Here is a 55,355-nt window from a genome sequence, read left to right as displayed (position 1 = left end):
ACCGGAGCGCGGCGGCGACCATCAGCACACCGCCCAGCGCGAACCCGCCCCAGCGCGGGTCCACCAACAGGATCACGAGCACGGCGGCGACCGCTCCCGCCACGATCAGCGGGAACGGTCCCCAGCGTTCACGTTCGTTCTCTCGGCTCAACGCTCTTCTATTGGCTTCCACTTCTGATCGCGCTCGCCAATGTATTCACTGTCGGGCCGGATCAGCCTGTTGTCGGCATGCTGCTCGATCACGTGCGCGGTCCAGCCGGACATGCGGCTGATCGAGAAGACGGGGGTGAACAGGTCCGTCGGAATGCCAAGGTAGTGGTAGACCGACGCCGCGTAGAAATCGACGTTCGGATAGAGGCCCTTCGTCTCGAAGACGACCTCCTCCATCTCCTTCGACATCCGGTAGTAGGTGTCGTCGCCGGCGGCCTCGGCCAGCTCGGCGGACATGCGGCGCAGATGCGTCGCGCGCGGGTCCTCGGTCTTGTAGACGCGGTGGCCGAAGCCCATGATCTTCTCGCCCGCGGCGAGCTTGTCGCGCACGGCCTGGGCCACCCCGCCCGGCGGGATCGACTCCAGGGTCTTCATGACCTGCTCGTTCGCGCCGCCGTGCAGCGGGCCCTTGAGCGTGCCGATGGCCGCGACGATGGCCGAGTGCATGTCCGACAGGGTCGCGGCGCAGACGCGGGCGGCGAACGTCGAGGCGTTCATCGTGTGGTCGGCGTGCAGCACCAGGCACTCGTCGAAGATCTCGACCGCACGCCGCTCGGGGGCGCGTCCGGTGACCTGGAGCAGGAAGTTGCCGGCGATGCTGAGCTCGGGGTCGGCCTCGGGGACCGCGCCGCCGGTGCGCGCGGCGTGGTAGCGGGCGACCAGCACGGGCTGCTGCGCGGTCAGGCGGGCCGCCTTGCGCAGGTTCGCGTCGGGGGCGGTGGAGTCCTTGTCGGGGTCGTCGGCGCCGGAGAGTGAGACGAGGGAGCGGAGCGCCTCCATGGGTTTCTGCTTCTCGGCGATCTCCGCCACGTTGGCGGCGACCAGCGCACCGAGCTCCCTGCCCTGGGCCAGGTCGGCGCCGTACGCCTCCAGCTGGGCCCGGTCGGGCAGCCTGCCGTGCTGCAGCAGGTACGCGGTCTCCTCGAACGTCGCTCGGCCGGCCAGATCGTGGATGTCGTATCCACGGTAGAACAGGCGACCGGCCTTGCCGTCGATGTCGCTCAGCGCTGTGGACGCGGCGACGACATCGGCCAGGCCTTTCGTGGGCTTGTCCGCCATGAGTGTTTCCTCCGCTTATCTTCCTCCGAAGTCTACCCGTGAGCAGGTAAAACCGTTCGCAGAGGTCCAAACCAATTTCACGGGGGATTCTCCTTTCGGCAAAGGAGATTCCGCATCCCCTCGGTTGGGTAAGCCGGAGCTGTAGTAATAGTTACGGCGGGCTACCTGGGGAGGAACTGCCGTGGAGGGGCCGTTCATACGCATCGAGGACACCGGCGACGTGGTCCCGTTGCGCCCCGAGATCACGACGGTCGGGAGAGGCCGGGGTGTGGACATCCGGCTCACCGACCCCAGTGTGTCTCGACTCCATGCCGAGTTCGTCAGACGAGGACCCTACCTGTACGTCGTTGATCTGGGCCTGTCCCGCAACGGCACACGGGTGAACGGCAGGCCGATCGCCCGGAGGGTCCTTGACGACGGAGACGTCGTCTCGTTCGGCGCGGCGCGGGGTCGCATCGGTGGAGTCCCCCGTGAGGACTTCACCCCCGAGGTCGAGCTGCGCAGGGCGGCGGCGCCCGAGCTGACCAGGCGCGAGGTCGATGTGCTGACCTCGCTCTGCAGGCCGGCGCTGTCCGACGAGGCGTTCGTCGCTCCGGCGACGGCGCGCGAGATCGCCGACGACCTGGTCGTGACCGAAGCCGCGGTCAAGCAACACCTGCTGCGGCTGTACCAGAAGTTCAGGATTCCTGAGGGCACCAACCGCCGCACGCGCCTCGCCAACGAGGTCGTCGCGCTCGGGCTGGTGCGCCCGACCCCTGTGGTGCCACCACAGCGGTCGGCGGGCGCCGCGGCTGAGCAGCAGCCGTCGGCGGCCGGTAGGAGGGCTTCCTAGAGGGAGCCAGATCGCGACCGGGGCTTCGGCGAGGGGTTCCGGCAGCGTCGGAACCATCGAGAGATCACTGCGCTCACCCCTGCTGGGCGCGGAACGGGCGACGGCGGGCGACCGCGGGCCGACAGGCCGGTGGCGCGCGCCGTGCTCGACGCCGGTCAGGGAACGTGCCGGCGACGCGCGCTGGTGAGCCATGCGCTCGTCGCCGGAGGTCAGCGTTCCTTCACCGGTGTCCTTCAGATCACCCGGAAACCGTGGCTGGGCCTGCTGGTCCTGTTGGCCCGGTCGACGGCGACCGCGTAGTAGTGGTCGCCGCGCTTGCCGTCGGGGTCCGTCCAGCGGATCTGGCGGTCGGCGGGCACGACCGCGACCAGGTTGCGCGCGTCGGCGAAGGCGTTCTGGCCGGCCTCGTCCGGGAAGCGGAAGATGGCGAACTGGAACGGCTCGTCCCGGCCGGTGGCGACCACGCGCACCTCGACGCCGCCGGTGCGGCGCAGCGCGTACGCCACCACCGGGCGGCGCGGCGGCTCGCCGTTCGCCAGGCGGGGCAGCACGGGCGCGAGCGCGGGCCGCTGGTAGTGGTCGTTGACGGCGGTCGTGATGGAGGCGAGCCGGTCCACCTTGACGTCGTTGGCGTTGTACCAGATGTCGCCGCCGACCTCGGGGTGGGCGCGGTTGAGCGTCAGGTGCCTGGACAGCTCGTCCGGCTTCTGCCATTCGGCGGCCTGGGCCGGGTCGCCCGCCTTGTACGCCGCCTGCCCGATCCACAGCAGCGTGTTCGTGCCCGCGGCCACGTCCGACCACCACGGGACGAGCTTGGAGTAGTCGGCCGGCGGCTGCCCGATGTACCAGTAGAGCTGCGGCGCGATGTAGTCCAGCCAGCCCTTCTTGACCCAGCCGCGGGTGTCGGCGTGCAGGTTGTCGTAGGACTGGCCGCCGTTGGTCTCGGAGCCGAGCGGGTCGGTGCCCTTGTTGCGCCAGATGCCCGACGGGCTGATGCCCCAGGCGATCTCCGGCTTGGCCTGCAGGACGCGCTGCTGCATCTCGCTGACCATGAGGTCGACGTTGTTGCGTCGCCAGGAGGCCAGGTCGGGGAAGCCGGCGCCGTACTTGGCGAACGCGGCGCTGTCGTCGAAAGCAGTGGTGTTGGTCGGGTAGAAGTAGTCGTCGAAGTGCAGGCCGTCGATGTCGTAGCGGGTGATCGCGTCCATCATCGCGTCCTGGCAGAACTTGCGGACCTCGGGCATGCCCGGGTTGTAGTAGAGCTTGCCGCCGAACGGCAGGATCCAGTCGGGGTTCTTGCGGCCGGGGTGATCGGGGTGCAGCTTGCTCGGGTCGGGCTGCATCGACACGCGGTAGGGGTTGAACCAGGCGTGGAAGGCCAGGCCGCGCTTGTGGGTCTCCTCCACGGCGAACCCGAGCGGGTCGTAGCCGGGGTCCTGGCCCTGGGTGCCGGTCAGGTACTGCGACCAGGGCTCGAACGGCGACGGCCAGAACGCGTCGGCGGTCGGCCTGATCTGCACGAACACGGAGTTGAGCTTGCGCTGCACGGCCACGTCGAGCCAGGCGAGGTATTCGGCCTTCTGCTCGTCGGCGCTCAGCCCCGGCTTCGAGGGCCAGTTGATGTTGACGACGGAAGCGATCCACATGCCGCGCATCTGACGCAGCGGGGGGACGTAGTCTGCCTGGGCGAAGGCCGGCAGCGGCACGGCTGACGCGGCGGCGGCGAGAGCGAGACCCTTCAGGAGAGTCCTTCTGCTGGGCATGGGGGGTGGCCTCTCGACAATGGTTGTGTCGAGGGCGACGATGACAGAAAATTACCTTCAGATCAACAACCGTGAAGGAAAATGCCGCATGAGCGCAGAGCTGGTCCGACTTGCGATGACGGTGCTCCAGCCGGGGTTCGAAGGGACGTCGCCTCCCGACTGGCTGCGCCGCGCGCTGGGCGAGGGCCTGGGCGGCGTCATCCTGTTCGCCCGCAACTCCATCGGCGAGCAGCTCGTCCGTTCGGTGCGCGCCGAGAACCCCGGCGCGATCGTCGCGATCGACGAGGAGGGCGGCGCGGTCACCCGGCTCGAAGTGCTCGCCGGCAGTTCCTTCCCCGGCAACCGGGCGCTGGGCGTGGCCGACGACGTCGAGCTGACCGAGCGGGTCGGCCGGCAGATCGGCCGGATGCTCGCCGAACTCGACATCTCCCTCGACTACGCCCCCTCCGCCGACGTGAACGCCAACCCGGAGAACCCGGTCATCGGCGTGCGCTCGTTCGGGCCCGACCCCGAGCTGGTCGCCCGGCACACCGTCGCATACGTGGCCGGGGTGCAGGGCGCGGGCGTGGCCGCCTGCGCCAAGCACTTCCCGGGGCACGGCGACACGACCACCGACTCCCACCTGGCGCTGCCCACCGTGCACGCCTCGCGGGCGGTGCTGGACGAGCGCGACCTGCCGCCGTTCCGGGCCGCCATCGCGCACGGGGTGCGCTCGATCATGTCCGGCCACCTGCTCGTGCCCGCGCTCGACCCGGCGATGCCCGCCACGCTCAGCCACAGCGCCCTGACCGACCTGCTCAGGGGCGAGCTCGGCTTCGACGGCGTGGTGGTCACCGACGCGATCGAGATGCAGGCCGTGGCCGCCATGTTCGGCCCCGGCGAGATCGCGGTGCGCGCGCTGGCCGCCGGCGTCGACACCATCTGCGCCGGCCGGGCCGACGAGCGCAGCCTGCACGAGATGCGCGACGCCATCGTCGAGGCGGTGCGCACGGGCCGGCTGGCGGAGGAGCGGCTGGCCGAGGCGGCCGGCCGGGTGCTCGCCCTGTCCACCTGGTACGCCGAACGGTCCGAGCTGCGCGATAAGGCCCGCGCCGACATCGACGAGGGCGTCGGCCTGGAGGCCGCCAGGGCCGCGCTGACCACCACCGGCACCGCCGTGCTCGACCGGGGGCCGCTGGTCGTGGAGGTCAACACCCGGCTCAACCAGGCGGTCGATCCCGCCACGCCGACCGGCATCGCGGCGGCGCTGGCCGCCCGGCTGCCGAACACCGCCAGGGTGCGCCTCGACCGCGGCGGCGAGCTGCCCGCCTTCGACGACCGTCCCGTGGTGCTCGTGGTGCACGACACGGCCCGGCATCCGTGGGTGCGCGAGGCGCTGGCGCGGGCGCTGGCCGTCCGGCCCGACGCGATCGTGGTGGACACCGGCATCAGCGACGCGCCCGTCGGGGCCGCCCACCTCGCCACGCACGGCATCTCCCGCGTCTCTGCGCAGGCGGCGGCCGAATGGCTGACCCGTTGAACACCGAGCCCGCGAACCCGGTCGCCACCGTGCGGGCGGTGCTGCCGTCGCTGACCCCGGCGGCGCAGGCCATCGGGCGCATCATCCTGGACGACCCGGGGCTGGTCGTGCGGAGCACGATCACCGAGTTCAGCGCGGTGTCGGGCACCAGCGAGGCGACGATCGTGCGCACCGCGCGGGCGCTCGGCTTCGCCGGTTACTCGCAGATGCGCTTCGCGCTGGCCGCCGCCGTGGCCAAGCAGCCCGAACGTCTGGTGCCCGGCGACCTGGCCCCCGACGACCCGCTGACCGACGTGATCGCCAAGGTGGCGCGGGCGGAGTCCGACGCGCTGGCGGACACGGCGGCGCAGCTCGACCCCGACCAGCTCGGCGAGGTCGTCCAGGCCATCGCGGTGGCCCGGCGGGTGGACGTCTACGGCGTGGCGGCTTCCGGGCTGGTGGCCGCCGACATGTCGCAGAAGCTGCTGCGCATCGGCCTGTCCAGCCACCCGTTCAGCGACGCCCACCTGGCCCTGACCAGCGCGGCGCTGCTGCGGGACGGCGACGTCGCGGTGGCCATCAGCTGCAGCGGCGAGACGCCCGACGTGCTGGTCCCGGCCCGTACGGCGGCCGAGGCGGGGGCGCTGATCGTGGCCATCACCAACAACCCGCGCTCGTCGCTGGCCGACCTGGCCAGCCACACGCTGGTGTCGGCCGGCCGGGAGACCGCCTTCCGGCCCGGCGCGCTGGCCAGCCGGATCAGCCAGCTGCTGATCGTCGACTGCATCTTCGTCGGCCTGGCCCAGCGCACCTACGACCGGGCCGAGGCGGCGATCCGGGCCACCCGCGACGCGACCGACCGCTACCGCAACCGGTGACGGACGATCGGCGACCGGCAGGAGGGCGTCAGGCGCGGGTCACCGAGACCTTCGCCAGGTCGGCCTCGATGCGCGCCGCCGTGGCCAGGAGCTCCGGCAGCAGCCCCGTCCTGACCTGGTGCAGGCTGGTGCGGCCGGCGTGCGTGGAGACGTTCACGGCGGCGACCGTACGGCCGGCGTGGTCGCGTACGGGCGCGGCGACGGACCGCAGGCCCTCCTCCAGCTCCTGGTCCACCATCGCCCAGCCGCGCAGGCGCACCTGCTCCAGCTCGGCCCGCAGCGCGTCGGGCCGCACGACGGTCCTGGAGGTCAGCACACGTAACGCGGCCCGTCCCAGGTAGTCGTCCAGGTCGCCGGGCGGCAGGGCGGACAGCAGCACCCGGCCCATCGACGTGCAGTAGGCCGGGAAGCGGGTGCCGATGCTGATCGACACGCTCATGATCCGGGCGGTGGCGACGCGGGCGACGTACACGACGTCCTCGCCGTCGAGCACCGCGACCGAGGCGGACTCGTGCACCTCGGCGGCCAGGCGTTCCAGGTGGGGGCCGGCGACCTCGGGCAGCGACAGGCCGGACAGGTAGGCGTACCCGAGCTCCAGGACGCGCGGGGTGAGCGCGAACAGCCGGCCGTCGTTGCGCACATAGCCGAGGTCGGCCAGCGTGATGAGGAAACGCCTGGCGGCGGCGCGGCTGAGGCCGGTCGCCCGCGCCACCTGGCTGAGCGTCAGCTCGGGCGCCGCGGCGCTGAACGCGCGGATCACCGCCAGCCCTCTGGCCAGCGACTGCACATGATCGACCATGGTGATCCCTTGACAGAAGCCGACAAGGGCGTAGTTTCCGCCATATGGAGCTGTTCGGACAGAGAATACCTGTGCGCAAAGCGAACACCTAGGAGCAGCCGTGCGTCGCATGCAGCAGCATGCGGCGATCGCGCGGGCCGCGGCGAGCCGCAGGTCCTGCTCATGGACGAGCCGTTCGCCGCCGTGGACGCGCAGACCAGGGCCGACCTGGAAAACCTGGCCATCGACCTGCCGCGCGACCGGGACCAGCTCACCACCCGGTCGCTGCCGCGTTCCGGCGAGCTGCGCGGGCAGTTCTACCGGCGGATCCAGCAGGCGAGAGGGGCACGATGAGCACAGTTCGGGCGGCGGCGTTCGAGGTGCTGCGGCGGTACGGCCTGACGACGATCTTCGGCAACCCCGGCTCGACCGAGGTGTCGCTGCTGACCGGCCTGCCGGACGACCTCCGCTTCGTGCTCGCGCTGCACGAGGGCTCGGTCGTCGGCATGGCCACCGGCTGGGCCATCGGGCACGCCGAGCCCGCGCTGGCCGTGCTGCACACCACGGCCGGGCTGGGCAACGCGGTGGGCGCCCTCGCCACGGCCCGGGTGAACCGGGCGCCCCTGGTCGTCCTGGTGGGGCAGCAGGACCGGCGGCACCTGGCGCTGGAGCCGTTCCTCGCCGGGCGGCTGGCCGGGCTGGCCGGCGACTACCCGGTGTGGACCGACCAGCCGGTGCGGGCGCAGGACGTGCCCGGCGCGCTGGCCAGGGCCTTTCACGAGGCGGTCACGCACCGGGGCCCCGCCCTGGTCGTGGTGCCGATGGACGACTGGGACGCGCCCTTCGCCGGCGAGACCCCGGCGGCCCCGGCCCGGGTGCTGCGGCCCGCCGCCGTGCCCGACGCCGGCTTGGCGCCGCTGGTCGAGCTGCTGGCCGGGGCGCGGTCGCCGGCGATCGTGGCGGGGGCTGGTGCGGCTTGGGGGCCGCTGGTGCGGTTGGCCGAGCGGCTGGCGTGCCCGGTGTTCCAGGAGTCGTTCGGGGCGCTGGCGGGGTTCCCGCAGGACCATCCGCAGTACGCGGGGGTGCTGCCGGCCGACCGGGAGCGGCTGCGGGCCGTGCTCGCGCCGCACGACGTCGTGCTGGCCGTGGGGGCGCCGGTGTTCCGGCAGTACCCGTACGCGCCGGGGCCGCTGGTCGAGCCGGGGACGGCGGTCGCCGTGGTCACCGACGACCCGGCCGAGGCGCACCGGAGCCCCGCCGACCTCGCCGTCCTGGCCCCGCCGGGGGCCGTCTGCGAGCGGCTGGCGGCCCTGCTGCCGGCCCGTCCCGCCGCCGCGGCGGCCGTTCCACCGGCCCCGGCTCCTGAGGTGCCCGGCGGGGAGCCGTTGCGGCCCGCGTACGTGCTGCGCGAGCTGGCCCGGCGGCTGCCCCGCGACGTCGTGCTGCTGGAGGAGACCCCGTCGTCCCGTCCCGACCTGCACCGGCTGGTCCCGGCCAGGAACCCGCTGGGCTTCGTCTCGGCGGCCATGGGCGGGCTCGGGTTCGCCGTGCCGGCCGCGGTCGGCCTGCGCATGGCGCTGCCCGGACGCCCGGTGGTCGCGGTCGTGGGCGACGGCTCGGCGCTGTACGGCGTGCACGCCCTGTGGAGCGCCGCCCACTACCGGGTGGGCGCGCTGTTCGTCGTGCTCGCCAACGGCCGCTACGCGGTCATGGACCGGCTGGCCGACCGGCAGGGCGGCAAGGCCCCCTGGCCGCCGTTCGCGGAGGTGGACATGGCCGCGCTGGCCAGGTCGCTGGGCTGCCCCGCCCGGCGGGTGGACGGCCCCGCCGAGCTGGGGGCCGTGCTCGACGAGGTGATCCCGTCGCTGGCCGCCCGCGAGGAGCCCCTGCTGCTCGACGTCACCGTGGCCGTGGACCGGGACTTCCGGCCGTGAGCCGGCTCACCAGGCCGGAGGGCGGCGACCGTCGTCGGCTGCCGGGTCGAAGCAGAGCTCGGGGGTGGCGTCCGGCTTGAAGACCTCGTCCAGGGCCCACCGCTCGTACGGGCGGGCGCACGGCGGCGCGCCGGCGATCGCCAGCTCGCGGGCGTCGAGGTCCATGACGACGGAGTAGACCGTGTGGCACTCCTCGGCCGGGCCGGCGTCGGGGTCGAGGTGGCGGCAGACGCCGTCGGGGAAGGAGTAGTGGTCGCGCAGGGCGGCGACGACGTGTTCGAGGCCGACCGCGCGCTCGGCGGCGGTGTCCTCCAGCAGGTGGCGCACGCGTTCGGGGCGCAGCAGGGTCAGGCCGGACCTGGCCGCCTTCATGTCCTCCAGCGGCAGCTCGGCCTCGAAGTGGTTGGCGTGGGTGAGCAGGCCGTCGCGCGGCAGCAGCGCGCCGAACGCGCCCGGAGCCACCTCCAGGTCGATGGCCTCGCCTCCGGCGTCGGCGATGAGCAGGTTTCCCGAGGAGACGCGCGGCACGTCGAGCACCTTGCGGTGGGCCCGGCTCATGCGGTCGGCCTGCAGCACCCCCCGCAGCAGGAAGTGGTACGGGACCCCCGCCCCGGCCTGGTCGCGGTCGGACTGCAGGCGGTTGGCGCACACGCCGAGCCCCGCCGAGTTGAGCCCCGACTTGGCGAGCATGCCCGCCTCGGCCAGCGTGAGCACCGCGAACCCCTCGGTGTCGCGGGTGGCCAGCAGGAAGGTGACCGCGCCCTGCTCGGGATGCCAGTCCCAGTTCTGGGCGAGCAGGGTGTGGCCGTCGCGGGTGTACTTGGGCAGGACGGCCAGCGCGGTGCAGCCGTCGTCGTGGTAGCCGGTGCCGTCGAGCAGCTCGGTACGGGCGTTGAGCGCGGCGATGTGCTCGACCGGCTGCGCCGCGCCCGCCGCCAGGCCCTCCAGCATGGCGGCGATGCTCGGGTCGTACGCCCTGGCCACGTCGAGGAAGGTCTGGCCCCAGCGCAGCACGTCGGCCGAGGAGAGCCCGGACTTGTCGCGGAACCGCCGCAGGTAGGTCTCGACGCTCCGCGCGACCAGGTCGGCGGTACGGTGACCGACCTCGGCCCCCATCTCCTCGTAGGTGCCCTCGACAGCGATGAGCGGGGTGTCCATGAATCGGCCTTCCGTGATGGGGGTAGGGCTGGCTCTTCTTCCCATTCCCCCCATCAGGGCTTCATCCCCCGATCACTCAGGAACGCTCGGCCGCCTCCACGACGTTGGACAGCAGCAGCGCGCGGGTCATCGGCCCGACCCCGCCCGGGTTGGGGGTGAGGAAACCGGCGACCTCCTCGACGTCGGGGGCCACGTCACCGGCGATCTTGCCGTGGACCCGGGACACGCCCACGTCGAGGACGGCCGCGCCGGGCTTGACCATGTCCCGCGTGATGAGCTCGGGCACGCCGGCCGCGGCCACGACGATGTCGGCGCGGCGCACGTGGGCGGCCAGGTCGTGGGTGCCGGTGTGGCAGAGGGTCACCGTGGCGTTCTCGCTGCGGCGGGTCAGCAGCAGGCCGAGCGAGCGGCCGACGGTGATGCCGCGGCCCACCACGACGACGTCGGCGCCCTTGATCGGCACGTCGTACTCCTGGAGCAGCAGCACGATGCCGTGGGGCGTGCAGGGCAGGGGCGCGTCGACCATGTGGACGAGGCGGCCGAGGTTGACCGGGTGGAGGCCGTCGGCGTCTTTGGCCGGGTCCATGCGCTCCAGCAGCGCCATCGTGTCGATCTGCTTGGGCAGCGGGAGCTGGACGATGTAGCCGGTGCAGGCCGGGGACGCGTTGAGCTCGTCGACGGCCGCCTCGACGTCCTTCTGGGTGGCGGTGGCCGGGAGGTCGACGCGGATGGAGGCGATGCCGACCTCGGCGCAGTCGCGGTGCTTGCCCGCGACGTAGATCTGGCTGCCCGGGTCGTCGCCCACCAGGACGGTGCCCAGGCCGGGCGTGATGCCGCGGTCCTTGAGCGCGGCCACCCGGGTCGCGAGGTCTGCCTTGATCCTGGCGGCTGTCGCCTTGCCGTCGAGTTTCACTGCGCTCATGCCGTCAATCCTTCCACGACTGGTCGGCTTCCCGGCACCGGCCGCGCGTCCGTCCACAGTTTTTCCACAGATGGGAGGCAGGCGGCGTCCGTTGTCCACAGGGAAACGATGACATCGTTGTCATCGATCAAGGAAGGGCATATCGTGTCGGGCGCCGGCACCCTGTCCCACGGAGGTTCCCCTTGCGCGCCCGCTTCCCCCTGCCACGCCTCGGCGGCCTCCGCCGGGCCGGCCAACCCATACCCGGATGACCTGCGTACTCGCCGTCGACATCGGCGGCACCAAGCTCGCCGCCGCGCTGGTCGACGAGGCCGGCTCCCTGCTGCGCTCCGCCGCGCGGCCCACGCCGCGCGCCGACGTCATGTCCGCGCTGGCGGCCCTCGTCGCGGAGGTGACCGGCGGGGGCCCGGCACCGCACGCCGTCGGCGTCGGCTGCGCGGGCCCGCTCGACCTCACCACGGGCACGGTGAGCCCGGTGAACATGCCGAGCTGGCGCGGCTTCCCGCTGCGCGACGAGCTGCGGCGGCTGACCGGCCTGCCCGTGGTGCTGGCCGGCGACGCCCAGTGCATGGCGCTCGGCGAACACTGGCTGGGCGCCGGGCAGGGCAGCACGTCGCTGCTCGGCGTCGTCGTGTCCACCGGCATCGGCGGCGGCCTGGTGATCGGCGGCGCGCCGCTGCTCGGCCCGGCGGGCAACGCGGGGCACGTCGGCCACATGAGCGTCGATCCCGGCGGCGAGCGCTGCGAGTGCGGCGGCCGGGGCTGCGTCGAGCGCTACTCCAGCGGCCCCAACCTGGCCCGCTGGGCCCTGGAGAACGGCTGGGCGCCCACCGGCGACCGCGACGCCAGGGCGCTGGCCGCCGACGCGTCCGCCGGGCATCCGGTGGCGCTTTCGGCCTTCGAGCGCGGCGCCAGGGCGCTGGCCGGCCTGATCGCCTCCACGGCGGCCGCGGTCGAGCTCGACACCGTGGTCATCGGCGGCGGCGTGTCGGCGGCCGGCGCGGTGTTGTTCGGCCCGCTGGAGCGGGCGCTCGACGACGTGGCGGGGCTGGCGTTCGTCCGGGCGGTCCGGGTGCGGCCGACCACGCTGGGCGTGCGCGCGGGCCTGGCCGGGGCCGCCCGGCTGGCCTGGCGCCTGTCCGGCCAGTGAGCCGGCCGCGAGTGGCGGTCCGGCCGCCGGCTCGACCAGGTTGAGCGCTGGCTCGTCGAGCTGGAGCGCCGCCCGCCCTCCGCGTCCACCCGGTCGCGCCGGCCTAGGCCGGGCGGGAGGCAGCGTCAGACGGCCTGTGCGGTGGGCTGGAGGGTGATCTCGGCGAGGTTGACGTCCACCTGCGCGAACTCGTCGGCGAGCTGGTGATCGCCAGTCCCGACTTCCGCAGGGTGCGGGCCGCGGCCGAGCCGTCCGGCAGCCTCACGCCCGGCAGTCACTTCCACCATCCCGACATCGGCGACCGTCGACCGGGGCGAGCAGGTCCTGCAGGTCGCGCTCGGCACGCCCGGCGCCGCCGAGCCGGTCGACAACCTGGCGCAGCAGGCGATGGCCGGGGGCGTCCCGCCGGCTTCGACGCCCTAGCCGCTCTCTTCCTTGTCGGCCGCGGACATGGCGAGCATGTCGTCGACGCACCTGCGCATCAGTTGCTCGAACTGAACGAGGTCCCGGTCGCTCCATTCGGCGAACGCGGAGTCGACGAGCCGCTGCCGGGCCTCCTCAAGCGCGTCCGTCACGCGACGGCCCGCGCTGGTGATCACGGCTTCCTTGACCCGTCGGTCCGCCGGGTTCGGACGCCGCTCGATCAGGCCGAGCTCGGCGAGTTTGGCCACCTGCCGGCTGACGGTGGTGTGGTCGCGTCCGGCCCGTTCGGCGAGTTCGACCACGCCGATCGGCCCGAACCGCCGGATTCCGACGATCAGTTTGAACAACGCGCGGTCGAGATCGATGCCTGCTTCGGCCATGAGGACCTCGTCGCGTTGCGGCAGGTTCATGAGCGCGATCAGGTCGACGAGCGATTCATGCAGGCGCCGGAACGTGATGTGCCGGCGGTGTTGGGAAGCCATGCTCGCCACCGATGCCTTACGTGCCCTTGCGGACGGGGAGGTGCCAAGAATACCGGCAGCCTCCGGCAGACCGGCGGAGACGCCTCCTTCGCACGGCGAGGACGCGAAGATGTGCTCAGAATACACATAATTTTCGGGCACCGGAACAGCGTGATCACAACACCCGGATCAGGGTTTTCTCCATGCATAGCTGGACGCGAAAGAGCAGCTCAAAGTGATGCATTTGATGATCAGGAAGCCGCGTCGACCGTGGCCCGCGGCTTGACGGCCGCTCCGGCTGCGGATCATACTCCGTGCTTAATACACATAAATTCGCGCCGGGCGGGCCGACCTGCCCGGCCGCCACCGACGGAGAGTGAACCGTGGCACGCAACGAAGACCTTGATGTGATCATCTGTGGTTCCGGCGCGGCGGGACTGACCCTCGCCATCGATCTCGCCCGCAGGAACATCGCGTTCCGGTTGGTCGACAAGGCGCCGCATCCGTTCATCGGCTCACGCGGCAAGGGCATCCAGCCGCGCACCGAGGAGGTGTTCGAGGACCTCGGCGTGGTCGACCGGATCGTCGCCTCGGGAGGCGAATATCCTCCCCTGCGCACCTACACCCCCGACGGACCGGTCGACAGGCACGCCGGGATCCTGCCGGAGCCGACGCCCGCCGAGCCGTACCAGATCCCGCTGCTCGTTCCGCAGTTCCGCACCGAGCGCCGGTTGCGGGAGCGGCTGGCCGAACTCGGCCACGCCCCGGAGTACGGCTGCGAACTCGTCGGCTTCGACCAGGACCCCGACGGCGTGACCGCGCGGATGGCCACCTCCGGCGGGGAGCGGACCGTGCGAGCCGCCTACCTGGTCGGCGCCGACGGCGGATCGAGCTTCGTCCGCAAGGCCCTCGGCATCGAGTTCCGCGGGAAGTCCCTCGGCGTGCGGGCGCTCGTGGCCGACGTGCGGGCCGACGGCGCCTCGTCGCGCGTCTGGCACCGCTGGGGCAACGAGCAGCCCGAGCGCAGCGTCTCGCTGTGCCCGCTCCACGGCACCGGCATGTTCCAGTACATGGCCCCGGTCCCCCTCGACGTGGACGTCGACCTCTCGGCCGAAGGGCTCACCGCCCTGCTTCACGAGCGCGGCGGCCAGGACGACATCGTGATCCGCGAGGTGTCCTGGGCATCGGTGTTCACGATGCAGGCCCGGCTGGCCGACGCCTACCGGCGTGGGCGCGTGCTCCTGGCCGGGGACGCCGCGCACTGCCATCCGCCGACCGGCGGGCAGGGCCTGAACACGAGCATCCAGGACGCCTACAACCTCGGCTGGAAGCTCGCCGCCGTGCTCGACGGCGCGCCGGAGTCACTGCTGGCGACCTACGAGGAGGAGCGCCGGCCGGTCGCCGAGGCGGTCCTCGGCCTGTCCGAGAAGCTGCTCGAAGCGGCCAAGAATCGCGAGATGCGCCGGGGCCGCGAGGTGACCCAGCTCGATGTCGGCTACCCGGACTCGTCGCTGTCGCTGACCGGCCTGGAGCCCCACAAGGGCGTGGGGGCCGGCGACCGCGCGCCCGACGCCCCCGTCACCGGCGCGGGTGGGCCGGCCACGCGGTTGTTCAGCCTGTTCCAGGGACCGCACTGGACCCTGCTCGGCTACGAGCCCGGCGACGCCGCGGTCCCAGAACCGCGCAGGGGCCTGCGCATCCACGTCATCGGCGACGACATCCTCGACACCGGAGGCCATGTCCGGAGCGCGTACGGGCTGTCGCCCGAGCAGTGGGCGCTCATCCGGCCGGACGGATACGTCGCGGCCGTGGTCGGCACCGCCGAACTCGGCGCGATCGAGACCTACCTCGACGGCGTCGGCGTCCGTCCCGTGCGGTGACGCGTTACCGGGGGCCGGAACGAGTGCTTCACGATCTCGCTCGTACGGCAGCGGCAGCGGCAGCGGCAGCGGCCGGACCATGGTCCGCCGGCGCGCCGAGGCGTCCGTCGGCAGATCTGAGAACCGGCGGCTAGTCGCGCTCGGCGAAGCGGGCCTCGCGGCGCTCGATGATCCGGCGGGTGTACGGGATGAGCTCGACGACCCGGCTGCCGAGGTAGGCACCGATGAAGGCGAGGACCAGCAGGACGAACGGGCTGGTCGAGAAGCCGTTCATGGTCACGAAGGCATGCAGGGTCGCGTCGAGCATGGAAACTCCGGGGGAATCAGCACAGCAGGGCGGCAATCAGGGTAACCGGGGAGTGCCGATGCTCGCCGCCAAAACGGATAAAGGGCAACAAGTGATCTCTTGTTGCCCTTTATCCGATGAACCGGTGATCAGTGGAAGAAGTGGCGGGTGCCGGTGAAGTAGAGGGTGACGCCCGCCTGCTCACAGGCGTCGATCACCTCCTGGTCGCGGATCGAGCCGCCCGGCTCCACGATTGCCTTGACCCCGGCCTCGATCAGCACCTGCGGCCCGTCGGGGAACGGGAAGAACGCGTCGGAGGCGGCGACCGAGCCGGCCGCCCGCTCCCCCGCCCGGCTCACCGCGAGGCGGCAGGAGTCGACCCGGTTGACCTGACCCATGCCCACGCCCACCGTGGCGCCGCCGGCGGCCAGCAGGATCGCGTTCGACTTCACCGAGCGCGAGGCGCGCCAGGCGAAGGCCAGGTCGGCCAGCAGCTCGGGCGAGGCGGCCGCGCCGGTCTTGAGCTCCCACGCCGACGGGTCGTCGCCGCCGGCGTCGATCCGGTCGACCGCCTGCAGCAGCAGGCCGCCGTCGACGCGGCGGAACTCCAGCGGCTGTGACGGCCCCTCCGGGCAGCGCAGCAGGCGCAGGCTCTTCTTGGCCCGCAGCACCTCCAGCGCCTCCGCGCTGAAGCCGGGGGCCACGACGACCTCGGTGAACACGTCGGCGATCTGCCGGGCCAGCTCGACGGTGACCTCGCGGTTGACCGCGATCACGCCGCCGTAGGCCGAGACGGGGTCGCAGGCGTGCGCCTTGCGGTGGGCCTCGGCCACGTCGGCGCCGACGGCGATGCCGCACGGGTTCTGGTGCTTGATGATGGCCACGCACGGCTCGGCGAAGTCCCAGGCCGCCCGCCAGGCCGCGTCGGAGTCGAGGTAGTTGTTGTAGGACATCTCCTTGCCGTGCAGCTGCTCGGCGTTGGCCAGGCCGCCGGAGCCGGCGGTGTAGAGGGCGGCGCGCTGGTGCGGGTTCTCGCCGTAACGCAGGGTCGCCTTGCGCTCGTACGCGACGCCGGTGAACTCGGGGAACTCCTCCTCCCCGCCCGCGTACGGCCCGGCGAACCAGTTGGCCACGGCCACGTCGTAGGCGGCGGTGTGGGCGTAGGCGACACCGGCCAGGCGGCGGCGCTCGTGCAGCGTGAAGCCGCCCTCGTCCAGCGCGGCGAGCACGTCGCCGTAGGCGGCGGGGTCGACCACGACCGCGCAGGTGGCGTGGTTCTTGGCGGCGCCCCTGATCATCGCGGGCCCGCCGATGTCGATCTGCTCGACGCACTCCTCGTCGGAGGCGCCGGAGGCCACCGTCTGCTGGAACGGGTAGAGGTTGACCACCACGAGCTGGAACGGGTCGATCTCCAGCTCGTCGAGCTGGGCCACGTGGCTGGGCTTGGTGAGGTCGGCCAGCAGGCCGGCGTGCACGCGCGGGTGCAGCGTCTTGACCCGGCCGTCGAGGCACTCGGGGAAGCCGGTGAGCTGCTCCACCTTGGTCACCGGGATCCCGTGGGACGCGATCGCGGCGGCCGTGCCGCCTGTCGACACGATCTCCACGCCGGCGCCGTCGAGTGCCCTGGCCAGCTCTTCGAGCCCGGACTTGTCGTAGACAGCGATCAGCGCGCGCCGGATGGCGATGCGAGTCACGTGCTTTCCCCTCCTGATTGGTTGCCGATGCGGACGGTGCGTCCGCTGACCGTCCAGCCCTCGCGGGCCATCCGGCCGACGATGTCGACGAGCAGGCGGCGCTCGACGGTCTTGATGCGCTCGTGCAGGACCGGCTCGTCGTCGTCCGGCAGCACGGGCACCGCCTCCTGGGCGACGATCGGGCCCGTGTCGATCCCCGCGTCGGCCAGCATCACGGTGCAGCCGGTCACCTTCACCCCGTGGGCCAGCGCGTCGCGCACGCCGTGGGCGCCGGGGAAGGACGGCAGCAGCGCCGGATGGGTGTTGAGCACGGGGAAGGCGTCGAGCGTGGGCGCGCCCAAAATCTTCATGAAGCCCGCCGACACCACCAGGTCGGGCTCGTACGATGCGATCCTGGCGGCGAGAGCGGCATCCCAGTCCGCCCGAGTCGCATGATCGCCCAGTTTTTCAACAAACGTCGGGACATTTGCCCTGGTGGCCCTGGCCAGGCCCTCTATGCCGTCCCGATCCGCGCCCACCGCCACCACGCGCGCACCGTACGACGGGTCGGCGGAAGCGTCCAGCAGGGCCTGTAGGTTGGTTCCAGAGCCGGAGACGAGGACGACGAGCCGCCCAGCCTTTGACACGCACACTCCAAAGAATGGAAACAGGGTGGGGCTGACAGGGTATCTGTTCCTCGCCCGGCGACGCAGAGGAGGTCAGGTGTCGACACCGGTGCAGGCACCGGCGGGTCAGCAGCCCGCCGATTCAGCGGGTCGCCGTGCGATCTGGTTGTCCATCGCGGCGCTGGCCATGACGTTCATGCTGCCGCTCGCCGGCCTGGTCATGGCCCTGTTCGCGCTCATGTCGGGCATCCGCGCGCTGCCGCGGCTGCGCAGCGCCCACAAGCCCACCGGCACGGCCGTCGGCGGCATCACGATCTCCTCCATCGCGCTGGCCCTGTCGGCGATGGCCACGGGGATGCAGCTCTACCTGATGGACGAATACTCCGCCTACCAGGAGTGCATGAAGGGCGCGGGCACGGTCTCGGCCCAGGGCGAGTGCTTCACCCAGTTCAGGGACGCCGCGCAGCGCAAGCTGCCGCCCGACGTCCTCCAGCTGCTCGGGGCGATGCAGTCCTAGCCCCGCGCGCCGCCTAGTCGCGGTCCCAGGCGTAGGGGTCGACGTAGATGACGTGGCCGCCGCGGTCGTCGGACTCGTCCACGATGTCCTTGCGCGGCGGGCGGGCCGGGCCGTCCGAGGGCTCGGCCGGGCGTGGGCGGGCCTGGGCCAGGGTCTCGGCCTCGGCGGAGGCGTGCTCGTCCTGCCAGTCGTCCCTGATGACCGGGATCTCCTGGGTGTCGGCCTCGGTGGCGTCCATCCAGTGGCCGGGCAGGGGGCGCGGGTCGGACTCGGCCAGGCCGACCTTGCTGGCCGCCTTGGCGATGGCCGCCCCCGCCTTGCGGACCGGGGCGGCTGCCTTGTCGAGCGGCGCGCGGGCCTTCTTGTTGAGCAGCAGCAGGTTGGCCACGCCCGCCGAGATGCCGGCCGCCACGCCCACCTCCAGGGCCACCGACAGGGCCACCTCCCAGGGGGACGGGCCGATCGCCGACAGCCGGCCGCCGCCGATGGGCCCGCCGGACAGCGCGGCCAGCAGGCCGGCGACCAGGCCGGTGGAGACGCCGGTCAGGAAGCCCCACAGGGGGGCGGCCTCGTACGAATGCGAGGGCGAGATCCGGGCCACGAACACGCCCGCCACCGCACCCGCCGCGAACGGCAGCGCGATCACCGCCATCATCCAGGCGGGCACGGGCCCGCTCTCGGGCAGCGCGCCCAGCAGCGGCAGGCTCGGCACCGTGCCGAGCTCGACGCCGGTCGGGGCGACCAGCGTGTCCGCGCCGATGGCGAAGCCGGGGCCGGCGATGTAGGAGGAGGCCCAGATCACGGCGTTGAGCAGGTAGAGGAGCTGGAGCAGCAACAGCAGCACACCGCCGACGAAGCCCGGCGCGAGCACGTTCGACAGGTCCCTGACCTGGCCGAAGTTCAGCACGACCGCGACCAGCACCAGCCCCAGCCCGGACGCCAGCAGAGCGGTGGTGGCGACCGCCGTGCCGACCGTGACGGCCCGCAGCCGCTCGGGCAGCAGCTTGAGCATGATCCGCCACGGGCCGATCATGCGCGCGGTGGCCAGCGAGCCCGCCAGGAAGGCCAGCACGAAGTGGCTGAGCAGCGCCTCGCCGATGAACGGCTGGGTGATCTCGTTGCTCGCCACCAGCGCGATCAGCCCGGCCAGCAGCGCGTAGGGGGCCGCCAGCGAGACGCCGGCCTGGCCGACCAGCACGAGCTGCGCGCGGCGGCGGGCGTTGGCCTGCTCGCGCGGGCTGTTCTTGGGCAGCCGGGCGGGCAGGCGCAGCCGCAGGTCGGCGTCGCGGGCCATCCACCGGCCGGCGCGGTAGAGCAGGAAGGCGGGCAGCACCATCAGTCCGAGGGGCAGCAGCCCGACCCGGCCGCCGGGCATCGCGAACCCCGCGTGGTGCGCGGCCAGCCAGAGCTGCGCCGCGGCGCGGAACACGCCGGGCAGGCCCGCGCCGAGCGTGCCGCGCGGCGCGGCGATCCAGCCGACGAGGGTGAGCGTGGTGAGCACGGCCAGGCCGACGCCGAGCGTGCAGGCGGCGGCGAGCATGCCCGACACGGGTAGCGGCCGCCTCGTCTCGTCGTCGTCGGTCGAGACCCCGGGGAGCTTGCCGAGCACCGACTTGGGGGCGGTACGCAACTGGTCGAGAATGGCCGTCACAGATGTGATTTTCTCAATCTTTCCCAACCATCGCTTGGTTGACGCGCCGCAGCGGGTCCACTTTGTCGCCGCGAGACCCCCGCGAACGCGCCTCGCGCCCTTTCCCCGCCCTTTACGCGCCGCCCGGCGGGCCGTGGGACGCCCGGCGGCATGGAAAAGCCCCGCATGGCGGCGGCCAGGCGGGGCTTTCCCAGCGTGACTAGCGGGACTGCATGATCTCGCGCATCAGGCGGGCCGTCTCGGAGGGGGTCTTGCCGACGCGGACGCCGACCTTCTCCAGGGCCTCCTTCTTGGCCTGGGCGGTGCCGGCCGAGCCGGAGACGATGGCGCCGGCGTGGCCCATCGTCTTGCCCTCGGGGGCGGTGAAGCCCGCGACGTAGGCCACGACCGGCTTGGTGACGTGCTGCTCGATGTAGGCCGCGGCACGCTCCTCGGCGTCGCCGCCGATCTCACCGATCATCACGATCGCGTCGGTGTCGGGGTCGTCCTGGAATGCCTGGAGCGCGTCGATGTGCGTGGTGCCGATGACCGGGTCGCCGCCGATGCCGACCGCGGTCGAGAAACCGAAGTCGCGCAGCTCGTACATGAGCTGGTAGGTCAGCGTGCCGGACTTCGAGACCAGGCCGATGCGGCCGGCGGTGGTGATGTCGGCGGGGATGATGCCGGCGTTGGACGCGCCGGGCGAGGCGATGCCGGGGCAGTTGGGCCCGATGATGCGGGTCTTGTTGCCCTTGGCCACCGCGTACGCCCAGAACTCGGTCGAGTCGTGGACCGGGATGCCCTCGGTGATCACGACGCAGAGCGGGATCTCGGCGTCGACGGCCTCCTTGACGGCGGCCTTGGTGTGGGCCGGCGGCACGAAGACGACCGACACGTCGGCGCCGGTCTGCTCCATGGCCTCCTTCACCGTGCCGAACACGGGCAGGCCCTCGTGCGTGATGCCCGCCTTGCGGGCGTTGACGCCGCCGACGACCTTCGCGCCGGAGGCGAGCATGCGGCGGGTGTGCTTGGTGCCCTCACCGCCGGTCATGCCCTGAACAATGATCTTGCTGTTCTCGGTCAGCCAGATAGCCATGACTCACGCACCTACCGCAGCGAGCTCGGCGGCCCGCTTGGCCGCGTCGTCCATCGTGTCAACCAGCTCGACCCGCGGGAGCGCGGCGTCGGCCAGGATCTGCCGCCCGAGCTGGGCGTTGTTGCCGTCGAGGCGGACCACCAGCGGGTGCGTCACGGCCTCGCCGCGGCTCTCCAGCAGCTTGAACGCCGAGACGATGCCGTTGGCCACGGCGTCGCAGGCGGTGATGCCGCCGAAGACGTTCACGAAGATCGACTTGACGCTCGGGTCGGAGAGGATGATCTCCAGGCCCGCGGCCATGACCTCGGCCGAGGCGCCGCCGCCGATGTCGAGGAAGTTCGCCGGGGACGGCTTGCCGGGGAACGCCTCGCCCGCGTAGGCCACCACGTCGAGGGTGGACATGACCAGGCCCGCGCCGTTGCCGATGATGCCGACGTTGCCGTCGAGCTTGACGTAGTTGAGGTCCTTCTCCTTGGCCTTGGCCTCCAGAGGGTCCTCGGCGGCCTTGTCGGCCAGCGCCTCGTGGTCGGCCTGGCGGAAGCCGGCGTTCTCGTCGAGGGTGACCTTGCCGTCGAGGGCCTTCACCTGGCCGTCGGCCGACAGGATCATCGGGTTGACCTCGACCAGCGTGGCGTCCTCGTCGACGAAGCAGTGCCACAGCTTCTCGATGAGCTCGGCGGCGCCGTCGAGCGACTTCTCGGGCAGCCCGCCGGCCACCGCGATCTCGCGGGCCTTGGCGCGGTCGATGCCGTCGAGGGCCGAGACCGGCACCTTGGCGACCTTCTCGGGCGTGCTGTGGGCGACCTCTTCGATGTCCATGCCGCCGGCGGCGGAGCAGATCGCGAGGAAGGTACGGTTGGCGCGGTCGAGCAGGAAGGAGAAGTAGTACTCCTCCGCGATCGCGCTGGCCTCCTCCACGAGCACCTTGTGGACCGTGTGGCCCTTGATGTCCATGCCGAGGATGGCGGTGGCCTTCTCGACGGCGTCGGCGGCGTCGTCGGCCACCTTCACGCCGCCGGCCTTGCCGCGACCGCCGGTCTTGACCTGGGCCTTGACGACAACGCGGCCGGTCAGCTCCTCAGCCGCCGCCCGCACCTCCTCCACGGTGTTGGCGACGATGCCGCGTGGCACCGGGATGCCGTAGTCAGCGAAGAGCTCCTTCGCCTGATGTTCGAACAGGTCCACGAGGGTCCGTCCTTGCTTATCCGACTGATGTTCGACGGCCCGGGCAACTGCGCTGACGGTCGCGTCCGCTCGCCGCTCGTGTCGGCTTCGTGCCTCGCTCTCTCACGGCGAGCTCCTACGCTCAGGGGTGCGTGCCGGGCGTTTCCGCCAGTGAAGCCTAGCCCCAAGCTTGACCTGCACAGGTCATCGGGGCACGGTTCTTCCGCTATGTGACGGTGATCTCACTTCACCATGTCCTCCTCTGCACCGAAAGTGCACCAATTCGCTGCCTTATGCGGTGTCTGTCGATATATGGTCGTGATCTTCAATTGGCAGGATTCCTGCTCCCCTCATTCTTGATCTGAAGGAATCGGATGAAGCGAATTATCGCGGGCCTGGCCCTGGCCTCCGCGGCGGCGCTCGTGACCGCGACCCCGGCCCAGGCCGCGCCCGCGGATCCGGCGAAGGCGCTGAAGAAGCAGTACGTCGCCGGACACGGCGTACGGTTCACCGAGACGTCCCGCTCCTCGATGGACGGCAAGAGCACCGGAACCATGAAGACGTCCGGCGTTCTGGAGTTCGGCAGGTCCGGAATCGTCGCCTCGGACGTACGCAATCGCAGCACCGGCAAGAACGCCGACCTGTACGCGTCGCTGTTGCCGTCGCGGACCATCACCGTGGGCAAGCACGTATATGCGCAGGGCGGCCTTTACAGCGAGGGCCTGCCCGAGGGCAAGAAGTGGGTCCGCTACCCCGACACCGGCCTGCGGATGAGCACCTCCAACCAGATGCTGGACGTCTTCGAGCCCAAGGTGCTGAAGATGCTCGTCTCCCACGCCGCGAGCACCAAGGGCGGGATCTACCGCGGCTCGGTCACGGTGAAGGAACTCGGCAAGATCTACGGCCAGAGCGTCGAAAAGAAAATCGCCAAGGTCAAGGTCTCGTACCTGCTCGCCGTGAACTCCAAGGGCCTGGTCACCAGGGTCGTCAGCGACTGGACCCTCGACTTCGGCATCCTCGGCGCCAGCCACAGCACGACCGAGACCCGCTTCACCGGCTGGGGCGCCAAGGTCAAGGTCAAGGCCCCGCCGGCCGACCAGGTGGCCGACATCGCCGACCTCGCCGACGACAGCGCCGTTCCGCAGGACATCCCGGACGGCTCCCTCAACTCCCTGGGCAGCATCAGGTAGCCCCCCTCCTAAGGACACTCATGAAGCGATTGCTCGCGGCCGCGGTGACGGCCGCGGCACTCATCCCGGCCGTCCCCGCACAGGCGGCCGTGGACCCCGTCAGCGCCCTGAAGCGGCAGTTCGTCCCCGGCCGCGGGGTGACGATCTCCGAGACCGCGCGGACCGAGTCGAAGCGTCCGCGCGACGGCGAGGTCACCCGCATGGCCGGCTCCGTGGAGTTCGGCGCGTCCGGGCCCGTCGCGGCCGACGTCGTGTTCAGGACGATCGGCAAGGACGACAGCCGGCAACGCTGGATCAGCGTCGGCGGCAAGGTCTACGTGCAGGCGGCCGACCTGGCCGACGTCCTGCCCATGGGCAGGACGTGGGTGCTCATGGAGCACCTCAAGGGCAAGGTCATCACCTCGGCCCAGCCGGTCGACGTGCTGGCGCCCAGGACGCTCAAGGCCCTGGTCTCGCATGCCGCCGGCGTCAAGGACGGCCTCCGCCAGGGCGCGCTGACGCTCGCGCAGGCGCGCGGGGCCGGCGCGTACGAAGGGTTCCGCTACCGGCTGGGCCTGAACGCCCAGGCGCTGCCCGACCGCGTCGTCACCGGCCAGAGCCTCATCCCGGGCTCGCGGAGCCTCGTCGAGACCCGGCTCTCGGGCTGGGGCGCGAAGGTCAGCGTCAAGGCCCCTCCGGTGGACGAGGTCATCACCTACAAGGACCTGATGGCCGAGAAGCGGGCGAGAGCCGAGAAGCTCCGCCAGGCCATCCCCGACGGTTCCACCAGCTCGCTCGGCCTGTTCGACTGAGCCGCCGAGCTGTCGACAATCCCCCTCGAAACAAGGACACAACCGCACATGAAGCGAACCCTCACCGGCGTCGCGCTGGCGACGGCCGCCGCCCTGGTGGCCGCCACCCCCGCGCTGCTCGCGACTCCGGCCCAGGCGGCCGCGCCCAAGAACCCCGTGGCCGCCGTGAAGAAGCAGCTCGTCCCCGGCAAGGGGGTGAAGTTCAGCGAGCGCATCAGCGTCACCGACGGCACGCGCAGCGAGGTCTTCATCCGGCGCACGGGAACCTTCCAGTTCAGCAGGTCGGGTGTCGCCGCCTCGGACATCACGGGCAAGTTCGCCCTCAACGTGTCCGACCTGGGCGACGAGCCTTCGGAGGAAGAAAAGGCCCTCGCCACGCCTGAGCGCACGATCCGGATCGGCACGACGTCGTACCTGTCCGGCGGCATGTGGACCACGGTCCTGCCCGAGGGCGAGACCTGGTTCAAGGCCAAGAACGGCCCGACGGGCGGCATCACCGGCGTGTTCGGCCAGCCGGTGAACGTCGCCGAGCAGGCCACGCTCAAGACCCTGCTCAAGACCGCCAAGCCGGTGAGCGGCGGCTACGCCGGCACGATCACCGTCCGCGACCTGCGGAAGGTCTCGCCCTGGTACCGGGCGACCGGGATGGACACGCGTCCCACGGCCAAGGCGCTGAAGAGCGTCATCAGCTGGAAGCTCACTCTTGACGCGGCCGGCCTGCCGGTGCGTCTGGTGGCCACGTTCCCGCAGGCCGCGATCACCGGCTCCGGTTCCAAGAGGAACGGCGTGCGGGTCGACACCCGCTTCACCGGCTGGGGCGGCGCCGTGTCGATCAAGGCTCCGACGGCTGAGGACGTCTCCAGCGAGTTCGACAACGGCAAGGACGACATCTCCTCCCTCGACCTGCCGTTCGGCGTCAGCGTCGCCAAGTAGCACCCGCCCGTGCCGAGGCCCGCGCCTGTCCCGTCGCCGCTTGGCGGGACGGGCGCGGCGCCCGGCCCGCGCCCGCCGGGCGCGGGTCAGGCGAGGCGGGAGTCGCGCAGGGAGGCCCACTCCAGCGAGTGCCTGATGCCCTCCTCGACGGTGAACCCGGTCTCCCAGCCGAGCAGCCGCCGCGCCCGGTCGCTGCGCGTGTACGCCCCCGCCACGTCACCGGGCCGGGCGGGCGCCTCGACCACGTCGATCGGCCGGTCGACGACCCGGTTGAACGCCTCGGCCAGCTCGCGGACCGTCGTGCCCGCGCCGGTGCCGAGGTTGATCACGTCGGCGTCCAGGGAGTCGAACCGGCGCAGCGCCGCCACGTGCGCGGCGGCCAGGTCCCAGACGTGGACGTAGTCGCGGATGCCCGTGCCGTCGCTCGTCGGGTAGTCGGTGCCGGTGATCGCGAACGGCACGCCGTCCTCGTACGCCTCGATCATCTTGCCCAGGGCGTGGCTGGGACGGCGCAGTTGCAGGCCCGTCCGCATCGCCGGGTCGGCGCCGATCGGGTTGAAGTAGCGCAGCGACAGGATGCGGATCGGCCGGGTGGCGGCGATGTCGGCGAACATGGCCTCGCAGACCGCCTTGGTCCGCGCGTACGGGCTCTGCGGCGCGAGCGGCGAGCTCTCGTCCACGGTGTGGTCCGCGCCGGCCTGGTAGATCGACGCGGACGAGCTGAAGATCATCCGCTCGCAGCCGTTGCGCAGCAGGTGGTCGGCGAACTCCAGGCTCTTGGCGACGTTCGCGCGGTAGTAGCCGACCGGGTCCGCGACGGAGTCGGGCACGACGATCAGTGCCGCGCAGTGGACGACGGCCTCGATGTCGGGGTGCTCAGCGAAGATCTTGTCGACGAGGGCGCCGTCGCCGATGTCGCCCTCGTAGAAGACCCGTCCGTCGGCGAACTCCCTGCGGCCCGTCACGAGGCTGTCGAGGATCACGGGCTCGATGCCGGCGTCGAGGCACGCCGACCCGATCGTGCTGCCGATGTAGCCAGCCCCACCGGTAATCAATACACGCATGCCCGAACCCTACGGGGATGTCGGAGGGGCGCGCGCCGTCTCGATGATCTTCGTGTGGTCCGGCCCGCGGGGACATCGTGTCGATCTCCGGCTGGTCATGTCGGCCCAGCCGTGCGACATTTCCTGGTATGGGCAGGGACGTGCCAGTCGTCGTGTTCAGCCGGGACGATCGCCGGAAATATCGGGAAAAGGTGCGTCGATGTCTCGACGTCTTCGCCCAGATGTTGCGCGAGTCCCGCTTCGAGTTCGAACGCCCCCGCGCCGGCCTGGAGATCGAGCTCAACATCGTGGACGCCCGTGGCGAGGCCGCCATGCGCAACGCCCAGGTGCTGGCCGCGATCGAGCAGCCGGACTGGGCCACCGAGCTGGGCCAGTTCAACATCGAGATCAACGTCGAGCCCCGGGAGCTGACCGGCGACGGCCCGCTCCACCTGGAGGCGGACGTACGAAGGCGGCTCAACCACGCCGAGGAGCGCGCCCGCTCCCAGGACGGGCACCTGGTGCTGGTCGGCATCCTGCCCACGCTGCGCGAGCAGGACATCAGCGAGGGCACGCTGTCGGCCAACCCCCGCTACCGCCTGCTCAACGAGCAGATCTTCGCCGCCCGCGGCGAGGACCTGCACCTGTGCATCGAGGGCGTGGAACGCCTCGACACCCACGCCGACAGCGTCGCGCCCGAGGCCGCGTGCACCAGCGTCCAGCTCCACCTCCAGGTCAGCCCGGAGGCGTTCGCGCCGCACTGGAACGCCGCCCAGGTCATCGCGGGCCCCCAGGTCGCCGTCGCGGCCAACTCCCCCTACCTGTTCGGCAAGGAGCTGCACCGCGAGACCAGGATCGCGCTGTTCGAGCAGGCCACCGACACGCGTCCGGCCGAGCTGAAGACGCAAGGCGTGCGGCCGCGGGTGTGGTTCGGGGAACGCTGGATCACCAGCGTCTTCGACCTGTTCGAGGAGAACGTCAGCTATTACCCGGCGCTGCTCCCTCTGTGCGAGGAGGAGGACCCGCGGGCCGAGCTGGACCAGGGACGCATCCCCCAGCTGCACGAGCTGACCCTGCACAACGGCACCATCTACCGCTGGAACCGGCCCGTCTACGCGGTCGTGGACGGCGTGCCGCACCTGCGCGTGGAGAACCGCGTCCTGCCCGCCGGGCCCACGGTCGCCGACATCGCCGCGAACGCCGCGTTCTACTACGGCCTGATGCGCGTGCTCCCGTCGGCCGAGCGGCCGATCTGGAGCCAGATGTCCTTCCGCACCGCCGAGGACAACCTCGCCGCCGCGGCCCGGCACGGCCTGGACGCCCGGCTGTACTGGCCGGGGCTGGGCGAGGTGCCGGCGGCAGAGCTGATCCTGCGCCGGCTGCTGCCCATGGCGCGCGAGGGCCTGGCCGCGTGGGGGGTGCACACGCCGGTCGCCGACCGGCTGCTGGGCATCATCGAGGGACGCTGCCTGACCGGCCGCACGGGCGCGACGTGGCAGGTCGAACGGGTGCGCGCGCAGGGCGGCGACCGCCACGAGGCGTTACGCGCCATGACGTTGGACTACATCGACCGCATGCACGGCAACGATCCGGTGCACACTTGGGACGTGTGAACCTCGTGCGACCCCGCCTCCTCGTCCTGGCCCTCGTCCTGCTGCTGGCCGGCTGCGGCCTCACCCGGCCGGCGTCCAGGGACGTCCAGGGGGCCGACACGTTCGAGGACGACATCCGGGCCGCGCGCACGCTCACCGAGTCGTTCTGGACGGAGTTCTTCGACCAGCAGGGGATGACTTATCGGCCCATCGCCGACTTCATCCCTTACTCCGGGAGTTCGGGGCCTTCCTGCGGGGGCGAGCCGTCCGTGCCGAACAACGCCTTCTACTGCCCCGAGGGCCACTTCATCGCCTACGACCAGGCCTGGATGGAGTCCCTGTGGAACGACATGGGCGACGGCTCGGTGTACGTGATCATCCCCCACGAGTTCGGACACGCCGTCCAGGCCCAGCTCAGGACCGGTTTCGAGCTGAACGTCCAGGCCGAGCTGCAGGCCGACTGCTACGCCGGCGGGACGCTGGCGGCCCTGGTCGGCTCAGGCTCCCTGCGCGCCCAGCCCGGCGACGAGGACGAGCTCATGACCAGCCTGGAGGCCGCCGGCGACCCCACGGACGACTGGCTGGACCCCGCCGCCCACGGCACCGCCGAGCAACGCCAGTCCTCCTTCGCCGGCGGCTACGAGGACGGCGTGGGCGCCTGCTGAGGGTGTACGCGCGGGTCAACCCAGAGGATGATGTGTCTGATCATGACCTGCCTCTACGGTGGAGGCATGCCACTGGAGGAGATCGGCTGGCTGCGCAGAGGCGCGTGCAGGTCCAGCGACCCTGACCTCTTCTTCCCGCTCGCGCCCTCACCGTTGCAGGAGGCCCGCGCGAAGGCGGTCTGCGCCCGCTGCCCGGTCATCGACGAGTGCCGCTCCTACGCCTTACGCGAGGGCGAGACGGAAGGCATCTGGGGCGGCCTCACCCCCCAGGAACGCCGCCGCACCCGCTTCCCCGCCGGCTGGCGCAACTCCGCCGCCTCCTGACCCCACCCGCCGACCACCCCGCCCCCGCCGGACGCCGACGTTCTGTGATGCGACGTAGCCTGCAAGGGTGCTGTTGCGCTCGATCGCCGTCCTCACCGCCGCCAACGTCCTCAACAACAAGATCGCCCCCAGGCTCGCCCCCCTGACCTCCGCCGCCGCCACCGCCGCGCTCGTGGCCATGGCACGCGGGCACGGGGTGTCGTGGCGTGAGCTGGGGTTCGAGAAGGCGTCCCGCGGAGCGGCCGTCGGCGGCGCGCTGGCGACGGCGGTGGCCGCCGTCTACACCGTGGGCATCTCCGTGCCCCGCACCAGGCCGCTCTTCCACGACGAGCGCGCCCTGTCGCTCTCGCGCGCCCGCGCCCTGGAGGAGGCTCTGCTCCAGGTCCCCCTGGGCACGGTCCTGCTGGAGGAGGTCGGGTTCCGCGGCGCGCTGCACGGCATGCTGGCCCGCCGGCACGGCCCGGCCGCCGCCACGGCGGTCTCCTCGGCCCTGTTCGGCCTCTGGCACATCCTCCCGGCGATCGACATGGCCCGCGCGAACCCGGCGCTCGGCGCGCTGACCGCGGGCGAGTCGCCCGCCCGTCTCGACGTCGCGCGGGTGGTGGCGGGCAGCGTGGTGTCCACGGCGGCGGCGGGGGTGCTCTTCTGCGAGCTCCGGCGGCGCGGCGGGCTGCTGGCGCCGTCGATGCTGCACCTGGCGACCAACTCGCTCGGCTACCTCTTCGCGAGGATCTCGGCGAAGGCCGGGCGCGACGGCCGGGGGAAGACTTCCTCCGGCGGGGGATGAGATTTCCACCTCGGAAGATGAGAATCCTTCCTCACCTCCTTGGAACGGTCCAGGAAGTTCCCCTCGATGCCTTTACCTTCACCCGAGACGCGCATCGCGGGAGCTCTCACTGGCTCCCTGAATGCGGCTATCAAAGATCAGAAGTCCCGATATGCGGTGGAGGTACGGAGGTGGTGCTGCATGCGTACGGTGATCGACGTCGACAGGGACCAGGAGAGGGCCGGCGCAATCGAGGCATTCGAGTTCTGGCGTACAGAGGGAAGCCCGGATCTCCTGGACCGGGAGATCACGCGGCATGTGTGGCAACCACAGGACTGACGTACCTCCTCGACAAGAGCGCCCTCACCCGCATCCGGACGAGCGACGTCGTCGCCAAGGCCCTTCACCCGCTCTATGTGGCGCAGGTCGTCGCGACCTGCGCCACATAGATCTGGAGGTGCTCCGCGGCGCCCCTGATCTCGTCCATTACCGGCGCATCCTGCGTGCGCAGCGCCAGTGCGTCAGCCTGCCTCTGAACCAGGAGGTGCAGTCGCGGGCCGTCGAGGTGCAGAGGCAACTGGTCGGGCTCTCTCACCACCGTGGCATCGGGCCGAGCGACCTGCTGATCGCCGCCTGTGCCGAGGTGCATCAGGCGACGATCCTGCACTACGACCGGGCCTTCGACATCATCTCCGAGGTCACCGGGCAGCCCGCGCTCTGGGTGGTGCCGCCGGGCTCGATCCCCTGAGCCGGGAGCGGAACGACCAGGTCAGGCCGTGGGCACGACCTGGAAGCCCTCCGCGTAGTGGCCCTCGCCGAAGCCGGCCTGCTCGGCCCAGGCGGCGAAGCGGCCACGGACGAAGTCGACGAAGCCCTCGACGTGGGCGACCTGGCTGACGTGCGACTGCAAGGCCGCGAGCTTGCGGTCCATGACCGCGGTGACGTCCACCCAGTGGTTGGGGGTGGAGCCGCCGTTCAGCCAGACCTCCCTGACCGTCCACGCCTCCAGGCCCTCCTCGCGCAGCAGCTCCGGGAAGGCGTAGGGGTTGCGGGCGTCGGGGTAGACCGCGTCGAGCGCGGCCCCGCCCACGGCCCGGTGGTCGGGGTGGCTGGGGGCGACGAACTGGTAGTTGCGGTCGGGGTGGTGGGTGATGACCAGGTCGGGGCGTACCTGGCGGATCACCCGGGCGATGTCGCGCCGGAGGTCGAGCGAGGGCACCACCCGGCCGTCGGAGTAGCCGAGGAAGCGCACGTCCGTCACGCCGACGGCCTTGGCCGCGGCGAGCTGCTCGGTCCTGCGGAGCTCGGCCATGCCGGAGTTGTCGAGGGTGCGCTCGTTGCCGCCGGCGTCACCGTCGGTGACGAGCAGGTACGTGACCTCCACGCCCCGCTCCACGAACAGCGCCACGCTTCCTGCCGCCGCGAAGTCGACGTCGTCGGGATGCGCGGTCACGACAAGTACCCGGTTGATCTCGGCTTCCGCCAGCATGGCTTCCCTTCCTGGACCCTGTACGGAGGACAACCGGCACCCCGTCGAAGGCATTCCGGGCGCCGTTTGTCGGTGGCGCGTCTTAACCTAGGTGGGTGCCGACCCAAGTCTCTGTTGACCACCCCTTGCTCGACGGCCTCAACCCCCAGCAGCGCGAGGCCGTGATCCATCATGGCAGCCCCCTGCTCATCGTGGCGGGGGCGGGGTCGGGGAAGACGCGGGTGCTCACCCACCGCATCGCCTACCTGCTGGCCGAGCGCAACGCGCATCCGGGCGAGATCCTGGCCATCACCTTCACCAACAAGGCCGCCCGCGAGATGAAGGAGCGCATCGACAAGCTCGTCGGGCCGCGTTCCAAGGCGATGTGGGTGATGACGTTCCACAGCGCCTGCATGCGCATCCTGCGGCGCGAGGCCAAGCGGCTGGGCTTCCCGTCCAGCTTCTCGATCTACGACCAGGCCGACTCCCAGCGGCTGATGGCGATGGTCTGCAGGGAGATGGAGCTCGACCCGAAGCGCTACCCGCCGCGTTCGTTCTCGGCGCAGGTCAGCAACTTCAAGAACGAGCTGGTCGACTACGAGACCGCGCTCGACAGGGCGGGCTCCCACCTGGAGAAGACGCTCGCGCAGGCGTACAAGGCCTATCAGCTCAAGCTGACCGAGGCCGGCGCGATGGACTTCGACGACATCATCATGAACACGGTGACGCTGTTCCAGCTCTTCCCCGAGGTGGCCGAGCACTACCGGATGCGGTTCAGGCACGTGCTGGTCGACGAGTACCAGGACACCAACCACGCCCAGTACATCCTGATCCGCGAGCTGGTGGGCCATCCCGAGCTGCGCACCGCCGACGGCGACGTCGTGCGTCCGGGCGCCGACATGTCCGAGCTGTGCGTGGTGGGCGACGCCGACCAGTCGATCTACGCCTTCCGCGGCGCGACGATCCGCAACATCCTGGAGTTCGAGCGCGACTACCCCGACGCCCGCACGATCCTGCTGGAGCAGAACTACCGCTCCACCCAGAACATCCTGGCCGCGGCCAACGCGGTGATCGCGCGCAACGAGGGCCGCAAGCCGAAGAACCTCTGGTCCGACCAGGGCGACGGTCCCAAGATCGTGGGCTACGTCGCCGACAACGAGCACGACGAGGCCATGTTCGTGGCCCAGGAGGTCGACCGGCTCAGCGACGAGGAGGGCGTCAAGCCGAGCGAGGTCGCGGTGTTCTACCGGACCAACGCCGCCTCGCGGGTGTTCGAGGAGATCTTCATCCGCACCGGGCTGCCGTACAAGGTGGTCGGGGGTGTGCGCTTCTACGAGCGCAAGGAGGTCAAAGACCTGCTGGCCTACCTGCGGGTGCTGGCCAACCCGGCCGACGTCGTGTCGATGCGGCGCATCCTCAACGTGCCCAAGCGCGGCATCGGCGAGCGGGCCGAGGCCATGATCGAGGCGCTGTCCTCGCGCGAGCGCATCTCGTTCTGGGACGCGCTGCGCCGGGCCGACGAGGCGTACGGCATGGCGACGCGCTCGCTCAACGCGGTGCGCGAGTTCGTGGCGATGCTGGAGGAGCTGATCGCCAAGGCCGAGGGCGTGCCGCCGTCGACGCTGGCCGAGGAGATCCTGGTGGCCACCGGCTACCGCGCCGAGCTGGAGGCCTCCGAAGACCCCCAGGACGAGTCCCGCCTGGAGAACCTCAACGAGCTCGTCTCGGTGGCCTCGGAGTTCGAGGAGGCCAACCCCGAGGGCACGCTGGTGGAGTTCCTGGAGCAGGTGTCGCTGGTCGCCGACGCCGACCAGATCCCCGACGCCGACGGCGGGCAGGGCGTCGTCACGCTGATGACGCTGCACACGGCCAAGGGGCTGGAGTTCCCGGTCGTCTTCCTGACCGCGATGGAGGACGGCGTGTTCCCGCACGTCCGGTCGCTGGGCGAGCCGAAGGAGCTGGAGGAGGAGCGGCGGCTGGCCTACGTCGGCATCACCCGGGCGCAGAAGCGGCTCTACCTCACGCGGGCGGCGGTGCGCAGCTCGTGGGGATCGCCGTCGTTCAACCCGGCCTCGCGGTTCGTCAACGAGGTGCCGGGGCAGCTCATCGACTGGCGTACCGACCCCGAGAAGTCGGCCTGGAGCGCGGCGACGCGGCGGGAACCGGCCGCGCGGCCGGCGCCTAAGAGCGGCGGGTCGCGGCAGATCCTGTCGCTGACGCCCGGCGATCGGGTGACGCACGACAAGTGGGGGCTCGGCACGGTGGTGGCCGTGGACGGGGTGGCGGAGAAGACCAAGGTCAAGATCGACTTCGGCGCCGACGGGGAGAAGACGCTGCTGCTGGCGTACGCACCCCTGGAGAAGCTCTGACCCCTGGGGGTCGACGGGCGCCCACCCTCGACGGGGGCCGGGCGCCCGACGGCGTAGGGCTGATCGGTGCTCTGAGGCGCCGGGCCCTCGACAGCGGGGGGCGAGGCTCTGAGGAGCCGGGTCCCGGCGGCGGGTCGGGGGTGTGCGGCGCCTGGGTCGCGGTGGTGAGGGCAGGGCGCTTGGAGGTGGCCCTGCCGCTCCGCTTCCAGGTCAGGGCTTGAGGGCGCTGCCCTGCTTCCACTGGGTCCAGTTGAGCTGCCAGTAGCTCCAGCCGTTGCGCCAGTCGAGCTTGCGCTTGGTTCCGGTGATCTTGACGACGTCACCGCGCTGGGCGATGCCGTAGAACCACTTGGCGCCCTGCGGGGTGGCGCGCACGCAGCCGTGGCTCTGGTTGGAGCGGCCGAGGTACTGGTAGTAGCCGGCGCTCTGGTGCACGTACTCGCCGCTGTCGGAGATGCGCACCGCCCAAGGGATCTCCTCCTTGTAGTAGCGCGGGTCCTTGGGGTCGGTCACCCCCATCCAGGACGACGTCATCGTCTCGACGGACTTCTTGCCCATGGTGAGGTGCACGCCGCTGGTGGTGAGGTAGACGTCCACGCCGTTGCGCATGAGGCCGCCCCGGCCGGCGCTGATCGCGATCTTCTTGGCGATCTTGCCGTCCCGGTAGACCTTCATCTGGTGCCGGCGGGTGTCGACGACCGAGATGTTCGCGGTGCCGACGGCGAAGCGGCGGGTGACGTCCTCGGCCTTGTTGCCGGGCAGCTGGCTGAGGCGCGCGGTGAACAGCACCTTCTGGTGCGGCTTCCAGTACGTCTTCGTCCGGTAGATGACCTTGCGGGCCGACACCCAGCGCCAGGCGCCCTCGACCGGTTTGTCGGCCTGGACCTCCAGCAGCGCCTCCACGGCGGCCTTGTCCTTCACATCCCGGTCGAACGTGACGATGATCGGGAAACCGACACCGACTTTCTCCGCCGTCTCCGCCATGGGCGTGATGTCGGCGATGTCGAGCTTGACCTTCTTGGCCGGAGCCGCGACGTGGGCAGCCGCGGCGAGGCCCACGGAGGCGGTCGTCCGGACCGCCGGGGCCTGCGAGGCTGGCACGCCTTCTGCCGAACAGGCCGCAGCCGAGACCAGTGCGACCATGGCAAGCAACCGGGGGACGCGATTCAAGGGGGTTACTCCTGGATTATGTGCTTCTCCTTCCATGTGTGACTACTGAGACGCCTGATTCGTCTACCGATCGCCGTAACGACCTTGTAACGGTCCAGAAAGCAGGGTCAGACCAGGCGGCGCGCGGTGGCCCAGCGGGACAGCTCGTGCCGGTTGGAGAGCTGGAGCTTGCGCAGCACGGACGACACGTGCGTCTCCACGGTCTTGACCGAGATGAACAGCTCCTTGGCGATCTCCTTGTACGCGTAGCCGCGGGCGATCAGCCGCAGCACCTCGCGCTCGCGCTGGGTCAGCGAGTCGAGCTCGGGATCGATCGAGGGCGCCTCGGAGGAGGCGAAGGCGTCGAGGACGAACCCGGCCAGCCGCGGCGAGAAGACCGCGTCGCCGTCGGCCACCCGGCGGATGGCGTCGGTGAGCTCCTTGCCGCTGATGTTCTTGGTGACGTAGCCGCGCGCGCCGCCCCTGATGACGCCGATGACGTCCTCGGCGGCGTCGGAGACCGACAGCGCGAGGAAGCGCACCTGCGAGCCGGTGCTGAGGACGCGGCGCAGCACCTCCTGGCCGCCGCCGCCGGGCATGTGCACGTCGAGCAGGACCACGTCGGGCTGGTGCTCGGCGATGGCCTTGACAGCCGTCTCGACGTCCTCCGCCTCGCCCACGACCTCGATCGAGTCGCCCAGCTCCGCGCGTACGCCGGATCTGAACAGCCGGTGGTCGTCGACGATCAACACGCGTGTCATTGCTTGTCCACCTTCATCGTCAGCATCACTTCCGTGCCCTCGCCGGGCTCGGTGCGGACCCTGGCCGTGCCGCCGTGACGTTCCATTCTCCCGATGATGGACTCCCTGATGCCCATTCTGTCGAGGGGCACCGCCTCAAGGTCGAAGCCCTTGCCGCGATCCTTCACGAAGATGGTCACCTCCAAGCCCTCCACCTCCGCGTAGACGGAGATGGCCGGGCTCTCAGAATATTTGGCCGCGTTGACCATCGCCTGCCTGGACGCCTTGAGCATCGCCGCCAGCTTGCCCTGCGGATCGAGGTCGATGTCGCCGACGCAGACGACCTCGATGGGCACGCCGTGCGAGTCCTCCTCCTCGGCCGCGATCCGGCGTACGGCGGCGGCCACGGTGGCGTCGGCGTCCTGGGCGGGCTGGTAGAGCCAGTTGCGCAGCTCGCGCTCCTGGGAGCGGGCCAGTCGGGTGACCTCGCGGGGGTCGTGGGAGACGCGCTGGATGAGGGTGAGCGTGTGCAGCACCGAGTCGTGCACCATGGCGGCCACCTCGGCGCGTTCCTCCTGCCGGATGCGCTCGCGCCGTTCGAGCTGCAGCTCCTTCCACAGGCCGGCCAGCCAGGGCGCGGCGATGACCGCGATGCCGCCGACCACGACGACGGTGAACAGCAGACCGGGCCTGGCCTGGGCCAGCTCGCCCTGGGCGTACAGGAAGCCGGCCGCGCCGATGACGACCAACGTCACGCCGAGCAGCGTGCGCACCCGGTTGGTCCGGATGCTCTTGGTGGCCCCGCTGACCCAGTTCTTGCGGCGTTCGGGGTCGGCCTGCTGCCACAGGATGAGCGCGCCGATGCCGCCGACGGCGAACGGCAACATGCCGATCCCGCCCTTCGAGGCCCCGGTCAGCCAGCCGAACGCGGCCAGCGCCACGCCGATCGCGCTGAACGCGGCGAGCTGGCTCCAGTCGCGCTGCGGCGGCTGCCCCTCGTACGGCTCACGCGGAGTGATCATCCACAGCACGGCGTACGCCACCATGCCGACCCCGTCCACGACGCTGAGCAGCACGAACATCAGCCTGATCACGACGGGATCGAGGGAGAGCTGCGCCGCCAGCCCCTGGGCCACGCCGCCGAGCAGGCGGCCCTCCATGGGGCGGAGCATCCGGCGATAGGGTCGATCGCCGGTGGGCTCGGCAAGTGTCTTCTGGTCTGCCATAACATCGCCATCGTCACATGTCGCGGGCACTTCGGGCATCAGGGAACAACCCCCAGGGTCGAGTCAGGGGTCTCCCGGATGCGGCCACCCCGCCCGACGGTCCACGATGGTTCCATGACAGAAGCTCCGCCCAGGCAACCCGCCGCCCCGCCCCGGGAGCTGCGACGCAGCAGCGAGGGGCGCTTCCTCATGGGCGTCTGCGCCGGTCTCGGGCGGCACACCGGCATCGACCCCGTGGTGTTCCGCGTGGCGTTCGCCGTGCTCCTGCTCGGTTCGGGTATCGGGATCTTCCTGTACATCGCGGCCTACCTGCTGATGAAGGAGCCCAACGGCGGGCCGGGGATCATCGAGCAGTGGACCCGCCGCGACCTCGACGCCGAGGCCGTGATGGCGCTGCTCACGGCGGTGCTCGGGTTCGGCCTCGCGCTCAACCTCGCGACCGTCTGGCTCGACACCGGCACGCTGGTGGTCGGCGTGCTGCTGGCCGTCTCGCTGCTCGCGGCCCACTCCAGAGGCGTCGACCTGCTGGGCCTGGCCCGCTCGATGCCCGAGCGGCTCGGTCGCCGGCGCTCCCCCGACGCGGAGCCGCCCGCGCCGCCCTACGCGCCGCCCGCGTCCGCACCTCGGGTACGTCCCGCCGAACCCGGCTGGTCCGGCCTCGGCGACACCGTGACGGCCCACCCCGAGTCCCCGGCCCCGGCTCCGGCTCCGGCTCCCCGGCCGACGGCCGCCGCGCACGCCGAGGCCGTGGCCGCGCGGCTGCGGGCGATGTCCGCCGGCCGGCAGGCCGAGACACCTCGTACGGACCGGCCCGAAACCCCTGAAGCGGGACAGGCGGAGGCCGGCCGGGCCGAGATGTCGAAGATCGAGGCCGCACAGGCGATGGAGGCCGCCGGCGCCGTGACGGCGGAGCACCAGCTCCCCCGCGACGCGACCCGCCAGGCACAGACGCCCGGCACAGAGGCCCCTGAGGCCCCCGAGGCCCCGAAGACGCAGGTCGAGGCCCCGCAGCCGCAGCCGCGGCCGCAAGCCGAGGCTCAGGCGGCGTCGCGGCAGGAGCCGCCCGCCTACCGCCCGCAGCCCAGGACCGCGATCGACTACAGCGGCTACGGCGAGCCCTTCGCCCCGAAGGGCCCCTACCGCCCGCTCGACCCGGCCAGGCGGTCCGGCCAGTCGCCCTACGACCCCGCCCTGTACGGCCGCCCGGCCCCCGCCCCGGCCCCCCGGGCCCGGCGCCCCAAGTCGTTCATCGGGGTCATCACCATCTTGCTCGCGATCATAGTGGGAGGGATCGTCGTGGCGGTCCAGGCCAGGTCGGCCGCGGGCGTGAGCCCGACCATCGTCGGCGGCGCCGTGCTCATCACCATCGGCGCCGGTCTGCTCATCGCCGCCTGGTGGGGCCGCGGCGCCGGTCTCGTCGCGGCGGGCACCACGGTCGCGCTGCTGATCGGCGTGGGGCTGATGCTGGGCAGCCTGCCGCGCAACTTCGGCGACTCCACCTGGTACCTGACCAAGCCCTCTGAGGCGGGCAAGGTCTACGACGTCGGCGTCGGCGACGGCCGGCTGGACCTGACGGAGCTGAAGGCGCTGCCGGGGACGAGCCTGACGTTCGACGCCCGGGTCTCCGTGGGCGAGCTGACGGTGATCGTGCCGCCGACGGCCAGGGTCGAGGTGCACGCGATGAACAAGGTCGGCGACATCAAGGTCGACCAGTCGATCAGGGGCGGCGTGGACGTCAAGTTCGACAAGGTGCTGGAGCCCGAGGTCAGGTCCGAGGACGAGGAGTTCACGATCGTGCTGAACCTGCGGGGCGGCCTGGGCGACATGGAGGTGCGGCGTGGCGCGTGACGTCGAGCGGGTCCGGCGCCTGCACCGGACCGACTGGATGGCCCTGCTGAGCGGCACGTTGTTCGTGGTGCTCGGCATCCTGGTGGTGACCCGCGTGCTCACGGACGCGCTGCTCCTGGTCGGGCTGACCGTGGTGGGGCTGGCCTTCGCAGGGGTGGTGGCGATCATCGCTCGGGTGGTCCGCGGCAAGTAACCCTTGACCGGGAAAAACACCGGCGTAGTTTCGGGTGTGTCCGCCTTTCCCCCTGCTCCTGAGGGAGGACGTATGCCCCGAATCACCGTCACCGTCGACGGGATCAAGTACGAGGAGGACGTCGAGCCGCGGCTCCTCCTCGTTCATCTACTCCGTGAGCGGCTCGGCAGGACCGGCACCCCGGTCGGCTGCGACACCAGCAACTGCGGCGCCTGCACGGTGCTGCTCGACGGCAAGAGCGTGAAGAGCTGCTCCGTGCTCGCCGTGCAGGCCGACGGCGGCGACGTCGTCACCGTCGAGGGCCTGGGCGCGAACGGGTCGATGCACCCGATGCAGCGGGCCTTCCACGAAGAGCACGCCTTGCAGTGCGGCTACTGCACCCCCGGCATGGTCATGGCCGCGATCGACCTGGTCCGGGAGGACCCGGAGCCGTCGGAGGAGTCGATCAGGCACGGGCTGGAGGGCAACCTGTGCCGCTGCACGGGCTACTGCAACATCGTGCGCGCCGTGAAGCGCGGCGCGCAGGAGATGGGGCAGGCGGTGAGGACGCAGTGAGCGAGCTGAGCCCCGAGGCCGTCGCCGGGCAGATCGCCGGCAGCGGCCAGATCAACGAGCCGGCCGGCGTGCACGAGGTGGGCCGGCCGCGCCGGCGCAAGGAGGACGCCAGGCTGCTGACGGGGCGTACGCGCTGGACGGACAACCTTTCCCGGCCCGGCACGCTGCACGTGATGTTCCTGCGCAGCCCGATGGCCCACGCCCGGATCACCCGGGTGGACGTGTCGGCGGCCCGCGGCCTGCCCGGCGTGGTGGCCGCGTTCAGCGGCCAGGACTTCGCCGCCGAGCAGGGCAGCCTGCCGTGCGCGTGGCCGGTGACCGACGACGTCGTCATCCCCGACCACCCGCCGATGGCCACCTCCGAGGTCCGGTACGTCGGCGAGGCCGTGGCCTGCGTGGTCGCGACCGACCGGTACCGGGCGGCCGACGCGCTGGAGGCCATCGAGATCGACTACGAGCCGCTGCCCGCGGTGCTCGACATGACCGAGGCGCTGTCGCCGGACAGCCCGAAGGTGCACGAGGCGGGGAACCAGGCGTTCTCCATGAAGATCACCTCGGGTGACATCGACGCGGCGTTCGAGGGCGCCGCCGTCGTCGTGGACCGGACGTACGTGCAGCAGCGGCTCATCCCGACGGCCATGGAGCCGCGGGCGGTGCTGGTGGACACCGACGGCGACTCGTTCACGATGTGGACCTCCACCCAGATCCCGCACATCCTGCGCGTCATGCTCGCGGTGGTGACCGGCATCCCCGAGCACGACCTGCGGGTGATCGCCCCCGACGTGGGCGGCGGCTTCGGCTCGAAGTTGCAGGTCACCGCCGAGGAGGTGCTCTGCCTGCTGATGGCGCGCCGGCTGGGCCGGCCGGTCAAGTGGACGGAGTCCCGCTCCGAGGGCAACCTGACCGTGCACCACGGCCGCGACCAGCTCCAGCACATCCGGCTCGCGGCCGACGCCGACGGGCGCATCCGGGGGCTCCAGGTCGACCTGCTGGCCGACATGGGCGCGTACCTGATGCTGGTGACGCCGGGGGTGCCGCTGCTCGGGGCGTCCATGTTCAACGCGATCTACAAGATGGACGCCTACGAGTTCGGCTGCCGGGGCGTGTTCACCACCAAGATGCCGACGGACGCCTACCGGGGCGCGGGCCGTCCCGAGGCGACGTTCGGCATCGAGCGGACGATGGACGAACTCGCCGCCGAGCTGGGCCTGGACCCGCTGGAGGTGCGCCGGCGCAACTGGATCAGGCACGAGGAGTTCCCGTACACGACGATCTCGGGGCTGACCTACGACTCGGGCAACTACGAGGCGGCCACGGAGCGGGCGCTGTCGCTGTTCGGCTACGACAAGCTGCGGGCCGAGCAGGCCGACCGGCGGGACCGAGGCGATCCGGTGCAGCTCGGGATCGGGGTCAGCACGTACACGGAGATGTGCGGGCTGGCGCCGTCGAGGCTGCTCGGGGCGGCCAGGTTCGGGGCGGGCGGCTGGGAGCACGGCTCGGTGCGCATGTTGCCGACCGGCAAGGTCGAGGTCATCACCGGCACGTCCCCGCACGGCCAGGGGCACGTGACGGCGTGGAGCCAGATCGTGGCCGACGCGCTGGGCGTGCCGTTCGAGGACGTGCGGGTGCTGCACGGCGACACGGCCGTCGCGCACAAGGGCATGGACACCTACGGCTCGCGCTCGCTGGTCGTGGGCGGCATCGCCGTGCTCCAGGCGTGCGAGAAGGTCAGGGAGAAGGCCAGGAAGCTGGCCGCCCACATGCTGGAGTGCTCGCCCGACGACCTGGAGTTCGACGGCGGCGTGTTCAAGGTGCGCGGCACCGGGTCGGGCCGCACGATCCAGGAGCTGGCCTACGCCGCGTTCCAGGCGCACGACCTGCCCGACGGCGTGGAGGCGCGGCTGGACTCCGAGGCCACCTTCGACCCGGACAACTACTCCTTCCCGCACGGCACGCACCTGTGCGCGATGGAGGTGGACACCGAGACGGGCATGACCAGGATCCGCTCGTACGTGGCCGTGGACGACGTCGGCAAGGTGGTCAACCCGCTGATCGTCGAGGGCCAGGTGCACGGCGGCATCGCACAGGGCGTGGCGCAGGCGTTGTTCGAGGAGGCCGTCTACGACTCCGAGGGCAACCTGCTGACCGCGACCATGGCCGACTACCTGCTGCCGTCGGCGGCGGACCTGCCGTCGTTCACGACGGACCGCACCGAGACCCCTGCGACCGGCAACCCGCTGGGCGTCAAGGGCGTCGGCGAGGCGGGCACGATCGCCTCCACCCCGGCGGTGGTGAACGCGATCGTGGACGCGCTGCGGCCCTACGGCGTCGGCGACATCCGGATGCCGTGCACGCCCGAGCGTGTCTGGCGAGCGCTGGAAGGAGCGCGGCGATGATCCCCGCACCGTTCGACTACGTGCGTCCCGACTCGCTCTCGGCGGCCTGCGCGGAGCTCGCCGCCGACGAGGACGCCAAGGCGCTGGCCGGTGGGCAGTCGTTGCTGCCGTTGTTGCGGTTGCGGCTGGCGTATCCGTCCAAGCTGGTGGACATCGGGCGGCTGCCCGGCCTGAACGGCGTGCACGACCGGGGCGACCACGTCTTCATCGGCGCGCTGGCCACGCACGACGAGGTCATGCGGTCGCCGGTGGTGAACGCCGGCGCCCCGCTGGTGGCGCTGGCCACGGCCAGGGTGGCCGACCCCGCGATCAGGCACCGGGGCACGTTCGGCGGCTCGCTGGCGCACGCCGACCCGGCCGGTGACCTGCCGGCCGTGGTGCTGGCGCTGGACGGCGTGATCGTGGCCGCGTCGGCGCAGGGCGAACGGGAGATCCCGGCCGCCGAGTTCTTCGTCGACTACCTGGAGACGTCGCTGCGCGCCGGGGAGATCCTGGTCGGCGTGAAGGTGCCGAAGCTGGGCGAGGGCTGGGGCTTCCACTACGAGAAGTTCCACCGGACCGCGCAGTCGTGGGCGATCGTCGGCGTGGCGGCCGCGGTCAGGCGTGCCAACGGCTCGATCGCCGAGGCCAGGGTCGCGCTGACGAACATGGGCCCGACCCCGGTGCGCGCCCGCGCGACCGAGACCGCGTTGCGCGGCGTCGAGCTCGGCGACCGGGTGCGGCAGGCGTGCGAGGAGGCGGCGGAGGGCACCTCGCCCCCCGCCGACCTGCACGCCCAGCCCGACTACCGCCGTCACCTGGCCCGGGTGCTGACCCATCGGGCAGTGCGCACGGCCGCCGGGACTCCCTGAGTGAGGCGGGGGCGCCTCTTCCGGGCGCCCCCGCCCCGACGTAGTGTCGCAACCAACCTCGGAAGGAGCGGATCGATGGCGATGCGGTTCGAGCACGAGTTCACTGTCCCGGTTCCGGTCGAGCAGGCGTGGGCGGTGCTGCTCGACGTCGAACGGGTCGCGCCGTGCCTGCCCGGGGCGACGCTCGACATCTTCGAGGGCGACGAGTTCACCGGCCGGATGAAGGTAAAGGTCGGCCCGATCACCGTCACCTACCGGGGCTCGGCCAGGTTCGAGGACGTCGACAAGGATTCCCACACGCTCGCCATCCAGGCGTCGGGCAAGGAGGCCAGGGGCTCCGGCACGGCCTCGGCCACGGTCAGGGCGCGCATGACGCCGGCCGAGGGAGGCACGTCGGTGGCCGTGGAGACGACGTTCAACGTGACCGGGCGGCCGGCGCAGTTCGGGCGCGGGGTCATGGCCGAGGTCGGGGCCAAGCTGATCGACAGGTTCGCCGGCAACCTCGCCCAGCTCCTCTCCGAGCCCATGGTGGAGCCGGTCGCACCCCAGGAGCAGCCCCAGGAGGAGGAGCGGCACCTGAGCGCGGTGACCGTCCCCGAGCCGGACGTGCGGCCCGCGGGCACGCTGCGGACCTCGCGCACGCCCGACGAGGAGGCGCTCGACCTGATGGAGATCGCCGGGCAGCCGCTGCTCAGGCGGCTCGCGCCGATCGCGGGCGGCCTGCTGGCGCTCACGATCCTCATCTGGGTGGTTCGTCGCCTTATGCGCTGATTTTCAGCAAAAACCACATAAAGTCCGGTCACTTCCCGCTATCAGGGGGAAGTGCCATTCCCGCAGGTCATTTCTGGGGGGACATGGGCATGCCGGACTGCAGCGTCGTCGTGATCTCGTACAACGACGCGGCCCGTCTGCCCAGGGCCGTGCGTTCGGTGTTGCGGCAGACGTTGCGCGACCTGGAAGTGATCATCTCCGACGACGCGAGCACCGACGGCACGCCCGAGGTGGCCGCGCGGCTCATGGCCGAGGACCCGCGGGTGCGCTACCTGCGCAGGCAGAGCAACAGCGGCGGCTGCGGAGCCCCGCGCAACGACGGCATCGACGCGGCCAGGGCGCCGTACGCCATGTTCCTCGACAGCGACGACGAGCTGCCCAGGCACGCGTGCAAGAGCCTGCTCACCGAGATCGAGCGCACCGGCGCCGACTTCGTGTCGGGGCAGATCTCCCGGCTGTTCGAGCGGGACGGACGGCTGCGCCCGTACTACCCGTCGTTGTTCGCCCGGCGGCGGGTGGTCGAGGGCATCCGCGCGGAGCCCGAGCTCTTCCTCGACTCCTTCAGCACCAACAAGCTCTACAACGTCGCCTGGCTGCGCGACAACGTGCTGCGCTTCCCCGAGGACATCCACTACGAGGACCACGTCTTCGCCACCGAGCTGTACGCGCTGGCCCGCCGGTTCGCGATCGTGCCGTGGGTGGTCTACCACTGGCACCGGGCGAGCTCGAACGAGTCGATCTCGCTGAGCATCGACGAGATGGACAACGTGCGGCAGCGGGTGATCGCGGCCCGGCTGAGCGACGACATCCTGCGCGGCTACGGCGCCCAGGACCTGGTGCCGCACCGGCAGTACCGGTTCCTGCGGCAGGACCTGCGGGTCTACCTCAACCCGCTGCCCGCGCGCGACCCGGTGTGGGTCAAGGAGTTCGCCTCGGTCGTGCGGCCGTACCTGGAGGAGATCCCCGGCGCGGTGTTCGACCGGATCGAGCCGATGGACCGGGTCTGCTGCCGGCTCATCCTGGACGACCGGATCGAGGACCTGCGGGTGGCGGCCGGCTCGCTGACCGGCCCCCGGGCCGCGCCGCGGGCGGCCGTGCAGGTGGACGGGCGCACGTACTGGGGAACCACGGCCGCGCCGGGGCTGGACATCACCGCGCTGCGCCTGGCCGAGCTGCCCTACACCGACTCCCGGCTGCGGCACGAGGTGACCGGCCTGGCCACGAACGGCGAGCGGGTGCGGATGACCGTACGCACCTACGACCCGTTCGGCGTGCTGCCGGCCGAGTGGGACGCCTTCCTGGAGGCGGGCCGGGAACGGGTGCCGATCCAGCCGGTCCCCTCGGGCGACGGCGGCTACGTCAGCCAGGTCGTCTTCGCGCCCTGCGGCAGGAGCGACCCGCGCATCGGCTTCCGGCGCCGCTCCGACGGCCACGTCACCACCGACCGGCTGATCGTGGACCCCAACCTGGAGCCGATCGAGCTGCCCGGCTGCACAGTGAAGGCCGAGGGTTACGCCGCCTACCTGTGCGTGCGCACGCACTCGCGCACCCGCTCGGCGCTGCGGCGGGCGCGACGGCTGCTGCTCAGGAAGCTCAACACGCCGCGTGCCAAGCTGCGCGCGTACAAGCTGCTGATCAGGGTGGTGCCGCGGCGTGACGACCTCGCCCTGTTCGAGTCGGACGTCGGCAAGGGCTACAACGGCAGCCCCCGCGCCATCTACGAGGAGGTGCGGCGGCGCGGCCTGCCGATCGAGGCGGTCTGGTCGGTCGCCAAGGGCCGCAAGAACTTCCCCGCCGACGTGCGGCTGGTCCGCCGGGGAAGCTGGCGCTACCTGTGGACGATGGCCCGCGCCGGGATCTGGGTGGACAGCCACGGCTTCCCGCTGGACTACCCCAAGCCGCCCGGCACCCGCTACCTGCAGACCTGGCACGGGCAGGGCATCAAGTCGATCGGCTTCGACGCGCCCGACCTGCGCGGCGACTTCGACCGGCCGCGCGAGCAGTGGCGGGCCGCCGTCGCCCGGTGGGACGCGCTGGTCTCGCCGAGCGCCGAGTTCTCGCGGGTGTTCCTGCCCTCCAACGGCTACGACGGCAAGGTCTACCGGTGCGGCACCCCGCGCTGCGACGCGCTGGTGCGGGCGGAGGCGGCCGGCGACGTGCGGGCCCGGCTGGAGATCCCGCCGGGGCGCAAGGTCCTGCTCTACGCGCCCACCTACCGCGACCGGGACAGGACGAGCGGCCGTTCGGTACGCGCCGACCTGGACCTCATGGCCGCGGAGCTGGCCGGCGAGTGGGTGGTGGTGCTGCGCACGCATCCGGTCGAGAAGTACGACCCGCCCGAGCGGCTCAGGCACTTCGTGCGGCCGGCCGCGTCCTATCCGGAGATCAACGACCTGATGCTGGCCTCCGACGCGCTGCTGACCGACTACTCGTCCGTGATGTGCGACTACGCGCTGACCGGCCGGCCGATGGTGTTCCTCATCGACGACTGGGACGACTACCGGCTCTCCGAGCGCGGCGTCTACCACGACCTGCCCGCCATCGCCCCTGGCCCGTGCGTGACGACCACGGCCGAGCTGGTGGACGTGCTGCGGAACCTGCCCGAGGTGCACGCCGCCTTCGCCGCCAAGTACGCCGCCTTCCGCGCCCTGTGGTGCGCCGACGAGCACGGCGACGCCTCCGCCCGCATCGTGGACGACTTCTTCGAAGGGCGCACGCGATGACCGTCGTCTTCGCCTGCCTGGACGCCGACACGCTCGGCGGCGTCCAGCGGGTCACCCACACCCTGGCCCAGGGCCTGGCCGAACGCGGCCACGAGGTGCACGTCGTCGGCCTGCACCGCGCCGCCGCGCCCTTCCGCTACGTGGACCGGCCGCTCTACCGGCAGCACGTCGTGGGCGGGCCGCTCGGCGAGCAGGGCCCGCTGGCCAGGCGGCTGGCCGACCGCAGGGTGAAGGAGCTGCTGCGCGGCGTGCGCCCCGGGTACGCGGTGCTGACGTCGCCTTCGGTGGTGACCAGGCTGTCAGGGCTGCTGCCCGCCGGGTTCCGCTCGATCGGCCAGTACCACGGCTCCTACGACCACGCCCGCGACTGCTGGCACCTGGCCTCGATCAAGAAGCACTACCCCGACCTCGACCAGGCGCTCTTCCTCAGCGACGACGACGCCTGGGCCTTCTCCGAGCACGCCCTGCTGCCCAACGCCTGGACGCTGCCCAACCCGCTGGGCGCCTGGCCGCGGGAGACGTCGGCGCTGGACGTGCCGCGGGTGCTGGGCGTGGGGCGACTGGAGGGCGTCAAGCGGTTCGACCGGCTGATCAGCGCGTTCGCCCGCGCCGAGCCGCCGCCGTCCTGGGAGCTGCATCTGATCGGCGACGGCGCGGAACGCGAGCGGCTGCGGGCGCACGCGGCCCGGGAGGGCGTCGCGGACCGGGTGGTCTTCCGCGGCCTGGTGCCCGCTCACCGGATGCGGGAGGAGTATCTGAACGCCTCGCTGGTGGCGCTGACCAGCGAGCACGAGGGCCTGCCGGTCGTGCTGCTGGAGGCGTGCGCCCACGGGGTTCCGTCGGTGGCCTTCGACGTGTCGGGCGGCGTGCGCTCGGCGGGCCCGGTACGGGTGCCGCCGGGGGACGTGGACGCGTTCGCCGCCGAGCTGGCCGCGCTGATGGGGTCGGCGCAGGAGCGGCGGCGGCTGGGGGCCGCCGCCCGGGCACGGGCCGAGGCGTTCCGCCTCGACCACGTGCTGGACCGCTGGGAGCGGCTGTTCGCGCACATCCAGCGCTAGACGGTCACCTCGGGACGCTGCTGCGGGATGCCGGCCAGCGACTTCTGCGTGGAGGTGAGCAGCGCGCCGACCGGGCTGGGCTCGCGCAGCCGGTTGAAGCGGTCGCGCATGGCCTTGCGCGACCGGCTGGCCTTGCGCTTCTGCATGGTCTTCTGGCAGGCCGTCAGGTGCTCCTTGGCCGGCCTGGGCGCGCCGGTCAGCTCGTAGCCGTTGGCCTGGAGGCGCTCGCCGAGGACCTGCTCGCAGAGCGCGATCTCCCAGTCGTCCAGGCGGTTGGCCCAGCTCCCGACCCGGCTGCGGGTGACCTCGCGGTGGGTGTTGCTGTGCCAGACCTTGTGCTGCGGGACGGCCTGGACGGCGGCCTCGCGGGGGGAGATCATCGACGGCGCGAAGTCCTCCTCCAGGAAGTGGCAGAGCTTCTTCATCTCGGTCATCGGGTCGTCGGTGAGGTCTTCGTAGCGCAGCTCGTAGTAGGTGTCGTCGGGCAGCGTGCGCCGCAGCCGCTCGCCGGCGTCGATGGCCTCGGCCCACGTGGAGATCGCGTGGAAGGAGTCCAGCGTGTACCAGGGCATCTCCTTCAGCGAGGCCACGCAGTCGCGGCCGTCCCTGATCAGGTGGATGAACTGGGCGTCGGGGAAGAGGCGCAGCAGCAGGTCGGTCTGCTTGACGTAGCTGGGCCTCTTGTCGCCCCAGCGGGCCTTGTCGAAGCGGTCGGCGTACATGCGGAAGGCGGTGCCGATGACCGAGCCGAGCGAGCCCGGCCCCTCCACGGCCTGCCGGATGAACTCGTCCTTGTCGATCTTGAGCTCGCGGAACTTCGTGCTGCGGTCGGTCGCGATCCACTGCGCCAGTGCCTTGCGCCGCTGGGGGACCCGCAGGTCGCCCCATGTGCGGCGCCGGTAATAAGCGGGAACGAGGAAGCGCGTCTCCGGCGGCACCGCCATGCGCGGGTGCGAGTGGAGCATGAGCTGGAGCATCGTGGTGCCGGACCGCGGGCATCCAATGACGAAGACTGGCCGGTCGGACATTTCGTACTAACCCCCGAAAACTTAGACGAGAACGTGCTCTCGGCTCTCCTGGGAGGGCACGCTGTGCCTGCGCGTGAAGAGCCACATCCGGTAGACAAGGAAGATCTCGTTGGCCAGGAGCAGGACGCCGGCGGCCATGGCGAGCGGGATCAGCGCCCACGCCCCCGCGAGCGGCGCCACCACGAAGACCGCCGCGTGGAACTCGATGCCGCTGATCAGGTGCGAACGCACCCGGTGCCTGGCCAGGAACCTGTTGAGGCGCCTGAAGAAGGAAGGCAGCCGCCGCCTGCGGCCGCCGGGGCGCGGACCGCGCTCCACGAGCAGGTGCAGGTCGAGGTCCGCGGGCGCACACTCCAGCGGGACGGTGTCCTCGCCGGGCAGCTCCGGCTCGCCCCGCTCCTCCCTGACCGCCTCGCGCACCCGCTTCATCTGCGGGGCGTTGACGTACCTGAACAGGTCGAGCACGGCCACCGCCGCGCCGAGCACCACGTACCGGACATCGTCCGTCAGGACGTACTGCCCGTACGCCAGCCCCCCGGCACACAGGACGACCCTGACCCGGTCCCCCACGTAGTCCAGCCAGAGGCCGAAGGGCGTCCCCGTGCCCTTGAGCCGGGCTATCTTGCCGTCCACGCAGTCGATGGTGAAGCTCAGGTAGAACATCAGGGCGCCGGCGACGAGCTGGTCCAGCGCGAAGCAGGCCGCTGACACCATGCCGAGGACCAGCGAGAACACCGTGAGCCCGTTGGGCGTGATCCGGGTGCGGTTGGCGACGGGAAGGGCGACCCGGCAGGCGACCGGATCCACGAAATACACGGTCCACCAGGAGTCTCTCCGCTTGCGTGTCTCGTAGACGTCATCCAGCGAATAGGTCCTCATGGATCCCAGCATGGCTACGGAACGCCGTCTGACGATTACTGTCTGGAACTACTGGGGCATGTCCATGCCGCTTCTTGACCAACCCTGCAGGGAAAACCGCCACGCACCGTGCGCGTCTCCGTCCCGGAACGAGCCCTTGAGCACGAGCCCGCGGGTCTCGGCCTTGACCAGGAGCCGCCAGGTCGGGCCGCCGCCTTCGAGCGCCCTGGGGTCGATGTCGGCCACCACGCCGTGGCGGCCGGCGCGCCGGACCTCCAGGGGCACCCGGCGGCGTCCGTCGCTCAGCCACACGTTGACCTTGCCCACCTTGCGCTCGACCCGGTGGATGGCCACCTCGCCGCGCAGGCGGTACGCGGCGCCCGTCCAGGAGCAGTCGTCCACCCTGGCGATCAGCTTGAGCTCGTCGCGGGCGTCGTAGACGTCGTCGGGGATGCCGAGCCGCCGTCGCCGCCGGAAGTAGGGGTAGTCGCCGTACCAGTTGACGGTGCGGAAGCCGCGGGGGCGCACCCGGGTGCCGTCCACGCGGCTGCGCCGGAAGTCGCGGACCGCGCGCAGCTCGTCGATCATGCCGCGCCGGACGAGGTGCAGCTCCAGGCGGCGCAGCGAGGGCGCGCCGGCCAGCGCGCGGGGGCTCAGCTCGTCCAGCCAGGCGTCGGCCAGCCCCAGCAGCGGCACCAGATCCTCGCCCGCCTCCCGCGCCGACTCCAGCGCCTGGAACAGGAAGACGATGTCCTTCTCCAGCACCAGGGCGTCGAACTCGGGCAGCAGCTCCGGCGCGCCGTCGTCCAGGAAGGCGCGCACGGCGCGGATGGCGGTCAGGCGCTCGTGCAGGTTGGGCAGCTGCGAGCGGCGTTGCGTGATCGAGGTCTCCCCCTCGTCGCGCCGGCGCCAGTGGTAGACGACGTCGTCCACCATGTCGACGCTGGTGGCCAGGACGTGGGCCTGCATGGCGACCGGCACGTCCTCGTAGATGCCGGCGGGGAAGCGCAGGCCGTGCCGCCGCCAGAAGTCGGCGCGGTAGACCTTGTTCCACACCGTACGGTCCCTGACCAGCACCTTCTTGTCGGTGATGTGGGTGCACAGCACGGGCCGCCGGAAGACGCGCTCGTGCAGGATCGAGTCCTCCAGCACGCCGTCCACCATGCGCCTGACCGCGCCGCACGCCAGGTCGGAGCCGGTCTCCCCGAGCTTGGCGATCAGCACCTCGTACGCGTGCGGCGGCACGACGTCGTCGCTGTCGGCGAAGGCCAGATAGGTGCCCCTGGCCCGCCTGACGCCCTCGTTCCGGGCCGGCCCCGGCCCCAGGTTCTGCTGCTCGATCAGCGTGAAGCGGGGATCTCGGGCCACGAAGTCGTCGGCCAGCCGCCGGCTGCCGTCGATCGAGCCGTCGTCGACCATGATGACCTCGAAGTCCTCCATGGTCTGGGCGGCCAGCGATTTCAGGCACTCCGTCAGGTACGGCTCCACGTTGTGGACCGGGACGACGACACTGAGCAGGGGGATCATGACGCTCCTTGGCTTTCGTGGAAGGCGGTCGAGGGCAGCATGCCGTGGCCGCCTCGCCTGTTCCGCGTTCGATGCCCGTCCCTGATGAGCTCTTTACCTGGCATCGAATCCGCTACGTTGTGCAATGAGTCGAGCACGAATGGTAGGGGGAGCGGTGCTGAGACGCGTCCGGGACGATGATCTGCCCGTTATGCGCCACTGGCGCAACCATCCGAAAGTGCGCGCCGCCAGCTTCACCGGCCACGAGATCTCCGAGGACGAGCACGCCCGCTGGTGGGCCGCCGTCCGCGCGGACGCGACCAGGCAGGTGCTGATCTACGACCACGCCGGAACCGGCGCGGGGGTCGTGACGTACTCGGAGCTCGGCGGCGACAGCGCCTACTGGGGCTTCTACCTCGACCTCGACGGCCTCGAACGGTCCGGCGCGGTGCTGAGGGCGTGGGTGGGCCTGGAGCGGGCCGCCATCGACCACGCGTTCGGCCCGCTCGGGCTGACGACCCTGCGCGGCGAGGTGCTGGCCGACAACGAGCCGGTACGGCGGCTGCACAGGCGCTTCGGGTTCGCCGAGGTCGCGACCTACCGGATGCCGGTCGACGGGGTGCCGCGCGAGGTCGTCGCCGTCCAGCTGACCAAGGAGGAGCAAGGATGATGTCCATCGGAGGGCGGACGATCGGGGCCGACCGGCCGCCGTTCGTGATCGCCGAGATGTCCGGCAACCACAACGGCAGCCTGGAGCGGGCCCTCGCCATCGTCGACGCAACGGCGGCCGGCGGCGCGCACGCGCTGAAGCTGCAGACCTACCGGCCCGACACGATCACCGTCGACGCCGACGGCCCCGCCTTCCGCGTGGGCGACGGGCACGCGCTGTGGGGCGGCGAGAACCTCTACCGGCTGTACGAACGCGCCCACACCCCCTGGGAGTGGCACGAGCCGATCTTCGAGCGGGCCCGCGAGCACGGCCTTCTGGCCTTCTCCGCGCCCTTCGACCCCACGGCCGTGGAGCTGCTGGAGAAGCTCGACACGCCGGCGTACAAGATCGCGTCGTCGGAGATCGTCGACCTGCCGCTGATCAGGCTGGCCGCCTCCACCGGCAAGCCGCTGGTCATCTCCACCGGCATGGCCACGGCGGGCGAGATCGAGGCGGCGGTGACGGCGGCCCGCGAGGCGGGCTGCACGCAACTCGCCGTGCTGTCCTGCACCGCCTCCTACCCCGCCTCCCCCGCCGAGAGCAACCTGCGCTCGCTGCCGCTGCTGGCCGCGCTCACCGGCGCCGAGGTCGGCGTCTCCGACCACACCCCCGGCATCGGGGCCGCCCTGGCGGCGGTCGCGCTGGGCGCGTGCCTGATCGAGAAGCACGTGACGTTGTCGCGGGCCGACGGCGGCGTCGACGCGGCCTTCTCGCTGGAGCCGCCCGAGCTGGCGGCGCTGGTGGAGGAGAGCGAGCGCGCGTGGCAGTCGCTGGGCCGGCCGGTGCTCGGGCCGCGCGAGTCCGAGCGCGAGGGCCTGCGTTTCCGCCGCTCGCTCTACGTGGTGCGCGACGTACGCGCGGGCGAGGCGGTGACCAGGGAGAACGTCCGGTCGATCCGCCCCGCCGGCGGCCTGCCCCCCGACGCCATCGACGAGGTGACCGGCCGCCGCTTCACCCGTGACGCGCCCCTCGGCACGCCGCTGACCTGGGACCTCATCTGACCCACAGGTCGAGGAAGGCGTCGGCGACGCGTTCCCTGCCCTTGCCGTCGACCAGCCCGCCGCCCCGCCTGCCGTGCTCCTCCCGCAGCGCGGGGTCGGCGAGCAGCCGGGCGAGCACGCCGACGGCCTCGGCGTCGGCCGCCCGGCCCAGCCCCGCGGCCACCCCCCGGCCCACCAGCGCCCGGTAGCCGGCGAGCTGGTTGTCGGCCACCCAGCTCAGCGCCGTGGGCACGCCGAGGTGCAGCAGCTCCCAGATGGCCGACCCGGCGGCGGTGACCACGAGGTCGGCGGCCGCCATCAGCTCGGGCAGGCGGTCGGTGGGCGGGATGACGGTGATGCCCTCGCCCGCCTCGAACGGCTCCGGGCTGACCAGCGTGGCCTGGAACGGCACGCCCGTGCAGGCCAGCGCCTCCGCCCAGGCGGGGGCCACGCCCGCGCTGTCGGTGCCGCCGAAGAAGCACAACACCCGCGGCACCGGCCCCGGCTGCCGCACCCTGCGCCGCCCCCGGACGCTGTCGCGCAGCAGCGCGTACCGGGTGCCGGCGAGCCGCCAGGAGTCGCGCGGCAGCGGGAAGGGCCGGTCCTCGGCGCCGAGGTTCTGGTCGAGGTAGAGGTCGGCCTCCTGGCCCAGCGGGTCGCCGTCGACGATCGCCAGCACCGGGAAGCCCGCCGCCCGCAGCGCCCCGCCGGTGCCCTCGGGCAGCTCGTAGGAGTCCAGCACCACGGCGTCGAGCCGCAGCTCGCACGCCAGCGCGGCGAGCCGGTCGGGCCGCCCGGGGGCCGCCACCAGCGGCAGGCCACGGCTCCTGAGCTGGTCCATGGCCCATTCCGAACCGGAGACCGCGCCGAGGAAGATCACCTCGACGCCCCGCGCGCACAGCTCCTCGGCCAGCGCCACGCACCGCACCAGATGTCCGGCCCCACTCCCCGCCGCGGCGTCGCAGCGCACGCCCACCCGCCCGCTCATGCGTCCTGCAGCTCCTTCTGGCGCACGTGGGCGTTGAGCTCGCAGACCTCGGGCCGGGCCCGCAGCCAGCTCACCAGCGTGCGCACCGGGACGCAGGCGTCGCCCAGCTCCTCGACCACGCGGGCGATGAGCCGCCAGTCGTCCTCGGTGTCGAGGGTGACCCGCAGGTCGTCGGCCGCGGGCTGGTGGGCGAGGCCGAGCAGCCGCGACTCGCCCGGGTGCGCGTAGACGTAGGAGGTCACGTGGGTGCGGTGGAAGCCGGTGGCCTCGGCGGCGGCGCGCTCCAGGGCCGCCCGGCCGACGATCTCCACGTCGAGCCCGCGCGGCAGCGTCCTGGCCAGGCTCGTGCTGAGGTAGTCGAGGCCCGGGACCGCGCGGAAGACCAGCGCCGCCTCCCTGACCACGACGGGGTCGAGCAGCGGGCAGTCGGCCGTGAACCGCATCACCGCCTCCGCCTCCCGGCCGGCCAGCGCCTGCATGAACCGGGTGAGCACGTCGTCGACGGGCCCGCGATGGCAGGCCACGCCGAGCCGGTCGCACTCGGCCGCCACCGCGTCGTCGGCGGCCTGCGTCGTCGTGGCCACCACGAGGTCGTCGAGCGCCCGCGACTCGCGCGCGGCGCGCACGACCCAGCCCAGGACGGACCGCCCCCCGAGGTCGCGCAGCACCTTCCCGGGCAGCCGAGTGGAGCCCATCCGAGCCTGGATGATTCCGACAATACGCATCAAAATCACATTCCCCCGTGTGACCATACGTGGTTGATCGATCGCGCTATGCTACCGGCCTGCTCCAACGACCACAGTTCGTCAGCGCGATTTTCAGGGGGCCGCGTGAGCATTCTCAGTGGATCGTCCATTCTGATCACCGGAGGCACGGGGTCGTTCGGGAAGGCGTTCATCCGCCACGCGCTCGACTCGCTCGGGGTGCGCCGCCTGGTGGTCTTCTCCCGCGACGAGCTCAAGCAGTACGAGCTCAAGCAGCTCTTCCGCGACGACGACCGCCTGCGCTGGTTCATCGGCGACGTCCGCGACCGCGACCGCCTCACCCGCGCCATGCACGGCGTCGACCACGTCGTCCACGCCGCCGCGCTCAAGCAGGTCGACACCGCCGAGTACAACCCGTTCGAGTACGTCCGCACCAACGTCGCCGGGTCCCAGAACGTGGTCGAGGCGGCCATCGACTGCGGCGTGCGCAAGGTCGTCGCCCTGTCCACCGACAAGGCGTCCAGCCCGATCAACCTCTACGGCGCCACCAAGCTGGTCGCCGACAAGCTGTTCGTCTCGGCCAACCACTACGCCGCCGCCCACGAGACCCGCTTCGCCGTCGTCCGCTACGGCAACGTCGTGGGCAGCAGGGGCTCGGTGGTGCCGTTCTTCCTGCGGCTGGCCGAGCAGGGCGGCAGCCTGCCGATCACCGACAAGCGCATGACCCGGTTCTGGATCACCCTCGACCAGGCCGTGCGGTTCGTGGTCGACTCCTTCGACCTCATGCAGGGCGGCGAGCTCTACGTGCCGCGCATCCCCAGCATGCGCATCACCGACCTGGCCGAGGCGCTGGCCCCCGACAGCCCGGTCTACGAGATCGGCATCAGGCCGGGCGAGAAGCTGCACGAGGAGATGATCGGCCCCGACGACGGCCGCCGCACCCTCCGCCTGGCCGACCGCTACGTCGTCCAGCCCACGATCGCGACCTGGGGCTACCAGGCGCCGCAGACCGGCGAGCTGCTGCCCGAGGGCTTCTCCTACCGTTCCGACACCAACGACCGGTGGTTGTCCGTGCGCGACCTGCGTGACATGGTGGCCGGCTGATGCTGCCCTACGGACGGCAGTCCATCATCGAGTCCGACATCGAGGCGGTGGCTGAGGTGCTGCGCGGCGACTGGCTGACCACGGGCCCCGCGGTCCGGCTGTTCGAGGACGAGCTGGCCCGCTGGACCGGCGGCGTGCCCTGCGTGTCGGTCACGTCCGGCACGGCCGCGCTGCACGTCGCGTACGTGGCGGCCGGCGTCGGCCAGGGCGACGAGGTGATCACCTCGCCGCTCACGTTCGTCGCCACGGCGGCCACGGCCGTGCTGCGCGGCGCGCGGGTGGCCTTCGCCGACGTCCAGCCCGACACCGGCAACATCGACCCCGACTCGGTCGCCGCGCTGGTCACCCACCGCACGAAGGCCGTCACCGGCGTCGACTACGCGGGCCATCCCGCCGACTACGACGAGCTGCGCACGGTCGCCGAGCGGGCCGGCGCGGTGCTGGTGGCCGACGCGGCCCACTCGATCGGCGCGTCCTACAAGGACCGGCCGGTGGGGTCGGTGGCCGACCTGACGACGTTCTCGTTCTTCCCCACCAAGACCGTCACGACCGCCGAGGGCGGCGCGGTGGCGGTGGCCGACCCCGGCCGCCTCGAACGGGCCGCCCGGTTCCGCGACCACGGCCTGGTCCGCGACCCGGCCGGGCAGCGCGACCCCGGCCACGGCGGCTGGCACCAGGAGGTGCACGAGTTCGGCCTCAACTACCGGCTGCCCGACGTGCTCTGCGCGCTGGGCGTCAGCCAGCTGCGCCGCCTCGAACGGTTCCGCGCCCGCCGCGCCGAGCTGGTCGCCCGGTACGACACGCTGCTGCGCGACGTGCCCGGCCTCACGCTGCCCGGCCGGCGGGCCTACGTCACGCCGAGCTGGCACCTCTACCCCGTCCGGGTGCG

At 71.7% G+C, this 55,355-nt stretch carries 53 protein-coding genes and 1 pseudogene (2 of these 54 cut by a window edge); 30 read left to right on the top strand and 24 right to left on the bottom strand.

Annotation, left to right across the window (positions count from 1 at the left end):
- Both AB0C33_RS00845 and AB0C33_RS00840 read right to left on the bottom strand, forming a co-directional pair.
- On the bottom strand, positions 1-151 hold the 5' portion of the coding sequence (locus AB0C33_RS00845) for a DUF3017 domain-containing protein (protein ID WP_358282322.1). It extends 149 nt beyond the left edge of the window; 151 of the gene's 300 nt are visible here — the first part of the coding sequence; its start codon is at positions 149-151; the stop codon falls past the left edge of the window.
- Positions 148-1,269, bottom strand: coding sequence for a citrate/2-methylcitrate synthase (locus AB0C33_RS00840; RefSeq protein ID WP_358282320.1), 1,122 nt, complete (start codon positions 1,267-1,269; stop codon positions 148-150). Before AB0C33_RS00840 ends, AB0C33_RS00845 begins: the two co-directional genes overlap by 4 nt.
- Positions 1,270-1,450: 181 nt before the next feature.
- On the opposite strand from AB0C33_RS00840, the gene AB0C33_RS00835 reads away from it, so the two are divergent.
- Positions 1,451-2,101, top strand: coding sequence for an FHA domain-containing protein (locus AB0C33_RS00835; RefSeq protein ID WP_352362084.1), 651 nt, complete (start codon positions 1,451-1,453; stop codon positions 2,099-2,101).
- A gap of 233 nt (positions 2,102-2,334) precedes the next feature.
- On the opposite strand, the gene AB0C33_RS00830 is transcribed toward AB0C33_RS00835, so the two are convergent.
- Positions 2,335-3,747: a family 10 glycosylhydrolase gene (locus AB0C33_RS00830; RefSeq protein WP_358282318.1), complete on the bottom strand. Its 1,413-nt coding sequence runs from the start codon at positions 3,745-3,747 to the stop codon at positions 2,335-2,337.
- A gap of 205 nt (positions 3,748-3,952) precedes the next feature.
- Here AB0C33_RS00830 and AB0C33_RS00825 point away from each other — a divergent pair, with 205 nt between their 5' ends.
- Entirely contained in the window at positions 3,953-5,383 is a 1,431-nt protein-coding gene (locus tag AB0C33_RS00825) for a glycoside hydrolase family 3 protein (protein WP_358282316.1), read from the top strand.
- Complete coding sequence (locus AB0C33_RS00820; protein ID WP_352328557.1) at positions 5,368-6,240, top strand: MurR/RpiR family transcriptional regulator; 873 nt, start codon at positions 5,368-5,370, stop codon at positions 6,238-6,240. The genes AB0C33_RS00825 and AB0C33_RS00820 overlap by 16 nt, the downstream gene beginning before the upstream one ends.
- 28 nt (positions 6,241-6,268) lie before the next feature.
- Here AB0C33_RS00820 and AB0C33_RS00815 read toward each other — a convergent pair whose 3' ends face one another.
- Entirely contained in the window at positions 6,269-7,039 is a 771-nt protein-coding gene (locus AB0C33_RS00815; RefSeq protein ID WP_358282314.1) for an IclR family transcriptional regulator C-terminal domain-containing protein, read from the bottom strand.
- A gap of 109 nt (positions 7,040-7,148) precedes the next feature.
- Here AB0C33_RS00815 and AB0C33_RS00810 point away from each other — a divergent pair.
- A pseudogene (locus AB0C33_RS00810) lies at positions 7,149-7,372 on the top strand (ABC transporter ATP-binding protein); the annotation flags it as partial.
- Positions 7,369-8,952 carry a thiamine pyrophosphate-dependent enzyme gene (locus AB0C33_RS00805; RefSeq protein WP_358282310.1) on the top strand — a complete coding sequence of 528 codons (1,584 nt, stop codon included), beginning with the start codon at positions 7,369-7,371 and terminating at the stop codon, positions 8,950-8,952. The pseudogene AB0C33_RS00810 and the gene AB0C33_RS00805, both read left to right, overlap by 4 nt.
- A 6-nt stretch (positions 8,953-8,958) precedes the next feature.
- Here the strand turns inward: AB0C33_RS00805 and AB0C33_RS00800 are convergent, their stop codons facing one another.
- Together AB0C33_RS00800 and AB0C33_RS00795 are read right to left on the bottom strand one after the other, a co-directional pair.
- The gene (locus AB0C33_RS00800; protein WP_358282307.1) at positions 8,959-10,110 is read right to left on the bottom strand and encodes a C45 family peptidase; all 1,152 of its coding nucleotides are present in this window, start codon (positions 10,108-10,110) and stop codon (positions 8,959-8,961) included.
- A 76-nt stretch (positions 10,111-10,186) separates the two neighbouring features.
- A complete protein-coding gene (locus AB0C33_RS00795) occupies positions 10,187-11,032 on the bottom strand; it encodes a bifunctional methylenetetrahydrofolate dehydrogenase/methenyltetrahydrofolate cyclohydrolase (RefSeq protein ID WP_358282305.1) in 846 nt (281 codons plus the stop codon).
- 247 nt (positions 11,033-11,279) lie between these two features.
- Here AB0C33_RS00795 and AB0C33_RS00790 point away from each other — a divergent pair, with 247 nt between their 5' ends.
- Positions 11,280-12,182 (top strand): ROK family protein, encoded by a 903-nt coding sequence (locus AB0C33_RS00790; RefSeq protein ID WP_358282303.1) that lies wholly within the window; start codon positions 11,280-11,282, stop codon positions 12,180-12,182.
- 125 nt (positions 12,183-12,307) lie between these two features.
- Here the strand turns inward: AB0C33_RS00790 and AB0C33_RS00785 are convergent, their stop codons facing one another.
- On the bottom strand, positions 12,308-12,469 hold the full coding sequence (locus AB0C33_RS00785) for a hypothetical protein (protein ID WP_358282301.1): 162 nt from the start codon (positions 12,467-12,469) through the stop codon (positions 12,308-12,310).
- Positions 12,470-12,601: 132 nt separating this feature from the next.
- Positions 12,602-13,087, bottom strand: coding sequence for a MarR family transcriptional regulator (locus tag AB0C33_RS00780; protein ID WP_358282299.1), 486 nt, complete (start codon positions 13,085-13,087; stop codon positions 12,602-12,604).
- A gap of 362 nt (positions 13,088-13,449) precedes the next feature.
- On the opposite strand from AB0C33_RS00780, the gene AB0C33_RS00775 reads away from it, so the two are divergent.
- Positions 13,450-14,946: an FAD-dependent oxidoreductase gene (locus AB0C33_RS00775; protein ID WP_358282297.1), complete on the top strand. Its 1,497-nt coding sequence runs from the start codon at positions 13,450-13,452 to the stop codon at positions 14,944-14,946.
- Between the two features lie 130 nt (positions 14,947-15,076).
- Here AB0C33_RS00775 and AB0C33_RS00770 read toward each other — a convergent pair whose 3' ends face one another.
- The 3 genes from AB0C33_RS00770 to purN form a co-directional block, all read right to left on the bottom strand.
- A complete protein-coding gene (locus AB0C33_RS00770) occupies positions 15,077-15,253 on the bottom strand; it encodes a hypothetical protein (protein WP_352323910.1) in 177 nt (58 codons plus the stop codon).
- A gap of 128 nt (positions 15,254-15,381) precedes the next feature.
- The gene (gene purH / locus AB0C33_RS00765) at positions 15,382-16,926 is read right to left on the bottom strand and encodes a bifunctional phosphoribosylaminoimidazolecarboxamide formyltransferase/IMP cyclohydrolase (protein WP_358282295.1); all 1,545 of its coding nucleotides are present in this window, start codon (positions 16,924-16,926) and stop codon (positions 15,382-15,384) included.
- Entirely contained in the window at positions 16,923-17,552 is a 630-nt protein-coding gene (gene purN, locus AB0C33_RS00760; protein ID WP_352366616.1) for a phosphoribosylglycinamide formyltransferase, read from the bottom strand. Before purN ends, purH begins: the two co-directional genes overlap by 4 nt.
- Before the next feature lie 76 nt (positions 17,553-17,628).
- Here purN and AB0C33_RS00755 point away from each other — a divergent pair, with 76 nt between their 5' ends.
- A complete protein-coding gene (locus AB0C33_RS00755) occupies positions 17,629-18,048 on the top strand; it encodes a hypothetical protein (RefSeq protein WP_352323906.1) in 420 nt (139 codons plus the stop codon).
- 13 nt (positions 18,049-18,061) lie between these two features.
- On the opposite strand, the gene AB0C33_RS00750 is transcribed toward AB0C33_RS00755, so the two are convergent.
- The 3 genes from AB0C33_RS00750 to sucC form a co-directional block, all read right to left on the bottom strand.
- A complete protein-coding gene (locus AB0C33_RS00750) occupies positions 18,062-19,699 on the bottom strand; it encodes a DUF6350 family protein (RefSeq protein WP_358282292.1) in 1,638 nt (545 codons plus the stop codon).
- A 199-nt stretch (positions 19,700-19,898) separates the two neighbouring features.
- Positions 19,899-20,774, bottom strand: a complete 876-nt coding sequence (gene sucD, locus AB0C33_RS00745; RefSeq protein WP_125644468.1) for a succinate--CoA ligase subunit alpha — start codon at positions 20,772-20,774, stop codon at positions 19,899-19,901.
- Positions 20,775-20,777: 3 nt separating this feature from the next.
- Positions 20,778-21,959, bottom strand: coding sequence for an ADP-forming succinate--CoA ligase subunit beta (sucC, locus tag AB0C33_RS00740; RefSeq protein ID WP_352323902.1), 1,182 nt, complete (start codon positions 21,957-21,959; stop codon positions 20,778-20,780).
- 353 nt (positions 21,960-22,312) lie between these two features.
- Here sucC and AB0C33_RS00735 point away from each other — a divergent pair, with 353 nt between their 5' ends.
- Genes AB0C33_RS00735 through AB0C33_RS00725 form a run of 3 tightly spaced genes read left to right on the top strand, consistent with a single transcriptional unit; the run spans position 22,313 to position 24,852 of the window.
- Complete coding sequence (locus AB0C33_RS00735; RefSeq protein ID WP_358282290.1) at positions 22,313-23,128, top strand: hypothetical protein; 816 nt, start codon at positions 22,313-22,315, stop codon at positions 23,126-23,128.
- A 20-nt stretch (positions 23,129-23,148) separates the two neighbouring features.
- Positions 23,149-23,919 (top strand): hypothetical protein, encoded by a 771-nt coding sequence (locus AB0C33_RS00730; protein ID WP_358282288.1) that lies wholly within the window; start codon positions 23,149-23,151, stop codon positions 23,917-23,919.
- 48 nt (positions 23,920-23,967) lie between these two features.
- Positions 23,968-24,852, top strand: a complete 885-nt coding sequence (locus AB0C33_RS00725; RefSeq protein ID WP_358282286.1) for a hypothetical protein — start codon at positions 23,968-23,970, stop codon at positions 24,850-24,852.
- An 86-nt stretch (positions 24,853-24,938) separates the two neighbouring features.
- Here the strand turns inward: AB0C33_RS00725 and galE are convergent, their stop codons facing one another.
- Positions 24,939-25,916, bottom strand: a complete 978-nt coding sequence (gene galE / locus AB0C33_RS00720; protein ID WP_358282284.1) for a UDP-glucose 4-epimerase GalE — start codon at positions 25,914-25,916, stop codon at positions 24,939-24,941.
- A gap of 191 nt (positions 25,917-26,107) precedes the next feature.
- Here galE and AB0C33_RS00715 point away from each other — a divergent pair, with 191 nt between their 5' ends.
- The 6 genes from AB0C33_RS00715 (at position 26,108) to AB0C33_RS00690 (ending at position 29,990) form a co-directional block, all read left to right on the top strand.
- A complete protein-coding gene (locus tag AB0C33_RS00715) occupies positions 26,108-27,508 on the top strand; it encodes a glutamate--cysteine ligase (protein ID WP_358282282.1) in 1,401 nt (466 codons plus the stop codon).
- Entirely contained in the window at positions 27,505-28,152 is a 648-nt protein-coding gene (locus AB0C33_RS00710) for a neutral zinc metallopeptidase (protein ID WP_358282280.1), read from the top strand. Before AB0C33_RS00715 ends, AB0C33_RS00710 begins: the two co-directional genes overlap by 4 nt.
- A gap of 66 nt (positions 28,153-28,218) precedes the next feature.
- The gene (locus AB0C33_RS00705; protein ID WP_352323895.1) at positions 28,219-28,476 is read left to right on the top strand and encodes a WhiB family transcriptional regulator; all 258 of its coding nucleotides are present in this window, start codon (positions 28,219-28,221) and stop codon (positions 28,474-28,476) included.
- A 67-nt stretch (positions 28,477-28,543) separates the two neighbouring features.
- Positions 28,544-29,263, top strand: a complete 720-nt coding sequence (locus tag AB0C33_RS00700; RefSeq protein ID WP_358282278.1) for a CPBP family intramembrane glutamic endopeptidase — start codon at positions 28,544-28,546, stop codon at positions 29,261-29,263.
- Between the two features lie 299 nt (positions 29,264-29,562).
- On the top strand, positions 29,563-29,691 hold the full coding sequence (locus tag AB0C33_RS00695) for a hypothetical protein (protein ID WP_358282276.1): 129 nt from the start codon (positions 29,563-29,565) through the stop codon (positions 29,689-29,691).
- A gap of 8 nt (positions 29,692-29,699) precedes the next feature.
- The gene (locus AB0C33_RS00690) at positions 29,700-29,990 is read left to right on the top strand and encodes a PIN domain-containing protein (RefSeq protein WP_358282274.1); all 291 of its coding nucleotides are present in this window, start codon (positions 29,700-29,702) and stop codon (positions 29,988-29,990) included.
- Between the two features lie 21 nt (positions 29,991-30,011).
- On the opposite strand, the gene AB0C33_RS00685 is transcribed toward AB0C33_RS00690, so the two are convergent.
- Positions 30,012-30,731: a PIG-L deacetylase family protein gene (locus tag AB0C33_RS00685; protein ID WP_358282272.1), complete on the bottom strand. Its 720-nt coding sequence runs from the start codon at positions 30,729-30,731 to the stop codon at positions 30,012-30,014.
- Between the two features lie 125 nt (positions 30,732-30,856).
- Between AB0C33_RS00685 and pcrA the strand changes: the two genes are divergently transcribed.
- Positions 30,857-33,079: a DNA helicase PcrA gene (gene pcrA / locus AB0C33_RS00680; RefSeq protein WP_358283894.1), complete on the top strand. Its 2,223-nt coding sequence runs from the start codon at positions 30,857-30,859 to the stop codon at positions 33,077-33,079.
- A gap of 210 nt (positions 33,080-33,289) precedes the next feature.
- Here pcrA and AB0C33_RS00675 read toward each other — a convergent pair whose 3' ends face one another.
- The 3 genes from AB0C33_RS00675 to AB0C33_RS00665 all read right to left on the bottom strand — a co-directional run bounded on the left by AB0C33_RS00675 (position 33,290) and on the right by AB0C33_RS00665 (position 36,194).
- A complete protein-coding gene (locus AB0C33_RS00675; RefSeq protein WP_358282270.1) occupies positions 33,290-34,180 on the bottom strand; it encodes a L,D-transpeptidase in 891 nt (296 codons plus the stop codon).
- 176 nt (positions 34,181-34,356) lie between these two features.
- Positions 34,357-34,989, bottom strand: a complete 633-nt coding sequence (locus AB0C33_RS00670; RefSeq protein ID WP_352323887.1) for a response regulator transcription factor — start codon at positions 34,987-34,989, stop codon at positions 34,357-34,359.
- Positions 34,986-36,194, bottom strand: coding sequence for a PspC domain-containing protein (locus tag AB0C33_RS00665; RefSeq protein ID WP_358282268.1), 1,209 nt, complete (start codon positions 36,192-36,194; stop codon positions 34,986-34,988). The genes AB0C33_RS00670 and AB0C33_RS00665 overlap by 4 nt, the downstream gene beginning before the upstream one ends.
- A gap of 114 nt (positions 36,195-36,308) precedes the next feature.
- On the opposite strand from AB0C33_RS00665, the gene AB0C33_RS00660 reads away from it, so the two are divergent.
- The 8 genes from AB0C33_RS00660 to AB0C33_RS00625 all read left to right on the top strand — a co-directional run bounded on the left by AB0C33_RS00660 (position 36,309) and on the right by AB0C33_RS00625 (position 46,589).
- On the top strand, positions 36,309-38,042 hold the full coding sequence (locus tag AB0C33_RS00660) for a PspC domain-containing protein (RefSeq protein ID WP_358282266.1): 1,734 nt from the start codon (positions 36,309-36,311) through the stop codon (positions 38,040-38,042).
- Positions 38,032-38,235, top strand: a complete 204-nt coding sequence (locus AB0C33_RS00655) for a hypothetical protein (protein WP_358282264.1) — start codon at positions 38,032-38,034, stop codon at positions 38,233-38,235. The genes AB0C33_RS00660 and AB0C33_RS00655 overlap by 11 nt, the downstream gene beginning before the upstream one ends.
- Positions 38,236-38,307: 72 nt before the next feature.
- Positions 38,308-38,790 carry a (2Fe-2S)-binding protein gene (locus AB0C33_RS00650; RefSeq protein ID WP_352362730.1) on the top strand — a complete coding sequence of 161 codons (483 nt, stop codon included), beginning with the start codon at positions 38,308-38,310 and terminating at the stop codon, positions 38,788-38,790.
- A 50-nt stretch (positions 38,791-38,840) separates the two neighbouring features.
- Entirely contained in the window at positions 38,841-41,186 is a 2,346-nt protein-coding gene (locus tag AB0C33_RS00645; RefSeq protein WP_358283891.1) for a xanthine dehydrogenase family protein molybdopterin-binding subunit, read from the top strand.
- Positions 41,183-42,037, top strand: coding sequence for a xanthine dehydrogenase family protein subunit M (locus AB0C33_RS00640; protein WP_358282261.1), 855 nt, complete (start codon positions 41,183-41,185; stop codon positions 42,035-42,037). Before AB0C33_RS00645 ends, AB0C33_RS00640 begins: the two co-directional genes overlap by 4 nt.
- A 75-nt stretch (positions 42,038-42,112) precedes the next feature.
- The gene (locus tag AB0C33_RS00635) at positions 42,113-42,808 is read left to right on the top strand and encodes an SRPBCC family protein (protein WP_352362734.1); all 696 of its coding nucleotides are present in this window, start codon (positions 42,113-42,115) and stop codon (positions 42,806-42,808) included.
- Positions 42,809-42,897: 89 nt separating this feature from the next.
- A complete protein-coding gene (locus tag AB0C33_RS00630; RefSeq protein WP_358282259.1) occupies positions 42,898-45,531 on the top strand; it encodes a CDP-glycerol glycerophosphotransferase family protein in 2,634 nt (877 codons plus the stop codon).
- Positions 45,528-46,589 (top strand): glycosyltransferase, encoded by a 1,062-nt coding sequence (locus tag AB0C33_RS00625; RefSeq protein ID WP_358282257.1) that lies wholly within the window; start codon positions 45,528-45,530, stop codon positions 46,587-46,589. The genes AB0C33_RS00630 and AB0C33_RS00625 overlap by 4 nt, the downstream gene beginning before the upstream one ends.
- Here the strand turns inward: AB0C33_RS00625 and AB0C33_RS00620 are convergent.
- Genes AB0C33_RS00620 through AB0C33_RS00610 form a run of 3 tightly spaced genes read right to left on the bottom strand, consistent with a single transcriptional unit; the run spans position 46,586 to position 50,002 of the window.
- Positions 46,586-47,617 carry a sulfotransferase gene (locus AB0C33_RS00620; protein WP_358282256.1) on the bottom strand — a complete coding sequence of 344 codons (1,032 nt, stop codon included), beginning with the start codon at positions 47,615-47,617 and terminating at the stop codon, positions 46,586-46,588. The two genes, AB0C33_RS00625 and AB0C33_RS00620, sit on opposite strands and share 4 nt — an antisense overlap.
- Before the next feature lie 21 nt (positions 47,618-47,638).
- Positions 47,639-48,496 carry a CDP-alcohol phosphatidyltransferase family protein gene (locus AB0C33_RS00615; RefSeq protein ID WP_358282254.1) on the bottom strand — a complete coding sequence of 286 codons (858 nt, stop codon included), beginning with the start codon at positions 48,494-48,496 and terminating at the stop codon, positions 47,639-47,641.
- 48 nt (positions 48,497-48,544) lie between these two features.
- A complete protein-coding gene (locus AB0C33_RS00610) occupies positions 48,545-50,002 on the bottom strand; it encodes a glycosyltransferase (RefSeq protein WP_358282252.1) in 1,458 nt (485 codons plus the stop codon).
- 124 nt (positions 50,003-50,126) lie between these two features.
- Here AB0C33_RS00610 and AB0C33_RS00605 point away from each other — a divergent pair, with 124 nt between their 5' ends.
- Entirely contained in the window at positions 50,127-50,651 is a 525-nt protein-coding gene (locus AB0C33_RS00605; protein WP_358282251.1) for a GNAT family N-acetyltransferase, read from the top strand.
- Complete coding sequence (gene pseI, locus AB0C33_RS00600; protein ID WP_358282249.1) at positions 50,648-51,691, top strand: pseudaminic acid synthase; 1,044 nt, start codon at positions 50,648-50,650, stop codon at positions 51,689-51,691. The genes AB0C33_RS00605 and pseI overlap by 4 nt, the downstream gene beginning before the upstream one ends.
- Here pseI and AB0C33_RS00595 read toward each other — a convergent pair.
- Together AB0C33_RS00595 and AB0C33_RS00590 are read right to left on the bottom strand one after the other, a co-directional pair.
- Positions 51,684-52,658, bottom strand: a complete 975-nt coding sequence (locus AB0C33_RS00595) for a hypothetical protein (protein ID WP_358282248.1) — start codon at positions 52,656-52,658, stop codon at positions 51,684-51,686. The two genes, pseI and AB0C33_RS00595, sit on opposite strands and share 8 nt — an antisense overlap.
- Positions 52,655-53,383, bottom strand: coding sequence for an NTP transferase domain-containing protein (locus AB0C33_RS00590; RefSeq protein ID WP_358282246.1), 729 nt, complete (start codon positions 53,381-53,383; stop codon positions 52,655-52,657). Before AB0C33_RS00590 ends, AB0C33_RS00595 begins: the two co-directional genes overlap by 4 nt.
- 105 nt (positions 53,384-53,488) lie before the next feature.
- Here AB0C33_RS00590 and pseB point away from each other — a divergent pair, with 105 nt between their 5' ends.
- Both pseB and AB0C33_RS00580 read left to right on the top strand, forming a co-directional pair.
- Entirely contained in the window at positions 53,489-54,466 is a 978-nt protein-coding gene (pseB, locus tag AB0C33_RS00585) for a UDP-N-acetylglucosamine 4,6-dehydratase (inverting) (RefSeq protein WP_352362753.1), read from the top strand.
- On the top strand, positions 54,466-55,355 hold the 5' portion of the coding sequence (locus AB0C33_RS00580) for an aminotransferase class V-fold PLP-dependent enzyme (protein WP_358282244.1). It continues 238 nt past the right edge of the window; the window shows 890 of its 1,128 coding nt (coding positions 1-890); the start codon lies at positions 54,466-54,468; its stop codon lies beyond the right edge, outside the window. Before pseB ends, AB0C33_RS00580 begins: the two co-directional genes overlap by 1 nt.

The organism is Nonomuraea sp. NPDC048881 (genome assembly GCF_040649795.1).
In the GTDB taxonomy this organism is placed as follows: Bacteria; Actinomycetota; Actinomycetes; order Streptosporangiales; family Streptosporangiaceae; genus Nonomuraea.
The sequence above is the reverse complement of the archived record's forward strand: the minus strand, read 5'-3'. Positions and strand labels throughout refer to the sequence as shown.

Excerpts from the sequence above, each read along its gene's own strand:
- AB0C33_RS00685 (WP_358282272.1), bottom strand. The coding sequence starts at position 30,731 with ATGCTGGCGGAAGCCGAGATCAACCGGGTACTTGTCGTGACCGCGCAT.
- AB0C33_RS00735 (WP_358282290.1), top strand. The coding sequence starts at position 22,313 with ATGAAGCGAATTATCGCGGGCCTGGCCCTGGCCTCCGCGGCGGCGCTC.
- AB0C33_RS00795 (WP_358282305.1), bottom strand. The coding sequence starts at position 11,032 with ATGAGCGCAGTGAAACTCGACGGCAAGGCGACAGCCGCCAGGATCAAG.
- AB0C33_RS00620 (WP_358282256.1), bottom strand. The coding sequence starts at position 47,617 with ATGTCCGACCGGCCAGTCTTCGTCATTGGATGCCCGCGGTCCGGCACC.
- AB0C33_RS00815 (WP_358282314.1), bottom strand. The coding sequence starts at position 7,039 with ATGGTCGATCATGTGCAGTCGCTGGCCAGAGGGCTGGCGGTGATCCGC.
- AB0C33_RS00650 (WP_352362730.1), top strand. The coding sequence starts at position 38,308 with ATGCCCCGAATCACCGTCACCGTCGACGGGATCAAGTACGAGGAGGAC.
- AB0C33_RS00800 (WP_358282307.1), bottom strand. The coding sequence starts at position 10,110 with ATGGACACCCCGCTCATCGCTGTCGAGGGCACCTACGAGGAGATGGGG.
- AB0C33_RS00625 (WP_358282257.1), top strand. The coding sequence starts at position 45,528 with ATGACCGTCGTCTTCGCCTGCCTGGACGCCGACACGCTCGGCGGCGTC.
- AB0C33_RS00770 (WP_352323910.1), bottom strand. The coding sequence starts at position 15,253 with ATGCTCGACGCGACCCTGCATGCCTTCGTGACCATGAACGGCTTCTCG.
- galE (WP_358282284.1), bottom strand. The coding sequence starts at position 25,916 with ATGCGTGTATTGATTACCGGTGGGGCTGGCTACATCGGCAGCACGATC.
- sucD (WP_125644468.1), bottom strand. The coding sequence starts at position 20,774 with ATGGCTATCTGGCTGACCGAGAACAGCAAGATCATTGTTCAGGGCATG.
- AB0C33_RS00805 (WP_358282310.1), top strand. The coding sequence starts at position 7,369 with ATGAGCACAGTTCGGGCGGCGGCGTTCGAGGTGCTGCGGCGGTACGGC.
- AB0C33_RS00665 (WP_358282268.1), bottom strand. The coding sequence starts at position 36,194 with ATGGCAGACCAGAAGACACTTGCCGAGCCCACCGGCGATCGACCCTAT.
- AB0C33_RS00705 (WP_352323895.1), top strand. The coding sequence starts at position 28,219 with ATGCCACTGGAGGAGATCGGCTGGCTGCGCAGAGGCGCGTGCAGGTCC.
- AB0C33_RS00605 (WP_358282251.1), top strand. The coding sequence starts at position 50,127 with ATGAGTCGAGCACGAATGGTAGGGGGAGCGGTGCTGAGACGCGTCCGG.
- AB0C33_RS00640 (WP_358282261.1), top strand. The coding sequence starts at position 41,183 with ATGATCCCCGCACCGTTCGACTACGTGCGTCCCGACTCGCTCTCGGCG.
- AB0C33_RS00670 (WP_352323887.1), bottom strand. The coding sequence starts at position 34,989 with ATGACACGCGTGTTGATCGTCGACGACCACCGGCTGTTCAGATCCGGC.
- AB0C33_RS00790 (WP_358282303.1), top strand. The coding sequence starts at position 11,280 with ATGACCTGCGTACTCGCCGTCGACATCGGCGGCACCAAGCTCGCCGCC.
- AB0C33_RS00840 (WP_358282320.1), bottom strand. The coding sequence starts at position 1,269 with ATGGCGGACAAGCCCACGAAAGGCCTGGCCGATGTCGTCGCCGCGTCC.
- AB0C33_RS00730 (WP_358282288.1), top strand. The coding sequence starts at position 23,149 with ATGAAGCGATTGCTCGCGGCCGCGGTGACGGCCGCGGCACTCATCCCG.
- AB0C33_RS00825 (WP_358282316.1), top strand. The coding sequence starts at position 3,953 with ATGAGCGCAGAGCTGGTCCGACTTGCGATGACGGTGCTCCAGCCGGGG.
- AB0C33_RS00725 (WP_358282286.1), top strand. The coding sequence starts at position 23,968 with ATGAAGCGAACCCTCACCGGCGTCGCGCTGGCGACGGCCGCCGCCCTG.
- AB0C33_RS00635 (WP_352362734.1), top strand. The coding sequence starts at position 42,113 with ATGGCGATGCGGTTCGAGCACGAGTTCACTGTCCCGGTTCCGGTCGAG.
- AB0C33_RS00615 (WP_358282254.1), bottom strand. The coding sequence starts at position 48,496 with ATGAGGACCTATTCGCTGGATGACGTCTACGAGACACGCAAGCGGAGA.
- AB0C33_RS00590 (WP_358282246.1), bottom strand. The coding sequence starts at position 53,383 with ATGCGTATTGTCGGAATCATCCAGGCTCGGATGGGCTCCACTCGGCTG.
- AB0C33_RS00785 (WP_358282301.1), bottom strand. The coding sequence starts at position 12,469 with ATGGTGGAAGTGACTGCCGGGCGTGAGGCTGCCGGACGGCTCGGCCGC.
- AB0C33_RS00820 (WP_352328557.1), top strand. The coding sequence starts at position 5,368 with ATGGCTGACCCGTTGAACACCGAGCCCGCGAACCCGGTCGCCACCGTG.
- AB0C33_RS00595 (WP_358282248.1), bottom strand. The coding sequence starts at position 52,658 with ATGAGCGGGCGGGTGGGCGTGCGCTGCGACGCCGCGGCGGGGAGTGGG.
- AB0C33_RS00630 (WP_358282259.1), top strand. The coding sequence starts at position 42,898 with ATGCCGGACTGCAGCGTCGTCGTGATCTCGTACAACGACGCGGCCCGT.
- AB0C33_RS00780 (WP_358282299.1), bottom strand. The coding sequence starts at position 13,087 with ATGGCTTCCCAACACCGCCGGCACATCACGTTCCGGCGCCTGCATGAA.
- pseI (WP_358282249.1), top strand. The coding sequence starts at position 50,648 with ATGATGTCCATCGGAGGGCGGACGATCGGGGCCGACCGGCCGCCGTTC.
- AB0C33_RS00610 (WP_358282252.1), bottom strand. The coding sequence starts at position 50,002 with ATGATCCCCCTGCTCAGTGTCGTCGTCCCGGTCCACAACGTGGAGCCG.
- AB0C33_RS00660 (WP_358282266.1), top strand. The coding sequence starts at position 36,309 with ATGACAGAAGCTCCGCCCAGGCAACCCGCCGCCCCGCCCCGGGAGCTG.
- AB0C33_RS00830 (WP_358282318.1), bottom strand. The coding sequence starts at position 3,747 with ATGTGGATCGCTTCCGTCGTCAACATCAACTGGCCCTCGAAGCCGGGG.